The following is a 57,365-nucleotide window of genomic DNA, read 5'->3' as shown; positions in this document are numbered from 1 at the left end:
CGATCGGGCAGAACTAACGTGACTGCTGTGTGTTCCGACAGCATTTCAAATTCACTGTAGCCGATAAATTCATTCTTGGTATTGAATAGCCGAACGACTACACGATCGCCAGCTTTCAAGCCCTTAACAAACTTAGCTTTGTACTTGTCTTTCAGCTTGTATTTAAAATCGCCTAAAAACTGTTCTCCAGAAAATCCCGTACGTTCCTTCGATTTAAAGGAAATTCGAGCAATCACGTTGGAGAGGGTTCGTTCTTTCTGAACGATCGAGAGGTTAAATCCACCTCGCTCTAAACGCACCTGATCCCTGTGGTTACGACGGTCTTTCTTGCGATCATCTCGATCGTCATCATCCCGATCTTTGCGATTTTTACGCTCGTAGCGATCGTCATCATCTCGATCATCGTCATCATCCCGATCTTTGCGATTTTTACGCTCGTAGCGATCGTCATCATCATCTCGATCGTCACGACTGCGATAGTCAAAGGTCTGATTGCTAGCAATTTGCACCGTGTTACTCATTGCGATCGCGCTGTAGCGTTGAATCTGCTCATAGCGCACAAGTTGATCTCGTCTACCACCCCGCTCATCGTAACGCAGTAAAGCAACGGCCTTGAGTTCCACTTGGGAAAGGTCGGTTGTACCCAACTGTTTCTGGAGTTCTCCGCAATCGATCGTTTCTGGAGCCAGGGTAATCCGTCCATTACTGTTAGTAATCAACCGGGCACCTGTACTGTTATAAATCTGCACCCATTCATTGTTACGGCGGGCATAGATTTGATACACCGCATTGGCATAACTAGTAATTGGTTTATTGCCAATATCCAATTGCAAAACCAATTGATTTGCAGTGGTCAATCGGGCCAAAAAGAGATTAGCAGACCAGCTTTGTTGAGTAATGTAACTGGTTGCAGAAGCTGGCTGCACGAAGGGTGAGTGAATGGCATAGCTGCCCAGCAATGAAGTGAGCGTCAAAGCAGCGATCGAAACCGATTTGAAACGATGTAAAGCTTGGGCAGAAGCAGATTTTTTCATGGATTTGTAGAGCATCAAAGGTGAATGCAAATTAATCACTAACTTGTAGAATCACTAACTTGTAGAACAGATGTAGGCTTCGGTTGTAATCGGATGCACCAGCCTAATTTCCTCCCTAGACAACCCATATTCCTAAAAGTTCCCACTTCATCATTCTTTTACACAAAGCGAGTAAAAATTCCGATCGTAGATCTTTCAACCCCTTTCAAAGCCTTTTTCAACCCATCAAAACAGTGCAAATCATCCAAAATACAAAAAAGAGTAGAGTTTGGGCATTTAGCACTCTCTACTCTGCAAAATTTAGGGGTGATAAAAATCAAGAGATCATCAAGCAATTAGTCATCAACCCATTGGGGGATATGTCTCAAGTCGTTGCCATGGGGCTTGACGCCATTAAATGACACTTGTGCGGCGACGGACATTGCGGACATTGCGATACAACATACCGCCTCCCATTACAACCAACCCTAACCCTAAACCGGGTTCAGGAACTTTTCTGGGTTTGGGGGGTTCTGCGATTTGGATCTTACCCACCACTTTGTCACTGCCACCACCAGCATTGACCTGTTGGAAACGACCGGCCACTTTAAAACCGCCGGAAGAGAAGCCCGTCAAGAAGCTATTTCTCACATCGTTAACGTTCAGCTTGCCACCGCTCAGCAAAAAGCTCACGGTAGTCGATTCACCCGCCTTCAGGCCCCCGTTGGCATTGCCCCCTTCAAAGGAGTTGCGAGGTGTGCTAATCCCAGCGGTGTAGGTGCCAAATTGATTGGTTGGTGACAGGTTAACGTTTTTCCAAAGTTGAGTAAAGTTACTCCCAGACGGTGTCAGGCTGAAGTTGAGGAAGGAGGGCATGTCAAACGCCACACCCACCAAGGTAGATGCCGTTGCCCCCAAACCCAGCTTGCCATTGGTGGTATTCGTCATGTCCAAATTTAGAAGGACATTGTCTCCTTGCTGGGCAAAGCTGAAGTTCAACTTGGCAGAAGCCCCGGTATTTTCGGTACTGCCGTATTGAGGAGACAAAAGGAGCGAAAAAGCCGATTGAAAGGTCGGTGCAGTGCTGGTATTAGCAGTGCTGGTATTAGATGGCGTAGTTGAACCAGATGGGGGGGCAGTAGGGGCAGGTGTTGTGGTGTTACCCGCTTTGGGCTTAGCGTGGGCCGCTAGGGGGGCTGCTAAGCAAAACATGGTACCGATACAAAGAATTCCCAGCGATCGTTTTGCTGAGAAGGTGTTGAGAGAGCATTTCATGGATAGTGTAGTTGCAAAGGACAGTGGAGCACTGGATATCGATTTGCATCGGGTCAGTTTGCACAAGACCCTAGAACGTTCTTTCCTTGTATTAAAAGAGATGCTGCCCCCAAACTGGATTCGGAGGAATACCTGTTTTCTGGGGGTTCCATCGAGGTTTTGCTTTACAGAACCTTCATGTTGCCCGTCTGATTCCAGTCATTCGCGTGATGAGATCGATCTGGAGATTGCCTGTGTGGACTGGGTAGTCAACTCATCGGCTCCATTCAAAGCTTGTGTGAAGTTCCTAGCTTGGTAGAAGCTGGCGGAAGCCCAGTAAAAATACGGAGATCTTGCAAAAAGATGGAGACGAAGGCTGTTGAGCACTAGTAGACGGCAGTCCCTACCTGCCTGATTCCGGTACCCCGATCCCCAGTCCCCGTCTGCTTCCTTAGAATAATTACATAAAGGAATACGAAATCACGACGGGGGATGCGATGCAACCGAGCAATCCAAACCAATTTACCGAAAAAGCCTGGGAAGCGATCGGGCGCACCCCCGACATCGTGAAACAGGCTAATCAGCAACAGATTGAAACGGAACATTTGATGAAAGCGTTGCTGGAACAGGAAGGCTTAGCAACCAGCGTCTTCAACAAACTGGGGGTGAGCGTGCAGCGGCTGCGTGAACGCACGGAGGAATACATCACCAAGCAGCCTAAGGTAAGTGGTGCTAACCAGAATGTTTACTTTGGCCGATCGGCGGATAGCTTACTCGATCGGGCGGAGTCCTACCGTAAACAGTATGGCGATGATTTTATTTCTGTCGAGCATATGCTGCTGGGCTATGCCCAAGATACCCGCTTTGGGAAGGCATTATTCGTAGAATTCAAGCTAGATGAAGCAAAATTAAAAACAGCGATCGAGCAGATTCGGGGGAATCAAAAGGTGACAGACCAAAATCCGGAAGGCAAATACGAAGTCCTGGAAAAATATGGCCGTGATCTCACTAAGTATGCCAAGGAAGGCAAGCTGGATCCGGTGATTGGTCGGGACGATGAGATTCGCCGGACGATCCAGATTCTCTCCCGGCGGACGAAGAATAATCCCGTCCTGATTGGCGAACCGGGGGTGGGTAAAACGGCGATCGCGGAAGGACTGGCCCAGCGGATTGTCAGCGGAGATGTACCCCAGTCCCTGAAAGATCGCACCCTGATTGCCCTGGATATGGGGGCGCTGATTGCTGGCGCGAAGTATCGCGGGGAATTTGAAGAGCGGCTGAAGGCGGTGCTGAAGGAAGTCACCGATTCCCAGGGCAACATCATCCTGTTTATCGATGAAATCCACACCGTAGTGGGTGCAGGGGCAACCCAGGGGGCGATGGATGCCGGGAATTTACTGAAACCGATGCTGGCGCGGGGCGAGTTGCGCTGTATTGGGGCGACGACCTTGGACGAGTACCGCAAATATATTGAAAAGGATGCGGCCCTAGAGCGGCGTTTCCAACAGGTCTATGTCGATCAGCCCAGTGTGGAGGACACGATTTCCATTCTGCGGGGGCTGAAGGAACGCTATGAACTGCACCATGGGGTGAAAATTTCCGATAGTTCCTTGGTGGCGGCAGCGACGTTATCAACACGGTACATCAGCGATCGCTTCCTGCCGGATAAGGCGATCGACTTGGTGGATGAGGCTGCGGCTAAGCTGAAGATGGAGATTACCTCGAAGCCGGAGCAGTTGGATGAGGTCGATCGCAAGATTCTGCAACTGGAGATGGAACGGCTGTCCTTGCAAAAGGAATCGGACGTAGCGTCGAAGGAGCGCTTGCAACGGCTGGAAAAGGAACTGGCGGATCTCAAGGAAGAGCAAAGTCGCTTAAATGCCCAGTGGCAAGCGGAAAAGGGTGGCATTGGTGAGTTGCAGAAGATCAAGGAGGAGATCGATCGGGTCAATTTGGAAGTGCAACAGGCGGAGCGGGATTATGACCTGAACCGAGCTGCGGAACTGAAATATGGAACACTGGCCCAGTTGCAAAAGAAACTGGAGGCGACAGAAGCCAAGCTCACAGCAACGCAAACAACGGGTAAATCACTCCTACGGGAAGAGGTAACTGAATCGGACATTGCTGAGATCATCAGTAAGTGGACGGGAATCCCTATCAGTAAGTTAGTGCAATCGGAAATGCAAAAGCTCTTGCATTTGGAAGATGAGCTGCACGATCGGGTGATTGGTCAAAATGAGGCTGTCACTGCGGTGGCGGATGCGATTCAGCGTTCCCGTGCGGGGCTGGCTGATCCGAATCGTCCCATTGCGAGCTTTATTTTCTTGGGTCCCACGGGGGTCGGTAAAACGGAATTGGCGAAGGCTTTGGCCGCTTACCTGTTTGATACGGAAGATGCCATGGTGCGGATTGATATGTCCGAGTACATGGAGAAGCACGCGGTTTCTCGCTTGATCGGAGCGCCTCCGGGCTACATTGGCTATGACGAGGGGGGACAACTGACGGAAGCGGTGCGGCGACGCCCCTTCTCGGTGATTCTGTTTGATGAAATTGAGAAGGCTCATCCGGATGTATTTAATGTCATGTTGCAAATCCTGGATGATGGGCGGGTGACGGATTCCCAGGGGCGCACGGTGGATTTCAAAAATACGATCATCATCATGACCAGCAATATTGGATCGCAATACATCCTGGATGTGGCGGGGGATGATAGCCGCTATGAGGAGATGCGATCGCGGGTGATGGAGGCGATGCGGGGCAGTTTCCGGCCTGAGTTTCTCAATCGGGTGGATGAAACGATCATTTTCCACAGTTTGCAAAAGGACGAAATCCGCAACATTATCCGGCTACAAGTTCAGCGGTTGGCGAAGCGGTTGGACGATCGCAAGATGACGCTGAAGCTGTCGGATGCAGCGTTGGATTTCTTGGCGGACATTGGCTACGATCCGGTCTATGGGGCTCGGCCTATTAAGCGGGCGATCCAGAAGGAGGTGGAAACCGCGATCGCGAAGTGCATTCTGCGGGGTGAGTTTAGCGAGGGGGATACGATCTTTGTGGATGTGGGGGCGACGGAGCGGCTGGAGTTCAAGCGGTTGCCTTCGGAGCTGACGGTTACGCAATAGTGTCTATCGCCAGTGTCTGTTGCTGTAGGGTGCCTGTAACCGTAATGGGTTGAGGGTTATGGGCAGCTTGTCGGACAATCTTAAATTTTCCTGTTGCATTGAGCAAAGACACGTTATAATAGTTCATGTGACGGGAAAATTTTTGCTGGTGTAGCTCAGTTGGTAGAGCAGCTGATTTGTAATCAGCCGGTCGCAAGTTCGAGTCTTGTCACCAGCTTTTTAAGTTTTAAACTATAGTCATTTTTGAAAAAGATTTCTGGGTCTCAGATTATGATTGCCCTTTGGGTGGAATCTGGGAGCAATTACCGTGGTGTTGGTAGCTGGAGATGCCTAATGGGGTGTTGGCAGGGCCATAGGTTATCCGGCGATCGATAAATTTTGGCGGTATAACAGAGAACGATACCTGTGTCGATTCTGTTTTTTGCTATGCCATCTTCTACCCCGGAAAGTCTGCAAAAGTTTGTGTCGTCCTGTGCTGGTTTGAAGGACGAGAAGAGTGATGCCCAAACGTTTTTGAATCGTTTCTTTCAGGCGTTTGGCTATGGGGATGCTGCCGCTGCGGGGGCGGTGATGGAGAAGCGGATTAAGAAGGGGAGCAAGACCGGGAAGACGGGGTTTGCGGATTTGGTGTGGACACCGCAGAATTTGCCGGGTGTGCTGATTGAGATGAAGAAGAAGGGGGAAGATCTCAGCAAGCATTATGCACAGGCGTTGCAGTATTGGACGTTTCAGGTGCCGAAGCCGAAGTATGTAGTGCTGTGCAATTTTGATGAGTTTTGGATTTATGACTTCAATATTCAGGTGGATACGCCGGTCGATCGGGTGAGTTTGGCGCAGTTTGTCGATCGGGCCCCGAGCGCGTTTGCGTTTATGGAGTCGAGTGTTCGGAAGCCGGTTTTTCAGAATAATCAGCAGGAGATTACGGAGAAGGCGGGGAAGCGGATGGGGGAACTGTGCCAGATGTTGAAGGCACGGGGTGCGCGGGATGGGTTTGATGATTTGGCGGCACAGCGGTTTGTGTTGCAGTGTGTGTTGGCGATGTTTGCGGAGGATCGGGGGCTGTTGCCGAGGGATTTGTTTGTGTCCTGTGTGCAGGAGTGTTTGGCGGGGACGAGTTCCTATGATGTGTTGGGGGGATTGTTTTTGGCGATGAATACGCCGGGGAGGACGCCTGCGGGGCGCTACAAGGATGTGGAGTATTTTAATGGCGGGTTGTTTGAGCGGGTGCATCCGATCGAGCTAACGGAGAATGAACTCAGGATTTTGGATGTGGCGGCGCGGGAGGATTGGAGTCGGGTGCGTCCGGCGATTTTTGGCAATATTTTTGAAGGGACGGCGAATGCAGTAGAGCGGCATAAGCACGGGATGCATTACACGTCGGAGGTGGACATTATGAAAATTGTGCGTCCGACGATTAGCCGATATTGGGAGGAGCGGATTGCGGCGGCGGGGACGATCGGGGAGTTGAATGCGTTGCAGTTGGAGTTGCAGAATTATCGGGTGCTTGATCCGGCTTGTGGGAGTGGGAATTTTTTGTATTTGGCGTATCTGGAGTTGAAGCGGATTGAGCGGTTGTTGTTGGATCGGATTGCGGAGCGGCGGCGGGGCAGTAGTGAGCAGATGGCGATGGGGTTTGTGACGCCGTTGCAGTTTTTTGGGATTGATTTGAATCCGTTTGCGGTGGAGTTGGCGCGGGTGACGCTGATGATTGCGCGGAAGATTGCGATTGATAATTTTGGGATTGTCGATCAGCCTGCGTTGCCGTTGGATTCGTTGGATGACAATATTGTGTGTGCAGATGCGTTGTTTACGGAATGGCCGAAGGCGGATGCAATTATTGGGAATCCCCCGTTTTTGGGTGGGTATCGGATGCGTCAAGAATTAGGAGATGCTTATACTGAAAAAGTTGCTAGCAATTTTTTCGACGTTAGAGACAAAGTTGATTTTTGTATTTATTGGTTTCGGCTAGCTCATCAACACCTTAGCAACCATGGAAGAGCAGGTTTAGTAGGAACTAACACTGTTAGTCAAGGCACTAGCAGAACTGCTTCGCTTGAGTATATTGTTCAAAATCAAGGTTATATACATGATGCAATTTCCTCTCAACCTTGGTCGGGAGATGCTAAAGTTCATGTGAGTCTTGTTAACTGGACAAAAATCAAGCCGCACAAATATTACCTTAATAACAATGAAGTATCTCAAATTAATTCATCATTGACTAATTCAGTTGATGTCTCAGTTGCGGAACGGCTAACAGCTAATTTGGGAATTTGTTTTGAAGGTGTTAAGCCAACAGGAAAAGGATTTTTGCTTAATCATAAAGAAGCTCAAACTTGGATTCAATCTGATGCAAGTAATGCAGATGTAATGAAGCCTTTTTCAGATGCAACTAGTCTGACCGATAAACCCTCTGGCAGTCCTGATCGTTGGATCATTGATTTTTATGGGCTAACTCTAGAAGATGCCAGTAATTACCGGATACCTTTTGAACGTGTAAAAACTCTAGTAAAACCAGAACGCGAAAAAAATAGAGATCAAAAAACGAGAGAATTTTGGTGGCTCTCACCACGGCCACGACCAGAAATGAGACAGGCATTGTCAAAAATTAATATATATTTGATTGTTCCACGACATTCAAAATGGTTTATGTTCCTTCCAGCATCATCAGATTGGTTGCCAAGCGACTCAACCAAAGTTGTAGCCTCAGAAGATTTCTACATCCTCGGAATCCTCACCTCAAACGTCCACCGCACCTGGGTCAAAGCCCAAAGCTCAACCCTAAAAGGCGATACCCGCTACACCCACAACACCTGCTTTGAAACCTTCCCCTTCCCCCAAACCCCCACCCAAAAACAAATCGACGCAATCCGCACAACCGCCCTCGAACTCCACGAATACCGCAGCCAACAAATGGAGAAAAAAGGCTGGGGCATCACCAAACTCTACAACGAATACTTCCACGAACCCGCCTCCCAACTCGCCAAACTCCACAAAACCCTAGACGACCACACCCTCAAAGCCTACGGCTTCAAACCCACCGACGACCTCCTAGAAAAGCTCCTAGCACTCAACCTAGAACTCGCAGAGAAGGAGAAACAAGGCCAATCAGTCATCGGCCCCTGGGCACCCGACAATCCGCCAAAGCTATAATGTCAACAATCCGCCAAAGTGACACCCATGACCACTCAGCAAATCGAAGAAATCACCCGCCCACTAGAAAATCGGATCGCCACCCTGGAAGCCGAACTCATCCAAATCAAACAACTCATCCAACCGCTACAACCCGCTTGGGCTAGTGTATTTGGCTCATTTGCTGACTGTCCCGAATTCGATGAAATGGAAGCATTGGGTCAAACTTGGCGCGCCGCTCAAAATCAAGCCCCGGAACTTGAATAAAGATCATGTACTTGCTCGACACCGACTACATGAGCCTCATTCAACGGGGTAACGCCGATGGAAAAACGATTGTCCAACGACTCATCACAACCAATAGCCCCCTCGCCACTACCGTCATCCTACGAAGAACAAATGCGCGGTTGGCTTGACCTAATTGCCCGTGCCACAAAATTCGATGCCCAAGTGCGAGGCTATCAACTTTTACATCAGCACGCCTTGAACTATCTCATCATTGCGCCCTTTAACTTTCCTGCGATCGCAACCTACCAAGAACTTCGCAAAACCTATCCTCGACTGGGCAAAATGGATCTCAAAATTGCCGCGATCGCCATCAGCCAACAAGCAACGCTACTGACACGCAATAGTCGTGATTTTGGGCAAATTACAACACTGCAAAGTGAAGATTGGCTGGCTTGAACGTGACAACAACAAATACTTCCACGAACCCACCAGCCAACTCGCCAAACCCCACAAAGCGATCGACGACCACACCCCCAAAGCCTACGGCTTCAAACCCACCGACGACCTCCTAGAAAAGCTCCTAGCACTCAACCCAGAACTGGCAGAAAAAGAAAAAGGCGGAGAACCCGTCATTGGCCCTTAGGCACCCGATAATCCACCTAAGCTATGGCAGCATACCAGAGCAGATCGAATTGTCAGCGTTGATTCACTCACCAAATACATTAAACGCACTTGCCCAGAAGCACCCTTACCGAACTTAAATTCCAGCTTTTGAAACGTCCAATCATCCGGTAACCGCAAATTACCAGGCAGCGGCTCTTGACGGGCATTACGCGGATAGGGATCATCAATCAAATTTTCCAAAATCCCACCAATTTGCTCAACAAAATCACCCCGAAAACTCTTCGCTAATTTCTTGAACGATCGCTGGAAATTCTCCGAAGGTTCAATCGAGAATGGACTCGAGCCAGTCACGCACGCCTCCCTTTTCCACCCGAACCGTCGGTCTAGTTGCCAACGCCGCTGTCACCACATCCTGCATCACCCAAGGATACGCCGGATGCTCACGTTCAATAATGTCTAGCTTTTGTTCCCCCAATGCCCGCAAATCTTCTAAAGCAATCGGATTATTGGAAGCTGATTCTGCTGACAAACCCTGTCTTGCCTTTTTCCACGGAAATTCCAAGTGACTCATGTCACTCAAACGATATGCGTGATACCCACCAAAATAGTCCCAGACTTCATCCAAAACTTGACGAGCCGCTGGATCGATTTTTGCTATCGAAGCTAAATTTGGGGGCGGTAACTGTTTATCCTCAAATTCCCGATAGAACTGATAGGCTGGAGGACAAACTGGGCCATACCGCCAAGCCTGGATCTCATTGCTAAAAAGCGACTCTCCATACAACGCCAAATGAACACTTTGAGCATAGTAAAGCAGCTTCTGCACCTTCATATTGGTCATCTGAGCTCCAATACCTGCATCATAGGCTTTGATAATAAAGTAGCGAGCAGCATCAAGACAATCGAGCATAATCTGCTCCGTAAAATTATTTTTTTTGTATCGTCTTACATTTAGAACCCATTTCTCACATTTTACTCAAATTTATTCAAACATTCAAGTGTACTACTTGCCGTGAATCTCTCATTTAGTGACTCAGGTAGCAAAGTGCTGAAGCAGAAAAACATCCGGTGACATTTTGACAGGATTAGATATTCTTGTGTTCAAACTGAGATTCAGCAACGGTAGCACCGATCGTGGCAGAAGTAGATCGAGGTACCCGCAGACTGCAAAACCACCCATACAACCTGCGGGATCCCCAAACTGCAACTGTTAGCGCTAAGGGTTAACGCAACCGTTCACGACTCAAGATGCTGATGTATTGTCCGTCGGAATGGACAATCTTCATCGGTTGACTCCAATGAATTCGATCGGCGATCCGATGCGCGTGGAATTGATTAATCGTATCCTGCACAAACTCCTTGTGACCGATTAAGTGGATCTGTAAGCGTTGTTTCTCATGTTGAACTTCACGATCGCTCCGATCGCTAGAACCTTTCGCCATATTGTGAGCTTCTCCTTGGTGTAGTGCATCCCATCCCTGCTGCAATCTTGCTCCCTTCGCCCGCGTGTGGGAGAAGGGCTGGGGATGAGGGTCTTAAGAAGCCCCAAAATTTAGAGCCACCCCGTTTGACATCACAAACAAGAGTGGCTCGGTCAGATGTTAAAATCCTCATCAAGCCTCCTTGCTGCTCGCTCAGCGAGGGGGAATAGCTACCCGGAGTTGGTGGTACAACAAAGGGTAGTGCTCTAAATTGTTGGGAACCCAGCGACCCCATGCTTCATGCCGACCCGTTGAAAGAAGGATGTCCATGGCAATCGCTATGAAAAACTAGCCTACGGATAAAGCCGCCGCCTGTCAATCCCGATTTACAAAACTGCTTAATTTGTAGTTTTCGGTGATGTAGAACGTTCTTAATTAGCGATCGGCCCCTGAGCCAACTGAGCACACCACTGCTCCGTCTGTTCCGGCGAAGTCAGATGAACCACAGACAAATGGGCATAGTCCGATCGCTGAAATAGCAAAGGATATTCGCGGCGTCTTTTCCGGTAGGTTTTCACCATCCACCACAGCACAGAATCAGTACTGAAAAAAGACAAGCGAAAATTTTCCCGATTCCCATTCCACAGTTCCTCTCGGTAAAACGATCGTCGCCAAGTCCGACCCAACAATCGTCCAAACACCACCCAAAACGAATAATCCAAAAACACGATCGTATCTGCCTGTTGCCAAATTAAATCCCGCACACGGCTGTAATTGCCATCCACCACCCAGCGATTGCCCCTAAGCGCGTGGGTAATGCGATCGCTAAAAATTCCATCTTCCGCCGGAGTCCAATCGGGTTCCCATTGCAACCCATCCAACTCCACATGCACCAGATCCAGCAACTCGGCCACTCGTCTCGCCAGCGTCGTTTTCCCAGCACCCGTCGTCCCCACGATCGCAATCCGCTGCATTTCCCACCCCCCAAAACTAATGAGAAATGTAACAGTTTATCTAGGCAAAATCATATTTAGCTTTATATTTAGAATCAATAGGTTCATTCGTGGTCTACGTTGGGAGACCCGCTGCAAGTCAAATAGGATCCAATCCCCCCTTAAGTCAATCAATCTTAAATCAATCTTAAGCAAATCAATAGTTTTTTGTTTGTCAACGTTAAACGTCAGCGTTCAATGTCAACATTAAACTTTGTCAGAAGACTCTAGTGATAAAACTGGAGTCAGATTCAGTCAGGAAATTTAAGTCAGAATTGCCTGAAGAAAAGTAAATATACCCTCGATCGTGCGAATTTAAGGAACTATCATAATGAACCTCGTCAAATCTATTCAGGGTGAAGACTTAGACACCCTGTTAGCCAAAGAAAAGTTTGTCATTCTGAGTTGTCTGGCAGATTGGAGTGGCCCTTGCCGAGTCATGGGCACGATCGTGGGGCAACTCGCCACCCAATACAGCCAACAAGTCAAGATCGTCAAACTCGACACGGGGTCAAACTTGCTGACAGTGCAGCGATTGGGCTTGAAAAGCGTACCAACCATCCTGGTCTTCCAAGCGGGGCAAATGGTCGCCGAATTTGTCGGCATCACCCCCTACGAGCAACTCAGCCAAACGATCGACCAGTTATTAAGAATGTCGCTGGTGGCAGGCTAGCTCTCGCAGTAGCCCCATAGAACTCAGGCAAAACTTCAACAAAAAACTTCAACAAAAACTTCAACAAAAAAAGGTGAGAGGGATTTAACTTCTCACCTTTCTCTTTGACTGAACTAATCGATAACCAGGAAAATAGTGAGCCGAAACTGAAGTCAGCCTGAAACTGAAATGAGTTTAAAACGTAAATGAGTTTAAAACTTAGTTTGAAACTGAAGTCAGCCTCAGTCAGCCCTGAGCTTCGACTGCATTTCTGTCCGCTTAATTACAAGCGTTAGGAACCCAACAGCTTAGGTTCCAGAAGTCCAAGAGTTGATATAAGCCAGTTGATCGGCGGTCAAGGCATCGATCGAGAAGCCCATCGCTTGCAGCTTCAACCGAGCAATTTCCTGATCCAAATCCGTCGGCACAGGATACACACCCGGAGTCAGTTGACCTTGGTTTTTCACCAGATACTCTGCACCCAACGCTTGGTTGGCAAAGCTCATATCCATCACCGCACTGGGGTGACCTTCCGCAGCGGCCAAGTTGACCAGACGACCCTCGCCGATGACCACGACAGACTTACCACTCTTCAGTTGGTACTCTTCGGTGAAGTTGCGCACGGTCTTGACTTCGGTGGAACGATCCTTCAGCGCTTCCAAGTCGATTTCGATATCGAAGTGACCGGAGTTGCAAACGATCGCGCCATCTTTCATAGCATCGAAGTGCTCACCGCGAATCACATGCTTGTTACCCGTGACGGTAATGAAGATGTCGCCGTACTGAGCCGCTTCAGCCATGGGCATGACACGGAAGCCATCCATCACCGCTTCGATCGCACAGACGGGGTTGATTTCCGTCACGATCACATTGGCACCCAAGCCACGAGCCCGCATTGCTGTACCCTTACCGCACCAGCCGTAGCCTGCTACGACGATGGTTTTGCCTGCCAGTAGGATGTTGGTCGCGCGGATGATGCCGTCCAGGGTGGATTGGCCCGTACCGTAGCGGTTATCAAAGAAGTGCTTGGTTTCTGCGTCGTTGACGTTAATCGCGGGGAAGGTCAACACGCCATCTTTGAACATTGCGTTCAGACGCACAACCCCAGTGGTGGTTTCTTCGGTGCTGCCGATCAGCTCTTTCACCTGCTCAGGACGCTCTTGCACCAGCGTCGCCACCACATCGCAACCATCATCGATGATCAGTTGGGGACGGTGATCCAGCGCGATTTGCACGTGCTTGTGGTAGGTGGCGTTGTCTTCGCCCTTAATGGCGTACACCGGAATGCCGTAGTCAGCCACCAAGCTAGCCGCCACATCATCCTGGGTGGACAGAGGGTTGGACGCGATCAGAATCGCATCGGCACCACCTGCTTTCAGGGCGATCGCCAGGTTAGCGGTTTCCGTGGTGACGTGGCAGCAAGCGGAAATTCGGATGCCCGCAAAGGGCTTCTCTTGGGCAAAGCGATCGCGGATTTGCTTCAGCACAGGCATTTCCCGGCCAGCCCACTCAATGCGCTGTTTTCCGGACGGAGCCAAGCCAATATCCTTGATGTCGTACTTCAGTTGTACGGGGGTTGCAATCATGTTTCAATCCTTAGAGTTTGCTTCCTGCGGGACATCCGGGCACTCCAGCGCTCCAAAACAGCTTGAAGCAGAACCCTCGACACAATGCCCCCTGAACAGGGTAGCGGATAAACCTTCTCCGCGCCACGTACCTGCCGAACCCATGAACCAACCTACTTCCCCGCTCTTGTCGATAGAAGTCGATGCGGGTGAGGCAAACCAGCCTAGAGATTAAAGCTCTGGGTGTACTCAGTGGCGCGCAGTCCCAACAGCGGGAGCGGCTACCTCCATACACCATACTCCCCTCTAGGGGGGGTTGGTCAAGCCAATTTTTATTTTTGATCAAAAATAATATTTCAATCTGGAAGGTGATCCAGGGGAGGTAAGTGATCGGGACTGGAAGGGGGAACCTCGGAGAGGCGATCGAACTCCTGGGGATGCCCACATTCTTTGCAGTAGGGCAAATATTGATAGGTGGGCTGGTGGCAGTTGGGACACTCCACGAATTGATAGAACCCGCAATGGGGACAGTGGCTATCCTGATGCCGAATTTTGCGACCGCAACCAATGCAACGGGATTTTTGGACTCGATTGGCCGCTTGTAATTTTTGGTTGAAAACAAAGCGTTGGAAGAATTTGATAATGCCGAATCCTAGTAAAGGAATCAGCAGGATGTAGACGTAGCTAACGAGGAAGAGTAACCCACCGAATAAGGCAGAAATGACATCAAAAACAAATTCAAACACCACCCCCACTTGCAGAAATTCAAAGAGTTTTAGCAGGAGTGGAATGCAGAAAATAACAAGTAAATGCCAGCTAATCAGCGCAATCAAGCCATAGCCCCGACGGTTTGCCAACCGATGCACCCAGAGGGCAAGACCAATCAGTGGAATGAGAAATAAGGCTTGAAAGAGAAATTGAATGCTGGGATACCAGAAAGCAGCTTGGTCATACCCTTGTTCAACGGTCTTAAATTGTCCTTCATCACCCAAAAATCCTAAGAAGTTGACGACTTCTGGCTTGGCTAACAGTTGTTGTTTGAGATCAGCAATTTCTTGCTTCAGGGTCGCGATCGCTTGGTTGTTCTTATCCAGTTCCTGCTTAGCTTTTTCAGCGCTGACTTCATTGATGGACTGATTCTTGGGTTGGCCTGCCAGCTTTTCCAGTAATGTTGAATCGTACTGCGATCGAATCTTCGTATTCGCCTGTTCTAGGGAACGAATTTTTGCTTGGCGTTGGTCGATCGTTTGTAGCGTTTTACGATTCTCCGCAGTATTAGCTTGATCTTGATACTCCGCTGATTTTAAGCAAGTTTTAGAAACCGTACCAAGATGATCAACTTGCAGTCGTTGATAGCGTTGCTGCACTGAGTCCTGGGACAAGTTTCCAGACGCAATCGATCGCTGGATAAAGGCAAAATCACGATCGGCAGGCTTGTCGGAATTGACTTCACGATAGTTGGCCCAAGCGCCATAGCAAGGGTAGGCATCCGCCGGATTGAGATGCCACTGGCTAATGTCATTCAAGCCCATGAACACATTGGTGAGGATGAATAAGTCCACAACCAAAATCACGATTAAACTCACCTTATTTAAGGGTTCGTTATTCACCGTGCGGGCATTGCGATAAAACTGACTCCACCAGCGATTCAATCTAGCAAACATGGGCAACTCTCAGCAGGGGAAACAAATCTGCTATCCTGCTTTGATTCTAGACAAGGACTCTCCGATCGCTAACGAAAAATCCCTCTGAGTATCTGAAGATTCGTGAAGCTCGTCAAAACAAAAGGGGCCAACGATCGCCACCCATCACAAGCACGATCGTTCACCCCTCAATTAAGCTTAGCCAATGTATCTCAGCCCAACGGAGAAACCTGTTTCATCCTCAATCCTGCAACCAGTCCGGCGATCCGCTACCGCAGAATTTCTGGGGCTGCGACCTGCTGACTGATGGCTGCTTTCGTTTTGGCCGTTTTGGCATCCGATTTCGATTGGATGGGCGCAGCGGACTGTTGCGGGAAGGATTCATCAATCTGAATGGGAGCGACATTCGCCTTGGGAGCCGCTTGTTGCGAGAGCCAGAAAACCCCACCCGCCATCACGGCCCCATAGGTCAGATAGAGATGCAAGGGATGCACATTCAAACCGCCACCTTTCTTGGGGGTCGCGTCCGTCTGGTTGTAGTACCAAGTCGGCACCGCTTGAGCTGGCTGCGGATCGGGAAATCCATCGGTCAGTGCCCCCAAACCTAGCCCAAAGGTTTGCTCTAGCCGCCGCACAAAGCCACGTAGGTAAATATCCTCCGGCAGATGCTCGATATTGCATTGCTCGATCGCTTGCAAATGATAGAGCGGAATGAACGTCCGGGCATGAATCTGCGCCAGCGAGAATCCCCGACTCTGGCGCTCGTACTTAATGCGGGCACAGAGACGACGCAGCCGCACCGCCCGCTCATCGGCAGCTTTTTGGGCCTGTTCCGCTGGGGTCAGTTTGCGTTCCCGAGGCTTCGGCTGGAATACGGCCAAGGCTGAATTGGGCTTGGTTTGCAGCACCTGCTCGATCGCCTTAAAAGTAGCAGCGTCTTCCTGGTCTTCTGCATCGGTCTGTGTCTGTTGGACAGACTCAGCGGAGTTCACTGCATCAACAGTGTCTGGGGGAAGGGGAGGGGAAGTTTCTAGGGACGGAGGGGCGATCGTGGCATCTCCAGCCTGCGTGACACAGCGCACGGCCAGCCGAATCGTTTCTCGAATCACCGACTTCAGCATGAAATGGGTACTAGTGCCATTCTCCACCGCTAACTGTTGGAGTTGGTCAAGCGCTTGTCGATATACATCGCTGCGGCAAAGGGCTGTTTCAACTTGGGCGATAATTTGTCGGCAATGATCTGCCGCTTCAGCACCGGGCGTTGTGTTATGTAAGCTTTGAAAAGCGCTATCCTGTGCGAGCATCCCTACATTCCTCATGAAATCAATCTTGATCCATCCCAGGCAGGTGCTGTGGGTGAATTTTCCTGCGGCAGTCCCCCTTGGACATACCTAGCCTTTCAATCACTTGGAGAGATTTCCGGAGAAGTTGATTAAGAATCCCAAGAGTTGCGTCAGGGCAGTCTGTCAGCTCTGGACGATCGATACAATGGAAGATAAGCGGACACCTCCTGGACAAGCCCTATGGATACGCTAACGATCGATGTTTCTGCTGCTGGCCTGACGGATGATCAGTTTTATAGCATCTGTCGGCAAAACGAAGTGTTGCGCTTTGAAATGACGGCGCGGGGAAATTTGATTGTGATGTCCCCAGTGGGTGGTGTGAGCGGCGATCGAGAAATGTGGCTGGGGGCCAAGGTGTGGAACTGGAATGATGGAGCCCAGTTAGGCAAAGTTTTCAGTTCTTCCACTATCTTTCAATTGCCCAATGGGGCGAAGCGATCGCCCGATGTCGCTTGGATTGCCCTGAACCGTTGGGCCGCACTCTCAGAAGCCGAGCAGGAAAAATTTCCGCCCCTTGCCCCCGATTTTGTCATTGAACTACGATCGCGCACGGACGATTTAGCCACCCTCCAAGCCAAGATGCAGGAGTATTTAGACAATGGGGTGCAGCTGGGCTGGTTGTTTGATCCCCAAAACCAACAGGTAGAAATTTACCAACCAGGACAACCCGTCGAAGTGCGATCGCTACCGACCCAGCTATCTGGCGCAGACCTGCTGCCAGGGTTTAGCCTCGAGGTGCCTCGGTTTTAGAAACGCCGTGCTCAACCATTTCTCATTGAGACCCCAGATCAAATCGCACTGACATTCAATAACATTGAGTAGAATCTATGGTTTGATTTCCGTAGCCTTGAACTTAACTAGCGTAGTTTTTCCAGTGAAATATAGATTGAGAGATTTAGAATGCTAGTCCGGTCTCTTTTAGCCACAAGTGCCCTCCTACTGGCTTTGCCTGCGACTGCTTCCGCTGCGGTTTACACAACCTCCAATGGACAAACTCGCTTTATTTTCAATCCTCCTTACATCGAGTACACAACTCGCATCCAAGGCAGAATTTGGATGGGTAATGCGACAGTCTCCGGCGTGCCTGTCCCCTTCAGTGGCGTCTCCCAATGGAAAGGAACCTTTCGAGATTTTCGGACAGGGCGGGGCGCAGAACAAACTTGTACAGGCGAGATTGATATTATTGAAGACCTGCCTGGGCAGTCATTTTCTGCCACTTGGAAAGTCACAGGCGGCAAAGCTTGTCCAGCGATCGGGGCAACGACAACTTTATCATTGGTAGACGCATTGCCCCGTCCCAATGCCCGTGGAGATTTTACGCCAGAGAGGGTCAACCAGTGGAATGGCGGAACCCAATCGAGTACTTGGAAAGGGTGGCAAGTTGTTTCCGCCGATGGTTCTTTAAATTGTCGAACGAGTCCGAATGGGCCAATCAAACTGACTTATCAGAAGAACCAAGGAATTCAAGCCCTCATCGATCGATCGGGCCTCGCAATCACAATGCTCAACGGGGCACCTTGGTTGAAAACTACAGATAACTGTTTTGTCCGGGCCAATTCCCAATTCATTCAGCCGACGAATGGTTTCTAGCAATCGTTTCTAACAATCGTTTCTAGTAATCGTTTCTAGCAATGGCATCTAACATGAGTCGGCGATCGTAGCCAAAATTAAGCCTACGATCGTCCACCGACTGGATAGGTCAAGTGCAGAGAAAGAGAACGCTGTAACAGAAGTGGATAAAGGGCTGCCAAAATTAGGGAACAAATTTAACAGAATTGGCCCCTTGGTTTCGCGACCCAACGCTTACCCAAATCTGGGTGAGCAGGATCTCACAAACCATGCCAAGATCTAAAGACCCACTAGATGTAGGATTTGTTCGCCCCCGCTAAGGTCATGCCGGATTCGCCCATTTCCATTGCCCAGCACTATCACGAACGCACGAAGTACAGCCCAGAGAACCTCAAACAAGGGAGCGAGATCGACTGGGACAAGCAACCTGTGCCGTTTAAGGAATATCCGATCGGCATCACCTTTGACCTCAAACCCTACCTCCAGGAATCGACGATCGCGGCCTATGCCCATGCGCCCAGTGAATTGTTTTGGTATCGACTATCACACTTGTTAGTCTGTAGCTACGGTTTAACCGGGATGATTCCCCAGAACGGTGAGCCCTATTACCTGCGGGCTGCCCCATCAGCGGGCGGGCTCTATCCAGCGGAAATGTATTTGATTTCGCGGGGGACTCCTGAACTGCCCGCTGGGTTGTACAACTACCAGGCCAAAACCCATAGTCTGCTCCATTTCTGGGAAAGCGACCTCTGGACAGCATTGCAATCCGCCTGCTTTTGGCACCCCGCCTTGGAAGGTACGCAACTGGCTTTAGTGATTACAGATGTGTTCTATCGATCGGCGTGGCGTTACCAGGATCGGGCCTACCGTCGGATTTGTCTGGATACGGGGCATTTACTGGGGAACCTGGAATTAGCGGGTTCCATTAGCGATTTTCGGCCTCACCTAATTGGTGGCTTTGCAGATCGGGCGATGAATTCGCTGCTGTATCTCGATGCGGAGCAAGAAGGGACGATGGCGGTTTTGGCCTTGGCCGATCGACGCTTGGTGAACCAAAACCTCCCCCTGAGTAAAACCGCACTGCCCAGTCAGACCCAAGCCGACTATCCCCGCAAACTGCCCAATGGCGCTTTGCTGAGTTACCTCCACCAAGCGACGGAAATTGCAGTTTCCGATGCCAAAGTGGATTGGAAGATTCCGGTTGCCGAAACCGATCGCGTTGATAAATATAACTTTCCCTTCTGTCTCAAGGTGCCCATGGCCACTAAACCGATTCTCTGGGGCCAGGATTTGACGGGATTAGAAGATACCCTTTTGAGTCGTCGATCGACCCGTGACTATAACGGCGAACCCATTACGCTGACCGAACTCCAAGCGATGCTCAGCTTTACCTATCAGCCCCAGCAATACATTGAGCAACATTTAGATCGATCGCCGGACTATTTTGACCTCAATTTGGTAGAAACTTTTATTGCTGTCTCCGGCGTAACGGGTTTGGAGGAGGGCTGTTATTACTACGCACCCAAAGCGCAGGAATTGCGGCAAATTCGGTTTAAAAACTTCCGCCAGGAACTCCATTACCTCTGTTTGGGGCAGAATTTGGGTCGAGATGCGGCGGCAGTGGTGTTTCATACCGCTGACCTTTCAGCGGCGATCGAACAATATGGCGATCGGGCCTACCGCTACCTGCATTTAGATGCCGGACATTTGGGGCAACGGCTGAACCTCGCAGCAATTCGTCTAGGCTTGGGGGTGAGTGGCATTGGTGGCTTTTTTGATGATCAGGTGAATGAAGTTTTGGGAATTCCTGCCGATGAAGCGGTACTCTACATCACGACCCTGGGACGACCTTGGCACAACCCTCGGAAATAACTGTGGTCCCAAAGCTGTCACCCAAAAACTGAGGCAAATTAAGCTGAGGCAAATTAAACTGTGAAAAATTACAGGAATATACATACTTTCTTGTAGAGGAATTACAGATTCTCTGGGATTGCTACGTTGTTTTGCAATCTCTGGGTTTAGCGATGAGACTCTCTTAGAATAGGGACATCCAAAAACGCTACATCTTGGAAGAATCACTTCAGGGAGAATAAACGATGCAAAATCCCAATCAAACTGCCCATCATGATGAAACCGTTAGTAATCTTTTAATTGTTTCATTGATTCTCTTTACAGTGTTTACATCAGTGTTATTAATCGGTTTGTTCTAGTCGTTAGTCAGTGAATTCTTGATAACTTCTGGTTAGTTGTCGGTGTTATTTGTATTGCATCAACGACGATGGATTATTTTTGGCAAAACTCCTCTGTTGGCCTTGGCTAAGTGAGCCAGGGCCTTTTGCTGGGCTTTCAAGCTTTGCTTTGCTGGACTTTACCTCGCTGGGCTTTACCTCGCTGGGCCTGTAAGCTTTTCTGCACTTTCAAGCAATTCTCTGGGATTCACTTGCGATCGCGATCGCGTAGATAAAATCCCAAGTGGTTAGCAACGGGGCGTTCAGTCATGGGAATTTTATTGTGAATTGGGGCATTCAGCACCTTGGATTGGTTGGAAATGGCCGCAACCATCGTGGTTGATCCGCCACCGTCTAAATTGAGGGCAGTCTCCGCTCCCAGCCGTTGGGCCAGTTCTGCCGATTCCTGGAGCGTGGAACCGCGACTGTAACCGGGCTGCTTACCGTCGGACAGAATCAGCCAGAGGGTATCTCCCGATCGATCCAATGCAACAAGGAGTCGAGGATAGCGACGTTGATCCTGAAAGGCCATGGGTAAAATTTTGCCGGATTTCAGGAGGAGAAAATTTCCGGCAACCGCATTCCAGGTCCCTGCTGGACAGGTGTGGGTCTCTAGAATTTGGCCTCGGTGTTGCCGATCGAAACAAATGACTGGATGATCTGGGACGGGTGGAGCGTATTCCTGGCCCTGGGCAATGGTTTGTCCCGCAGCAAAGACCCGATCGCCTGCCTTGGGAAAGTAGTCCCAGGGCGCTTCTTCCCGGAAGGGATAAAAAAAACTTGCATTGACGGCTAATTGCAAGCGAAATTCCTGCAAAAAGTCTGAGGTGGTGCGGGCTTGGGTTTTCTGTCGGCCTGTGCCCGGTAGACTCGGCGTCACCAACACCCCGATCGCTCCGGATTGCAAATCGATACGAGCAACGTGAAAAACAACAGGTTGGGAAGTGTTCAAAAATATCCGCTGGTAGGTGATTCCAGGAGCTATTTCTAGGGTGATAGCTGTACGATCGGGGCGTTGGAAATATCCCCGATTATGCATCCCGATCGGAACCAGCAGCAAAACAGTCAACACAAGCCATAGCCAGGGTTGATAACGGCGATCGGCTAAAATTTGCAATGGAAACGACTTGTGCATGATGACGCCATTGGCAATCGCTACAATCATAACTGGTTCAGTTTTTCGGTACGCATTCGAGAATCGAACCCATGGATAATTTATCGCGTTTCTACGATCGCTGAGAGGAGAAATGTCCCCAGAATTGCCTCGCAAATCCGCCAACTCCCGCCGGTTGCCTCTCGTTTTTAGTCATCTTTTGACAGGTGCGATCGCAGTGGTGTTTGGCGATGGACTGTTTCGCTTAATCTATGGAGCATTAGGCCAATCCGTGGGGGATCCAGCTTGGGCCTATGTGCAGGTGCTGTATGGCGTGCTGGGCGTGGGCAGTTTAGCGGCGGGGCTAACCCACGGTTCATCCTTCCTGGGCCATGAAAAGGCTCGATCGGGGTGGCAACGGGGAAGTCAGGGGATCGCTGCCATAGCGGCGGGTGCCTTGTTTGGCTTTGCCAATTTAGGGCGCGGGTTGGCGTTGATCTATGCCAGCCTCAACCAACCGCAACTGGCAACCCAATGGGAAAAAGATGCCAAGGTCGCGATCGTGGGAGCCTGTCTGGGAGCGCTGGGCTTCGGGTGGATGGCGATCCAGCAGTACTGGAAGCGTCAATCTTGGGAGCATCAATCTTGGGAGCGTCAATTAAGATTACAGGTAATTCTGGGCGTGATGACCTACGGAGCGGCTTTTCTGTGCAGTGCCTTAGCCAGCAATGGCTTAAGCCTCCAGCAAGGTTGGCTCGGTGGGAGTTTGGCCCTCCTAGCGTTGGTCTACTTCCTCAGCACGATCGCGGCCATCCGAACCTGCCTCCGTCTGGTGCAACGCGCTTTGCTAGACTAGCTGCAAGCCGTTTTCATTTCCCCAAGCTGCCCTGGTATGAATTTAATTCTTTTGCTCACCGTCCTTGCCATTTCTTTCTTGGTCTTTACCATCTTGGTCAAGATCGTGCAAACGACGATTAAAACTGCCATTCTGATTGCCTTGGTGGTTCTAGCCGTGCAGTTTATTTTTGGGATTGGCCCCAATGGCTTCCTGCAAATGGCGTTTCAGACGATTCAAAACGTTTTCCAACAAAATCCCAGTGGTCGATAACCCAATCCTGTCGGTGTCATGGCAGTCACTGGGCATCATGGCAGTCACTGGATAGCACGGCTATCGATAGGCTAGGACGGTCGTTTCGTCAAAATGGATTTCACAGCGGGGGGCAGGCGTCGCATAATTTTGCCATTTTCCCGATCGACGGCGACAAGGGTCACATTGGCTTTGACATACAAGGTGGCCCGATCGAGGGACTTCAGTTCATAGACCCAATTAATTCTCACCCCCTGCATATCCACCAAGCGCGTCCGAATCAAGATTTCCTCGCCCATGCGAACGCCGCGGTGGTAGCGCATGGACAGATCCACCACAAGCAGTTCGCAGCCCATATTCACGATCTCGGAATATTCAATTCCCAGAGAACGCAACGCTTCGACCCGTGCTTCTTCCATCCAAGTCAAATAGGTTCCATGCCACACAACACCACCATAGTCCGTGTGATGGGGATGCACCTTGACAGGATACTCAAACCAGTCATTAACAGAGAGATGGAGCGCCTCTTGGGTTAAGTTACTGGTGGGTAAGGCCGGTTGAGGGTTAGGCATAGAAAATCGCTGAACTAGCAGATGAAGGGACGATCGTGTATGGTATGAAAAACTATTTTATAGAAAGTTTTATTACAGGATATGATTATAAAAAGTGTTACATCATAGAACGCTAAACATCAAGAATTATATCGCTCCCTTCTCATCTAATCCGAGAAAATTCTGAGAATTCTAGGGGATGAATGGAGAATAGCCGGGGAAATTGCTTAAGATTTGCACATAATTGCGATCGGAAATCCCGCGAATTGTTAAGACCTATTGCAAGATCTATCCTAACAGTTGATAGTTCTTGATGTGCGCCAAGATTCTTTGCGTCAAGTTGCACGTTACACTCAAAAACTGTGGGCTATTGGGAGTTCGATCGCTCACCGAATTCATTACAATTCGTTGTGATGACTGATCGATTTCCCAAATATCAGGTCTATCCTAAGCATTAAGAGGGTCGCGTGGTTCAGGATTGAGGTTCCGTTGTATTTAACATTTGATGGCCTGGAAAATTCCTGGGAGATTGATTGCAAATACTTTGGACTCAATAGATGCAAACTCAATCGATGCAACCAGTCAAGCGTCACGTCTCTCGCGATCGTCCAACTTGCGATCGTCCAACTGCTATCGTCCCAGGCGACAGAGCATCAACCGGATAAAGCGCAAAGGCCAAAGCACAAGAGACTGAAGCGTTAGCAGGGTTGCTAGCAATAAAGTCCACTCTCTTACAACTGTTCTGAACTAATTGCGCGTATCAGTGAGGTCATAAAAACCATGATTGAAAGAATTTTACTGGCGGACTCGGGAACTGGTCACTCCGAAGAAATGCTCAAAGCGTTGCTGGCCATTCCATCGGTGCAGCGGGCCAATGTAACGATTTTGCATGTGGTGTCCCAGGAGCGATCGGCGGAGGCCATGGAAGCCAAGCGCCAGGAAGGCGAAGCGCTGATGGCCAACGTGGTGGAACGATTAAAACTCGATCCCACCAAGGTAACGACAATGCTCCGCACGGGAGATCCCAAGGGGGTTGTGTGCCAGGTTGCGGAAGAGGTGAATACCGATCTGATCATCATGGGATCCCGAGGGTTGAAACGGCTGACCTCGATTCTCAGCAACTCCGTCAGTCAATATGTGTTCCAACTGTCGCCCCGTCCGATGCTGTTGGTGCGGGATGACCTGTACGTGCGTCCGATCCAACGGATTATGGTGGCGGTCGATAAATCGGACACCGCTAGAAAATGCTTGGATTTAGCGATCTTCCTGTTGCGGGATATTCCCGGTGGCCGTCTGCACTTGGTGCATGCGGATGCCAATGCGAAGGAAGATTTAAGTGGCGCAGCGGCGGAGAAGGATCCGATTTTGGCAGCGGCATTGGCGCAGGCCAAACGCTATGACATTGATACCCGTTGCTGGGTGGCGACGGGTTCAGCGGGGCAAGCGATTTGCCGCACTGCTGAGGATGTGCGGGCGGATCTGCTGTTGTTGGGCTCCCCCGATCGTCGTCCGTCGATCGCCAAGAGCCTACCGGATCTCGATCGGCTGTTGGGGAGCTCCCTGTCAGACTATGTGCGGGTTCATGCCAATTGTCCTGTGCTGATGGCGAGAACCGCAGGCTAGCCCCGTGCACGCTTGACGGCTGGTGATTGAATTTGTAAACCTCTCAACCTCAATTTTTTTAGGCAGATAGAAGGATTTCGGCGATCGGAATCCGCTTCTCTCTGCCTTTTTTGATGGGAGTTGGATGGATTCGGGGTGCGGCGCAATCACGGCCCGATCGGCGCGAGATCGTCAGAACGGCTCCGCAGTTGCGCGAGGATTAAAATCGCGTTTCAAACTCAACAACGGCACGGTTATCCCCCGCGAAGTCCGTTGAACCGCGTAACAACAACTGTTCGTTAATGCGGTAGCGCAACCCAAACTGCGTCGGTTGATTACCGGAGGTCAGAATGCGTAACACAGAGGCGGAAACAACGGGCGTGCCATCGGAAGTTCGGAACAGGTCAATCCCGGCTTCGGCAGCTAGCCCCAGGGTTGTGGATTTTTGCCGCTCATCCCCGGTCACTAAAGTCGGGAAGAGGCGAAACTCACTGAAACCAAGGGCATTCCCGATCGCCCCCTGAATATTCGTCAACAGGGCCGACCCCGCCAGGTTGGCAATGCCCAGGGGACTGTCGCCCCGGCCTAGCGTATTAATAAATCCACCTCCAAGGAGCGCCACAATTTCCGTAGGGGTGCGGCTGGGGCTACTGGTGAGCTGGAGGTTGTCCGACAGTTGGCTGGCGGGGCCCAGTACGCGGGCCTGAATGCGAATCGTTTGCAAACCACCTAAGTTGGTCGCGATCGTGGGTGCATCATTAATTTCCGAGGTGATGTTATTGGTGGGGATGCGGTTGCGGGTCACTTCTGGGACGGAGGCAATCAATCGCACATCCAAAGTCGGATCCAACCCCTTATCTGGACTAAATTCAGCGCGATTTTTATAGCCGCGAGCTAGGACAAATTGCGTGGTAAATAAATTCACTTGCCCCGCTTGCAAATCAATGCGCCCATCGGGTTGCAGATCGCTTAAGGGCCCATTGAGCAATAAATTTCCCGTCGCCACAAAGTTCAGAATCGGCGCTTTGACAATCCGAATATTGTTACCCAGGGCAAGTTTTAAATTACTAAATTCAAAGGATTGCTGGGGTTGGGCGGTAGGATTCCCCGTTCCCGTTGTAGCCACGGCCTCATCCGAGAGCAACACTTGCCCATCGGCCAACCGAATTTCCCCACCAATCTTAGGTGCAAGGGCACTGCCCCCTAGGACAACGCGCCCATTGACACCCCCTTGGTACAGTCCCTTCAGGCTAATGGCGATCCGATTGAGATCGATCGTCAGGGGCGGTTGGCCATTGGTGGCATGAACCTCTTGGTTAAGATCCGGATCGGGCAGGGGGTTGAAAATGGGCAATGTCCCCTTCGCTACCACTTGGCCTCGGCTGAATTGACCCGTGACACCCTCTACGTCAATGTGATCCAGGTCAAACTTAATGCGCCCGTTGACATCGGTGAGGGCTTCAGGCAAAGCCTGGGCTTGGATCTTCGCTCCGTTTAAAACAATTTCGCCCACGGCCTTGGGTTGGAACAGCGTCCCGCTGACCGTGAGATTGACCTGACCTTTGCCCCCGGCCCAACTGACGGGTTGTCCCAATAGATTCAGCAACGCTAAACCATCATCTTTAACCCGAACTTTGAGATCAATCTCAGAAGAACTAGGCATGACCTGAGCAAAGGGTAAATTTAATGGAATGGGAACGTTTCCGGAAATTAGAAGGGGTTCGTCTGAATTCGTCAGAATGGTATTGCTAAAGTTAAGGCGACCATCAATGTAACTGAAGTTCCCTTTTGCAGTTTGAATTGGATTATTATTCAACTGGCCTTCAGCTAGATTGAGCGATCCAATTAAGTTGGGATTGCCCTTGGTTCCAGATAGCGAAACCACCGCATTTAATTTGCCCTGGATGCCTAAGGGTTGTCCCCCGATCGTGAGGGGGGTGGGAATAAAGTTTTGGATCTCCTCAACCGGTAGATTTTCAATTCTCAACTGACCCGTTTGTTCTTCGCCCCCGAATTGCACAGAAGACAGGGTAATACGTGTGTCGCCCGATCGAATTTGGAAGGGTCGCAGCCCAATTACGCCGTTGTCAAATTCTCCTTGCAGAATCACCTCATCGGCCACCAGCTTACGATTTTCGATCGTCTCCAATTGTCCTTTACGATTAACGGCAAGGTATGTGGGATAGGGATGCCATTCTACATTCTTGGCCTTCAGGTCAAACTCCGCTTTGACGCCCGATTTGAGGGAAGCCGACACTTTGATCGTGCCGCCAAATAAACCCCGCACATCCGCCAACTCCGGCAGCACCAAATTTTCCCGTTCAATCCCCAGTTGCTTCAGCCATTGATTAATTTCCGCAAAGCGCTTGAGTTGGTCTTTGACAGAATCATCCGGTAAGCCTACGGAGGTCAGTTCTAGGTCGGTGGCTTTGCTGTAGTTGGGGGGTTGTAGTCCTCGCCCTAAGTCGCTCAGTTGGAAGATTTGTGCCGTGCCCAGCACATCTTGGAGCTGTCCATCAGCAATTTCAATTTCGCCTTCAAATTTGGGATCCGATCGCCAATCCGCTGTCCCCTTGACTGCGTACTGACTAGTCACCCGTTGTTTCTTTTCATCTAATGCTGATAATGACAATACACTGTTCTCTAGGACTAGCCGGTTCTTGGCAATGAAAAAGGGTGCAGATAATTTGTCACCCACCAATGCGCCAACCTTGGGATTAATCGCAATAATTTCGCCCCGTTGGCCATTGATAGGATCGCCCGCACCCAGGTTGGCCGTGAATTGATCCGCCCGGAATGTCCCGGCCTGCAATTGGGTGGCTTGAACCGTCCCACCGTTAATCCGCCCTTGGGCCAAGTTAACCGCCCCAAAATTGGCTTGCACATCCGCCGCTGCAAACAGGCTACCGAGCTTGGGCTGGGCGATCGCCACCGTACCACTGCCCACCGTTTGCCGTGCCAAATCCACCCCTTGTAAGGTCGCGGTTAACTGTTGGCCTTGGAAGTTACCCAAGCGGGGCTGAGCGATCGCGATCGTGCCTGCCTCCAACGTCTGCCGCTGCAAATTCAACGCCACATTGCCGGACAGCAACCCACCCAATTGCACATTACCTAACTGCGGTTTGAGCGCAGCCAAGGCCGATTCCAACCCCAGATTTTGCAATTCTGCGAGGGGAATTTGCCGCATGGCCACTTGGAACAGGGAACCGGATTTACGTCCATCGATTTCCATGTCCCCCCGTTTAACGGAAGCGGTGAGCGGTTGGAATTGACCGTCTAGCAACAGTGCCACCCGATCGCCCGATCCCACCAGGTTCAGTTGCATTCCCCGACCTGTTTGTAGATTAATTCCCCCCTGCATTGGCGCAAAGGCAATCCCATTGACGACCAAACCATTGACGCCGACGTTGCCCGCGATGGTGGGAGCCGTGGGAGACCCCGAAAGGCGACCGTTGAAACTAGAGGATCCTGTAATTTGCGCGATCGGCGGGAGGGCAAGGGGCAGATCGGCGATTTGCACGCCCTGGGCCTGCACGTTCAGATCCAAGCCCGTGAGTTCTGGTTTGCCGCTCAAATTGGCAAAGACCGCCCCCGTCGCCCGGAAATCCGGTGCAGTGGCTTCCCGAACATTCACCTTTTGTCCATCCCAGTCAATCTGCGCCACAATGGGATTTTTAATGATTGAAATACCTTCGGAAAAGCGGGTTTCTCCCGTGAGGCGCAGGGCTTCCGGTCGCAGGTTCGCCAATGCCCCCGTCAGTTGCAAGCGACTGCTGAAAATCCCCCGTAGATCCGGTGAAAAGCGATTGAGGGCAATCTCTTCGGTGAGGATATTGAGTGCTAATTTACCATTGGCGATCGTGCCGTCAATCTTGGCAAGCCCACCTTCCACTTGCGCGATCGTATTTTGTAATCGAGTGATCGCCCCTTGAATAATCACATCCCCTTTTGCTGCGTAGGTCGCATTGGGGGCGGACCATTGCACAACAGTTAACGGATTGGTTAATGGGCCAGTGACTGCAACATTAGCGTTGACATTATTAACCGTAATCGGTAGATCACTACCGCCGCTATAAATTCGTCCGATTGGATCGCCGGGAACGTTCTCGGCGCGAAATGCGAGATTCAGCCGACCGGGGGCTTTTAGATCGATCGTGCCGCCGCCGGTAACCCGCCCGCCCGCTTGGGGAACAGCCAACACATCCGTGAGGGCAAGTTGTCCCGTTTTAGCATCTAAACGAAAGTCAGCTTTCACCTGTTTCGTCGGCACCCGATCGGCCACGACCAGCTTAGTATTGCGCGTGGTGCCCGTCAGGATGGGAGCCTCGATCGGCCCGGTTAATTTCACGTCCGCTGCCATTTCCCCGGTGACGGGTAGGGGAAATTTAATGGCAAAGGTTTTGAAGAAGGTGGGAATCGTGACTGCGGCGACCTTGGCGTTGAGATTAAAGCCTTTTTCTAAATCCAAGGTGCCTGTTGCAGTGACGGGAATTTGGCCCCCGAATAGGGCTTTGGTAGCACCGACTTTAATTTCTGTGCCCTTCAGTTGCAGTTCACCCGTGGCTTTGCTGATGGGGTAGGGCAGATCGGGGACTTTCAAGGTCACGTCTTTGAAGGTGGCAGTCCCGTTCAAGTTGGGTAATTTTTTCCCCGGTCGTAACTCAATGCGCAGATTACCATCGCCGCGCCCCACTGGCAGATCGATCGGTAAGCGAATCAGGTTATCGACTTCGCTGAGCAGGTAGTTTTGGCCTTGGACTTCTAGGTTGGTTTCTACCCCGACATCTTTGATGCTGCGGGATTGGCCCTCTAGCTGAAATTTACCTTCACTGCGGGATTCGCCAGCAACTTCGTAGGAAAATTGGCGGTTATTGTCAAAAATCTCAACTTTGCCGTTCAGATCGTTGAGGTAGACCGATCGACGTTTTTTGCCTTTTTCAGGGGAAGGAGAGAGTTCAACTTGGGCATTTTGCAGTTGAATTTTGGCCAGTTCCACCTTGACGGGGGGTTCTTCCTTGGATTCCTCGATCTGGGTGTCCACCCAAATACCGGGTTTGGTTTCATCCAGGAAAGCCGTTGGGTTGACCAGGGTCAGGTTTAACTTCAGCTTGCGTGTCCAGAGGGTCTGCCACAGGTCAAAGCCCACTTCGATCGCTTCAACGGTGGCGCTGTCGGCATCGGTGACGGTGGCTGGCAGGGCGCTGGGGCCAATGCGTAAGCTGGCTAGGGAATAGCGCTCCAGTTTACCGACCTGGATGGGGCGCTTGAGTTGGCGGCTCAGTTCCCGTTGCACGAGGGGCGTTAAGTCCTGCTTGATGAAGCGATCGACGGCCCATAGTCCTCCCCCCGCGATCGCCACCAAACTGATAGGAACGACAAACCGTCGCCAATGCCTGCGTCGAGGTTGGAGCGCGTTGTCCTGGCCTGGATCGTCGTGGGTCATAGGAACGGTGGGGGCTGTCTATCGGCAAGCTTTATGTTGCCTTTATATAGTTAACATACCTGACGCCATTTCGCCGGACGAGTTTCGCAGAAGACCGGAAGTCCGCCTGGGGAACTAGCTCGACAGTCAGACGTAAGTTGATGGCACAAGGATGGCGTTAATGATGGCGCAGCGACGGCACAACCCGGCTCCAGCGGATTCCAGCCGGAGATTCTGGCGATCGTCTGTCTCTGGAATTCCCAAGATGGAGTACCCTGATAAAGAAATCCAAAGAAATTTTGAGTGCCGGTTAGCCATGCGTGTCTTCGTTTTACTTTTCAACGTCGGAACAGATAACGAAGGACTTCATTCGATCGATCTAGGTGGCCAGAACATTGTTTTGATGTTTGAGGAGGAAGATGATGCGACGCGCTATGCGTTGATGCTGGAGGCGCAGGATTTTCCGGAGGCATCGGTGGAGGCGTTCCCCCAGGAGGAAATTGAGGAGTTTTGTCGGGATGCAGGGTTTGACTGCCGCTTGATTCCGCAGAATTTCCGTCCCGCCAATGACTTTGAGCGCTTGCTGCTGGCTCCCCCAGAAAACAATCGGGATAATTTTGATTGGTCGCCGGAGGGAGCACCAGCCGAGCCCGCCAGTCCCACGGTGGATGAACCGGAGGGGATGAGCCAGGATGAGCTGGAGGCGATGCGGCGACGCTTAGAAGGATTGCTGTAGGGCGGATGACTGGCGATTGGGCAGGGTACTGGAGGTGTGAGCAAGGCTATGGAAACACGCGGACATTTGCTGACGGAACAAATTAATCCCAAGAGTGCCAACTTGGATCAACTGTCTGCGTTGGAAATTGTCGATGTCTTTAACCAGGAGGATGCCCAGACGATCGCGGCGATCGCCCAAGCGCGGGAGGCGTTGGCGGAGGCGATCGATCGGATTGCGGAGGCGTTGCGCCAGGGGGGACGGTTGTTCTACATTGGCGCGGGCACCAGTGGCCGGTTGGGGGTGCTAGATGCGTCGGAATGTCCGCCTACGTTTTGCACGCCGCCGGAAATGGTGCAGGGCTTGATTGCTGGGGGCGCGGCGGCCTTGGTCAAGAGCTCGGAAGGGCTGGAGGATCGGGCCGATGATGGTGCGGCAGCGATCGCGGAACGGGGCCTGGGAGATCGGGATGTGCTGGTGGGCATTGCCGCTGGGGGTACCACACCCTACGTCCACGGGGCGCTGGCGGAGGCACGGCGGCGCGGTGCAACGACGATGTTTATGGCCTGTGTGCCCCAGGAGCAGGTGGCAGCGGCGGTGGATGTGGATATTCGCCTCTTAGTGGGGCCGGAGGTGCTGGCGGGGTCAACGCGGCTGAAGTCGGGGACGGTGACGAAGATGGCACTGAATATCCTCTCGACAGGGGCAATGGTGCGGCTGGGCAAGGTCTATGGCAACCGCATGGTGGATGTGGCGGTGACGAATACGAAACTGCACGATCGGGCGTTGCGGATTTTGACGGATTTGACGGGGGTCGATCGGGCAACGGCGGATGGGTTATTGGTGCGCAGTGGGCAGTCGGTGAAGTTGGCGCTGCTGATGCATTGGACGGGGTTGGAACGGGAAGCGGGAGAAGCGTTGTTGGCGGAAACCCAAGGGGATCTGCGCAGGGCGATCGGGCAACACGAGCAGACGCGCGCTTAAAATAGCCTGCTCACCAGATCAGATGTAATAATTGGCATCTCGACGTTTACACTTGTTGTCAACATTGCAGCAAGATCTGTCCTGTCCCCATCCCCAAGTAATTCGTGATTACAAACCATGACGAACTCCCTTGATCTCCCCTTTTCAGGCATCAAGGAGATCGGGCTCTAACAACCAACTAGAGCCGGGGGATCGAGGTTGAGGTTTTAGCCTAGATCGATCGCGGTGGTCGATCGCGGTGTTAGTGAAGTCGGTTATTTGGGCGATCGACAAGCTATGTCTTCTGGTGAACTGTAGGTGGTTGTAGATGTACCATCTTCATGGTGAATTGTGATGGAGTAACCCTGCTTATGAATACATTTGGCATATTTACCGCGTACAGATTACCCTATTTTGCTGAGATTATCTTCTCACTGTGTATAGCATCATCCGGGCTGGAAAACGTCATTTGAGACATCCTGGTTTTAGAGAGAGGTTTAATCAAGCTGCGATCGCGCCTTTAATGACAGCCGATTTCCCCTTTGATGCAATCTTTTGACGTAATCTATTGAGAAAGCATTCAGAAATTACTTCCAACAACACACCTCATCCAACTTTCCGAACTGCATCAGTAACGAGGTCATTACTAAACAATATTCAGTAAAATTCCATATCTACCATCATCATGAATTCAGCGCCAGCAACACATAAAAGATCGTTTTAGAGGATTCTACCCAATCTAGATCCGCTTCCAAGTTACCAATCCGCTGCCCATTGGACTCACCAGAATAACGCTTCAAAGGAATTAAATCCACCACTGGGCAACGTTTTGAGGCAAACTGGAAGAGGGAAGATTGTTAGGAACTGACCTTGAATATCGACGCCTTTTTACAAACCTTTGCCCGCTTTGGCATTCATCTGGGACTCGAAACCAGTCAAGCGCTGATGGATGCGCTGGACAACCCCCAGGATGAAATTCCCGTGATTCACGTCGCCGGAAGCAATGGCAAAGGCTCGGTCTGTGCCTATCTATCCTCCATCTTGGCGGAAGCTGGTTATCGAGTAGGCCGCTACACCTCACCCCATTTAGTGAGCTGGACAGAACGCATTTGCATCAACGGTAAACCGATCGCAGAATCGGATCTATGGAATACCCTGCAAGCCGTCAATGCAGCCATCCCGATCGGGGTACAACCCACCCAATTTGAAGTCTTTACCGCCGCCATGTGGCTTTACTTCGCTGAACAGGAAGTGGATATTGCCGTGGTTGAAGTGGGCTTGGGTGGACGGTTGGATGCCACCAACGTGGTGGATGAACCGTTGCTGACCATCATCACCTCCATCAGCCTAGAACACACCGAACGCTTGGGCGATACCCTGGAAAAAATTGCCGCAGAAAAAGCAGGCATTCTGAAAAAAGACTGTCCAGCCATCATCGGCAAAATGCCGGAGGAGGCATCCGCAGTCATCACTCGGCGGGCTTACGAGCTGTACTGTCCCACCTTTTATCCCGCGCCCGCCAAACCCTTAGGCCAAGGGTGGGCCGCCTACGAAGGCTTTGAATGGTTTGAAATCGATGATGAAGGCGTTGCATTGGTGCCCCGCACCCTAACCTTTGAAATGCCATTGCCGGGAGAAGTGCAACTGAACAACGTCTCGTTAGCGATCGCAGCGATGCTGTTACTGCGCCATGATAGTTGGGAAATTACCGACGAAGCGATTACAGCGGGAATCGCTAAAACCCAGTGGCTAGGGCGTTTGCAATGGCATTCCTGGCAAGGCCATAAGATTCTTATCGACGGGGCACACAATTCTGACAGTGCGAAAAATTTAAGAGCCTTTGTCGATCGCCAGCCAGTCCGGCAGATCCATTGGGTCATGGGGATGCTGTCTACCAAAAACCACCAGGAAATGTTTGAATATCTCCTGAGATCGGGCGATTCCTTATATCTCGTCCCCGTTCCGGGCCACAGCTCTGCGGACTTAGCAGCCTTGGTAACTCTGGCAAAAACCGTTTGCCCTGGGTTGGAGCGCGTCTGGGTCTTTGATGATGTGCAAAAGGGACTCCAAGCTGCCACAGACAACACACAATTCCAGGAACTCGTCGTGCTGTGTGGTTCACTCTATTTACTGGGACACTTTTTCGCCCAGGAAGGCATTCCTAAGACCTAGTCCGCTGTCGGCCTAGAATGCTGGCCCAAAACAACGAGCGATCGAGGTCAGGATCATGGGTTCCTACCTCGATCGCTCAAACTGGCGCTTAGACTCGCACTGCGGTTGCTTTCAGCTGCGATTTTAGGCTTCGATCGTCACTTTAACGATGCGATCGCCCTGACGAATGGCATTGACGACATCCATGTCATTCGTTTGACCAAAAACAGTATGAACTCCATCCAAGTGGGGTTGGGGAGAATGGCAGATAAAGAACTGGCTGCCCCCGGTGTCTTTACCCGCGTGGGCCATGGATAGCGTCCCGGCTTTGTGAAGATTGTTGTTAATCTCACACTTAATCTTGTAACCAGGGCCACCGGTTCCGGGCATGCCCCGTTCGCCGGGGCGGGTATTGGGACAACCACCCTGAATCATAAAGTTCGGAATGACGCGATGGAATGCTAACCCGTCATAAAACCCTTTTTCTGAAAGTTCTACGAAGTTTTTCACCGTATTCGGTGCATCCACATCAAAAAGCTCTAGATTAATCGTTCCTTTATCCGTTTCCATGATGGCACGGGTCATTGGCGTTCCCTCGCTGAGATGTTCTGGTTCGACTATACCGCGAATGGGGAACCGCAACAGGGGGGATTCCCCGACATCCTAGGGCAGATCGCGAGAATTTTGACTGGCTTTTTTGACCTACCTTTTTGACCTACCTTTTTGACCTACCTTTTTGGGCTGCCCCGGTTGATTTGCCTGCACCGCTCCAAACCAAATGCTCCAAACAACTGCTCCAAACTAGAGGGGCTGAAGACCACTGCCCCTCCCCCTGAAACAATACAGACGCCGATCTAGGCAACGATCGCGGCTTTATTTTGCTTGGCAATAGCCGTTAATTTCACTGATGAGAGTCGTTTCTTCACCTGAAGACGATTGCATTGACTTCAATGATGCCTGCATGGCTTTAATATCTTTGCGACCTGCGGCATCCACAAGAGTCCTGCTGGCATCACGGGTTTTGGTGTAGAGGGCAACAAACCGTTGCTGAAAGCCTTTCAGTTTCTCATCTTTGACTTCAACCGCTTGGAATACTTGGATATTTTTCTCCAAAATGCCAGTCATTTGCTTCATCTTGCCAATCTGATCGCCACCACCTTTGCTCGCGGCTTGCAGTTCGGTGGTGGCTTCGTTAGTAACTTTGACCAATTTGTTGCATTGAGACACTTTGCTATCACAGCCCACAGCCAAGGAACCCAAAGTGACTGCGATCGCGGTAAAGGCAAACAAATGACGAGAAGAATACATGACTTAATAATCTCCAAATTTTAGAAGGTGAATGGATTGGTTCTAGACACCAGTTTTCTATCTACGCACTTGCCTAAGCATATGCATTATTGCCCAAGCCTCGACATTGGGGCTCAGAACTTCCAAAAGACGTTAGGATTTGCAATAAATTCCTACTTTTAGAGCAAATTTTCAATCGATTTCGTTAGAGAATTTTGTTCTAGGAGACTGAGGCTAGGGAGCTTGGCAGTAGGTGTTAATGGCTTGCACCACTTGAGTTTGGGCCGCGTGATTGGTTTGCAGTTGGGCCATGGCTTGCCGCAGCGTTGGGGCATCGGCGGGATTGATCAGCGATCGATTGCTGTCCCGATCGCGGCTATACAACTCCACTAACTGCTGCTGAAACCCTTGTAATTTGGGGTCGTTGAGTTGCAAGGCTTGCATCGATTTTGTAGCGCGATCGAGAATGTCAGCAGCGGCTTGGAATTTAGCCGTAGGCGGTGAATTTTGGGTTTCTAGGGCTTGAATGTCTTGGCTGGCTTTGTTCGCAAGGGTGACCAGTTTATTGCAGCGATCGACTTTAGTTTCGCTACAGCCGCTAACGAAGAGACTCACTAAACCCAAGCCGGTCATGAGTAAGCCGATCGATCGGCTAGCTGGAAGGCGGGTTAGACAGGAGTAGCGAGGGACGAACCGATTCATGTGCGATGATTTCCTGCGGCAAAGCATTCATAGGGTGCCACAGTTGGAGCATTTAAGCAATGAACCTGCTTGCACGTCATCTATGCAAGCAGGTTAGCGTGGTTCAGATTAAACGAATTCGGTGAACGAAGCCGTTATACCAAATCAACTTGTGATTGCGACCCATAACGATCCCCCTAAATCCCCCTTAATAAAGGGGACTTTGAAAGAATTTGACTGAATTCCCCCTTTTTTAAGGGGGGCTAGGGGGGATCGGATCTGTAGCATTGATAAATCAATTTGGTATTAGAACGTAAACGTCGTCCGCAACGTGCCAATCAGGATGGAATCATTGCGATTGTCGTGGTTAGGCGAGGTGAGCCAGATCAAACCAGGGGTGATGGCAATATTGTCGTTGATTGGATACTGATAAAACGCTTCCACATGCAGCGAAGTATCCCGATCGCGCAAATTACTCAATGACGCACTGGTGCCCGTCACCTTGGGTTCCATCCCCACAATCACGCCAGCCACTGCCCCCGTTTTACCCAGATCGGGGAAGGCCAAGCCCACCATCCAATTCCAGATATCCAGATCGCCTTTAGTCCCTTTGAGAACACGGGTTTTCGTATACCCCACGGAACCATTCAGCACAATTTTGGGGCTGATTTGGAAGGATGCACCAATACCAAAGGAATTGCTAGAGAAGGGCGATGTGAGGGTATCAAAGGTATCGTTCACCAAATCACCATCGCTATCCGTCGGCACCAACAGGTTGGCATTCAAGCTACCCGTGGGGCTACCGGCGCTGTTAAACGTCGTTTTGTAGGAATGCACATAGGTCAAGCCGACCTTCAGTTGTTCGCTGGGCTTGAAGGTTAACTGGGCGATCGCGCCGTAGGGGCCACTGAAGAGGCCACTGCCCGAAGCTGGATCTGCCGCAGCTCCGGCCAGATACCCTGCACTCAGTTCCAACTGATCGCTAAACTCATGCTTCACCGCAATTCCCGTGCCCCCCAACAGGTAGTAAATCGCGTTGCGGGTTCCGAAGTGGGACAATGCGCCACTGCCACCGTCGCCGTCTAGGTAGGGATTGAGGGTATCGGTAAAGTCATCGGCTGCACCTGCGTTGGCTTCCACGACCACCGTTGTTTTTTCGCCCAAGGGGAATTGGTAGAGCAGGGCATCGATCGTCGCACTGTTGCCGGAATCGGCGGACAACCGCAGGGAGCCTTCGGGAATGCCCGTGGCGTCTTGGCTGAAGCCGAGGTTGCCTGCTTGAATCCGGGTGCGTAGGAGGTCTTTTCCAGTGAAGCTGGTGTCGAGGTTGAGGCGGGCGCGATAGCCAACCACGGAATTGCGGCTGGGTTTGACTTCAGGCACCGCGACGCCCAGGGCATTCAACCCAGTACTTTCACCAAACATGACATTGCCGCGTCCCACAACCACTTCGCCGCTGAGTTTGGTGGTGGTGGAGAACTGTTGTTTTTCTAATGTTGCCGTTTTAGCTTCCAAGGCATCAACTCGCCCACGCAGAGTCGCGAGTTCAGCGGCAAATTCTTCTTGCAATTTTTGCAGGGTGGCGAGGTCTTCTTTTTTGACGAGATCCGCCGTCGCCGCAGCGATCAGTTCATTGACTCGATCCATGCAGGCATTGACGCCCGCTGCAAATTCGTAGCGGGTCATGGCACGGTTGCCGCGATAGGTGCGATCGGGGTAACCCGCAATGCAACCATAGCGCTCCACCAGGGACTGCAAGGCTTGGAAGGCCCAATCCGTCGGCTTGACATCGGACAACTGGGAAACGGAGGTGACTTGCTCCATGGCGGGATTAGCGGCTAGGTCATTCGTCAAGACTTCATCCGCACGGGCCGATCCAGATAGCAGCAACCCAGCCCCCAGCAGGCAAGGATTCAGCCAAAGTAACGTTTTCAGTAGTTTTTGATTCATGAAAAATGACTCCCACACCATTGACAACAGGTGTTAACGAATAACAATTGCATAGCCTGCATTATTGCAGGATGGCGAAGCGGAAAAACGCCCATCAACTAAACAGATAATATAATCATTATCATTTTTTGCCAAATTACAGGGAGAAATCGAGCCATTTTACGATCGCGTGAGCGGGAAAGATTCAGGCCCATGCAGCATTTTTGGCCCCGGTCTAGTAATCGATAGAGGCACTCATTGCTGCTGCTGCGAGCTGATCAAGTTCTACTTTTTGGGGAGTCAAATAATAATTACTCTCAATAAACCCAAAGACGTTGGACAGCCCGTCGTAGGTGGCGATCGGCGAGGGATTGGGCAAGGGAGGGAAGGGAAGTCGTGATCCCCTCAAATTCCGGCGGTTGGCGTTGGAGTCTTGGCTCTATGATGCGAGAGGACTGAACTGGGTACCCTGGATTCTGCGGACCCTTTAGGTTGTGACTTCTTGATATCTCTAACGGCTGAATCTATGACTGACGGCGATCGCCTATCTCAACTGCTCCACACCCTGCACCAACGCTATCAATCCCTGCGGGAAGGCCAAGTGGCAGATTACATTCCAGAATTGTCTAAAGTTGATCCCGATCTGTTTAGCATTTGCATTGTGACAACGCAGGGGGAGATTTATTCCGTTGGGGATCACGATCACCTCTTTACCGTGCAGTCCATTTCCAAGGTCTTTAGCTATGGGTTGGCATTAGAAGATCATGGTCGGGATTATGTGCTGACGCGGGTGGGTGTGGAGCCAACGGGCGAGGATTTTAATTCGATCGTGTTGGATGAAGCCTCGAAGCGTCCCTACAATCCCATGGTGAATGCTGGGGCGATCGCGACGACGAGTTTAATTAAGGGTAAGACACCCGTCGATCGGTTAAATCGATTACTGGAAATGTTCAATCGCTATATTGGTCATGATGTCTTTATTGATGTGTCAGTGTTTTTGTCGGAACGGATGACGGGGCATCGCAACCGAGCTATGGCACACCTGATGCGAAATTTCGGCATGATCGATGATCCGATCGAGGAATCGTTGGATTTGTATTTCCAGCAGTGTTCGGTATTGGTCAATTGTCAGGATTTGGCAATTATGGCGGCGACGTTGGCGAATCGAGGTATTAATCCGATTACGCAGGAGCGGGCGATTGATCGCCGTTATGTGCGGGATCTGTTGAGTGTGATGTATACCTGCGGGATGTATAACTTTGCGGGGGAATGGGCCTATACCGTGGGCTTTCCGGCCAAGAGTGGGGTTTCCGGCGGCATTATTGGTGTCGTTCCCAATCAAATGGGAATTGGCATTTTTTCGCCGCCGTTGGATGTGCGGGGGAACAGTGTGCGGGGGGTGCAGGTGTGTGAGGCGCTGTCCCAGGATTTGAATTTACATGTGTTCGATTGCCAAGGGTGCTGATGCCCTTAGCTGATGCCCTTAGCGGTGATCGCGTTCCATCATGCTGATGTATTTCCAGTCGGAACCGAGGACGGGGATGGGGGGACTCCAACGAATACGTTCACAAAATCGCAGCACTTGCAGTTGATTGATCGTGGATTGGATTTCTTCGCGGGTGCCGAGGAGGTAGATTTGGAAGGGTCTGCGGCTGTCGTCGATCGGGCGATCGTCGTCGCTCATGCCAATGAACATGGGATTTCTCCTAGATGTAGGGGTGGGAGGAAATCCCAAAAATTAAAGCCACCCTTTGCGCAGGACAAGTAGGGTGGCCCGATCGAATGTTACAATCCGTGTCAGACCGCCTAGCTGGTCACGTCAGCTTGGGGGTTTAGCTACCCTTTGTTGTTGTCAGCAACGCTGGGTAGCGCTCTAATTTTTGGGGTACAGCCAACTCAATCGGTGTATGACACGGTTGCAACTGGCTATGAAAAACCAGCCTAGGGGTAAAGTGGGGCGCTGTCAACTGTATTTCAAATCATTACGATTCTGTGATGTTTAGCAATATTTTCATCGTTTCAGACGAAAAATCGTCATGTTTCCCACCGCGATCGCGGCAAAACCATCTACTTCACCCTTAAACTGGCTGTCCAATCAAAATCCAGAGGACTTAAAACCCAAGCATCCGTTCAGCGTCTGCGGGAGCACCTGCTTTGAGCCACTCGATCGGCTCTTCTTCTAATCGATCGGGATTGACCCAAACAATTTCACGCAGCTTGGCAATTTTTTGGGCTGCCTGGGTGAAGAATCGCCGTGCTGTTTTTTCATCTAACGAAACGATACTTCGATCGGTTGCCAACGCTGCTTCTAACAGCAAGATATCCTTGACCATTGCAGCCCGTTGCGGGTCAGTGTCTGCCATAGCTTCGATTGCTTCCCACAGAGTTTGATCGATCGAGACTGCGGGGAGTGCAATGAATTGTTTCCGTGAAATCATTCCACGTAACCACTGGCGAGCAAAGCGCGACTGATGTTTGTCCCACTCTGCTCTAATCTCTTGGGTCATGACAACTTTGTGTTTACAATCTCGCAGAACCAACAAAAAGTCTCGGCACCGAACAGACGTAGGATAGGTGGCCGTTGCATCCCCGCAGGAACGAGCGATCGAAGCATCAACCACTAAACGTTTCGACTCATCAACCATGGGATGTCTGCCAGAGCTGTTTTTCTGCTGCATTGAGGTAGCGGTTTTCCAACGCCAGTGCCGTTGATCCAAAATCCTCTGGCCAATCCCCAAAGGCACCTGTTGTATCTAAGTCTGCACTCGTCACCTGAGAAGACCCATCGGGCTGGCGCGTAAACCAATGTAGCTTGACAAGATTCGGGTCAAGCTGTTCTTCGGCGACTAACGTTTGAATTCCTAAGAGAAACAACTCGCTGTGAGTTTCTACAACAACCCTCACTCCACGATGAGCAGCATCAGCGAAAATTTCAGCAAGGGCGACCTGAGCACGGGGATGGAGATGAATTTCAGGTTGTTCAATGTAAACTAACTGCCCAGGCTGTGCAACCAATAAAGCAACAATGACTGGAAGAACTTGGGAAACACCAAATCCAACATCAGCGATATTGACCGTATCTTGGTGATCGGGTTGTCCCAAAACCCGTCCCACGCGCAATTCAATTTGGGTATCATTGAGCCGCTGGGTCTGAATCAAATCCGTCAAGCCCAAGGTTTGGAAAGCCCGGACAAGCTGAGCAAAGGATTCTGAGTTTTCCTGCTGAAAGCGATCGACAATATTGGCGACATAGCTCTCAAATTGGCCTACGAACGTGGTACCACGAACTGCCGCAGTTTGATAACTTCTAGTAGGATTTCCCCGAAGGGCGGGAACGTGAATAATTTGGCTGAGGAGTCTAATAAAAGAACGATTTGTTAGACGGTATATTCCCTTGTGAACTCCTAGTTTAAATTGTAGAAAACAATATTCTCGCAAAACTTGATATTCATCAATTGGATGATTATCAACCAATGCAAGGTTTAGAGCTTGCTGAATTTCATGACTATTCATACTAGGTCGTAAGGAAATCCATCTATTTACCTTCAAAAATTCTGAGATTTGTTCAGCAATATCAAATCCCATTCCAGGAGTCCAAGAAAAAGAACTCTTCAAACCTATTCCTGAAGTTGCTAAATAAACTGTAAAGTAGTTTTCTTGTGGACTGATCTTAGAAATTAACTGTTCGCCGGATGTGAATTGAATATTGGGGCCAGAGAGTAAAAGGGCACCGGGATCATAGCTAGCCTCGATCGTCTGCTTCATGAGTAACAGCGGCTGCATAAAGCTCGACTTCCCTGAACTGTTGGCACCCGCTAAGATAGTCAGATTTCCCAGTTTAATTCGTCTTTCTTCTTTGAAGGATTTGAAATTTTTGACCCCTATTTCAGAAAATGGACTAACCTCGTCCCGCTCACCTAATTTTGCAAATTCTTGACCTGATAGCATCATTGTTCTGCCCCATCCTATTGACCTAAATATTGACCTAAATAGTGCAAGTTATCCTCAAAACATTCCTTCTTTATCAGAGGCGTCCAACGATCGATCGATCGTTGCAAAGAGCGTGTCCAGCGCCAGGGTTTGCGCCAAGGGGAGTTGACCGTAGGTAAAGACGGTGGCGACCTCCGGCGGGACTAAAGCAAACAATGCCTGCGCCACGTAGGGACTACCATAGACCACGATCGCCTGTAACTGCGCTGATTCGATCGCCAATGCCTGCACGATCGCCTTCACCTGCTCCAACGCCGCCGCCTGACTGCGCAACGGGTTCCCCCGCAGGAACACTTGCAGTAGCGTAGGTTGCACAGCCCACGCCGCTACGTCGGGAGTATTGCGATCGACGATGACCGAATGGTAGCCCTTGGCCTGGGGTAGCACGATCGCGGGAGCCGTTCGCCCCAAAAACGGAGAACCCAGACTTTCATCCACCAGGATTAAATTGCGCAGCGGGGAATCCTGCGGCGATTGGCCTGCCGTTGGCACAAGGCGCGAGGAATTGGGAACCTGCACTTGCATCGAAGCCTGCAAAATTTGCTGCACCGTCGCCATCGTTTCCGGCTGGGCCAATTCTGTGAGTAGTCGCGCTTGGAAATCGAGGGTGCGATCGATTGATCGGGCCTCTGATCGATCTGTTGTCTCTCCAATGAATCGATCGGTTGATCGCGCCATTGATCGATCCTCTGATCGATGCCCTGATCGATTTGTTGATGCTTCCTCTGATCGATCCTGTGAGGATAGACACACCCGTTCCTTCGCCTGCCAAATTCGACCCAAAGATGCCCGGATCTGCTCAGCGGGAATGCGTCCTGCTGCCACCGCCTGACACACCGCCGCGATCGCCCCCTCCGCGTCAACGGGCATCATCAACAGATCACAACCTGCCTCCACCGCCAACACCGCCGCCTCGTCATTGCCGTAGCGATCGGCGATCGCGCCCATGACCAGCGCATCCGTCACCACCAACCCCGCAAAGCCCCACTGCTCGCGTAATAGCGCCGTCATCACCGATCGGGAAAACGTCGTCACCTGGTCAGCATCCAAGGCCGGAACCCGCAGATGGGCACTCATGATCGCATCCACCCCCGCCGCGATCGCCGTCCTAAAGGGCGGAAACTCCACCTGCTCCAACCGTTCCCAACCGTGGGGAATCAGCGGGACATCCCAATGGGAATCGATCGCCGTATCACCATGACCCGGAAAATGCTTGGCACAGTTCAGCACCGGATAGTCCTGGGTTCCCCGAATAAACGCCTCGGTTAAGCGACTCACGATCGCCGCATCTTCCCCAAAGGCGCGGACATTAATCACCGGATTGGCCGGGTTATTATTGACATCCACCGTCGGCGTGAGAATCCAATTCAACCCGATCGCCCAGGCTTCCCGCGCCGTCGATCTGCCCATGGCTTCCGCCAGGTGCTCGGCTTGCTGGCGATCCCGTTGCGCCACCCCCGCCAGTGCCATGGGAGGCGGAAACCACGTCGCCCCAGTAAACCGCTGCCCCACGCCCTCTTCCACATCGGCACAGGTCAGCAACGGAATCGGTGCCCAATGCTGCAATTCCTGAATTTTGAGGGCCAGTTCCGCCGCACTGCCACCCAAAAAAATGATTCCCCCAACCCCAACCTCAGCGACCAGACGGTGAAGCGTCACCCGATCGGCCTCCCACTGGGGGTACTGTAACTGGTGGTCAAATAAAAATCCTGTCGTGCGCACCACCACCATCTGCGCCACTTGCTGGGCGAGGGAGAGTTGATTCAAATCTGGAAGCTGCATACTCCTCTCCCGATCCGTCGTCAGCGTTTACGGTGCATAGCTATACCAAATTGATTGATTACCGCGACCGATTCGATCCCCCCTAGCCCCCCTTACTAAGGGAATTCAGTCAAACTATTTCAAAGTCCCCCTTAATAAGGGGGATTTAGGGGGATCGTGACGCATTGCAATCACAAGTTGGTATTGGTATTAAGATTCCAGAGCTGGCGTGGCTTCATCCTCCGCCCCGTCTTCCTCCGGTCGATCGAGCCATTCTTCCACCCCAGAGGTTTTCCGCTCTTCCGTCAGCCGATTGATCAGCCCCAGAATTTGCGTGCCCCGCTCCAGCGATCGGTCTTCCACAAAGATGACCTCTGGAGTCCGCCGTAGCCTAACCCGCTGCCCCAGCACACTGCGCACATAGCCCGTCGCCGACTGCAAGCCCTTCATCGTCTCCGCCCGAGCTTCATCGGTGCCGTAGATGCTGACAAAGATTTTGGCGTGCTGCAAATCGCCGGAAACATTCACATCCGTCACACTGACCATGCCCGTGCCGACGCGATCGTCCTTGATTCCGCTCATTAACAGTTGGCTGACCTCGCGCTTGATCTGTTCTGCGACGCGAGCGACTCGTCGATCGGTTGCCATAGTTTCCCTCCTGGGCGTTTCCCCTGGCTAGATTCTAGCTTAGACCGGATTCAGACCCAGCATCCCTTGCAAGGTAAATATAAAAAAGCCCACAATTCCTAACATGACACCGATCAAGGCGATCGCGGTGACGGGACGCTTAAACAGAGGGCCAAGCGGCGCGAGTAGGTTCAAAAACACACCCAGGATCACGCCAATTAAAAAACGGGGATATTTAGAGATTGTTGTCCAAAGGTCTTGCATGGTAATAAATTCGTTCCAATCCTGCAAATTCCTTTTATGATAGACGAATGCTGACCCAAGTTCGACCCACTGCCGTTCCCCGCCCCTTCCTCAAATGGGCTGGTGGGAAAAGTCAACTGCTCCCGCAGTATGAATCGTTCTTCCCCAAAGACTACCGGACGTACTACGAGCCGTTTTTGGGGGGAGGTGCCGTCTTTTTCCATTTGCGTCCCAAAAAGAGCTTCCTGGCGGACATTAACCTTGAGGTGATTAACGTCTACCGTTGCATCCGCGACGAGGTGCATGACGTGATCGATCTCCTGCGCGAACACCACGATCGCCACTGCGAAGATCATTACTATCATGTGCGATCGCAGGTGATGGTCAATGACGAATGGTTTTGGACGGGCAACAACCTGGAGCGGGCGGCTCGGATTTTGTATCTCAACAAGACCTGTTTTAATGGGTTGTACCGGGAAAATTCCAAGGGCCATTTCAATGTGCCGATGGGGAAATACAAGAATCCCAGCATTTACGATCCCGATCTGCTGCGGGCTTGTTCGGAATCCTTGAAGGCGACACGCATTGAACCCGTGGGGTTTGAAGAGGTGTTGAAGTATGCCAAGTCGTCTAAGGATTTTGTCTACTTTGACCCGCCCTACCATCCCATCAGTTCCACCAGCAAATTTACTTCCTACAATCGTTATTCGTTTTTGGAAGCGGAGCAAACTCGGCTGCGGGATGTTTTTGCCAAGTTGTGCGATCGGGGGGTGAAGGTGATGCTATCGAATTCGGACTGTGAGTTCATTCGTGAGCTTTATGCAGGCTACAACATTCACACGATTTACGCATCCCGTCATATCAATTCCAACGGCAGCAAGCGCGGCAAAATCACCGAACTCCTGATTACGTCCTATTAGTTGGCTTGGGTTGGGCAGCTTTCTGCAATTTAAATCGATCGGGGTGTCTGGGCGCACCTAGGCAAAGTTAGCCGCGATAGCGCTTGCTGTTCTTTGGTCATACTGGAATGCCTTCCCGCCGTAAGTTCCGAAAGAATGGGGCTTGGGCGGATTCGACTTGCTCTAGGGATGCGAGGGTAACAGAAACAAGCGTTTCGCTTTCCAGGCAGAGATCCGCAATAAAATCATTCGTCCGTTGCACTTCCAAAGCAAAATCGACCGTTCCTTTCAAAGCCACCAGGATATCAATATCGGATTCTGGAGTGGCCTCCGATCGCGCTTGTGAACCATAGAGAATCACCTGAGCAAGGCGATCGCCGTAGAGCGTCTCTAGGTACTGTCGGAGACGGGCAAGAATTTCAGGTAACTTAGGATGTTGCATTACTGGATGTTGCATTACTGTCGGGCGTCAACCGAACTCCACCACCGAATTCCACCACCGAACTCCACCTCAGTCTACCCGGAAACCCCTCTACCCGGAAACCCGTGTCTTATAATGAACTTCGGGTCAATTTGGGAGCATGATTTATGGCAACTTTGCGGTTGGAAAACGGCACAGAACTGACGGATTTAGCAGCGATCGGGCAAATCCTCGCCCCCCTCAACATCCAACTCAACCACTGGACCACGGGCACCGATCCCCAAGTGCAGGAACTCCTAGCCTGCGCTAGTTTAAACGATGAGCAAAAGGACCAGGTTCTGCAAGGGCTCGATCACTACTTTAATACGCTGAAAGAGAATCAAGGCTACACCTCGCGGGATTTGATCGTGCTGCATCCCGATGTGCCGAACCTAGAAACCCTACTGGCAAAATTTGAAAAAGTCCACACCCATGCCGACGACGAAGTGCGCTACATCGTTGATGGCGAAGGGGTCTTTGGCTTTGTGCTGCCCGATCGCTCCCAGGTGGAACTGACCGTACAAGCAGAAGAATACATCAACGTCCCCGCCGGAACCGAACACTGGTTCTATCTCACCCCCAGCCGTCGGATTAAGGCCGTGCGCTACTTTGCAGGAACCGCTGGCTGGGTTCCCGAATACACCGAAACCCCAATCCGTTTACCTCGGTTGACGGCAGTGTAGGCCGGTTTAGACAGCAATGGTAATTTCAGCATGGTAATTTCAGCACAGTCGATCGAAGTCGATTATCGTTTTCCCGCAGGCGTTGACCCGGAAAAACAGGCCAAGGTGATCGCGATCGGGCAAACGGTCGGCACCTGGGATGCCCGCTTTGCCCACCGAGAACAAGCCTTCCAGTCGTTTCTGGCGGAGGTCGTGGCCACACAACGGAACGATGACGGTTCCAGCATCGCCACCGTTCGCTTTCCTGTTGCCAATACCGAAGGAGATATTGCCAGTTTACTGACAATGATCTTCGGTAAATATTCCATGGCCGGAGCTGCAAAAGTAATGGCCGTCCGGTTGCCAGAAACCTACGGTCAGCATTGTCGCTTTGGAATTTCCGGTATTCGCGATCGGGTTCAAGTGCACGATCGACCTCTAGTCATGGCGATTTTCAAACCCGCCCTCGGACTGACCGCTGAGGATCATGCTCAAATTTTACGAGAAGTCGCGATCGCGGGATTGGACGTGATTAAGGACGATGAAATTCTCGGGAACTTGGAGGTGGCTCCCACCCTGGAGCGCCTCCAAGCCTGTCGCCGGGAAATCGATGCGGTCAAAGCCAACACGGGCAAAGAACTGCTCTATGCCGTCAACGTCACGGGCAGAGCGGCGAATCTGCTCGATAACGCCCGTCGGCTAGTGGCTGCGGGAGCGAATGCCTTGCTGCTCAACGTCCTGACCTATGGCTTTTCTGTCTTGGAAGCGCTGGCGATCGATCCAGAGGTTAATGTCCCCATTTTTATGCATCCAGCCTTTGCGGGGGCGATGTGTGGTGCACCGGATCATGGCCTCGCCTATTCCGTCGTGTTGGGAACGTTGGCGTCCCAGGCCGGAGCCGATGCCGTGCTCTATCCCGCCCACTATGGCAACTTGCCCTTTGCCGCCCAGGAGGAAGCTGCCATTCGAGATGCCCTGCGATCGCGCAATGTCTTTCCCGTGCCTTCCGCAGGTATTCATCCCGGCATTGTCCCTAAGGCACTGGCGGATTACGGTCAAGACGTGATTCTGAACGCGGGAACTGGGATTATGGATCACCCCCAGGGCGCGGGGGCTGGCGTGCAGGCATTTTTTGAAGCGTTGCAACAGGCAACTCCTGGCTATCCCTTCGATATTTCACAAGTTTCTCCCAGTGCGTTACGAACAGCGTTGGAGAAATGGGGGACTTAGCCGAACTCATAATAATCATTCCCAGCAACGATACCCACCATCGCATCCATAGCCACCATGATCACCGAGACGACCCCCCAAGCATTAGACCGATCGTACGCCCCCACGGCTCAACATCAACGAGTCGTCTTTTCAGATTTTGACGGAACGATTACCGCTGAAGAAACCTTCGTGGCGTTGCTCAAAGCCTTTACCCCCCAGCTCTCTGCGGAATTGATGCCGGAAATGTATGCGCGGCGGCTAACCCTGCGGGAGGGCGTGCGGCGGCTGTTGGAGTCCATTCCTGCCAGTCAATATCCCGAGATTTTGGAATTTTCCCGCAGTAAAACCATGCGCCCTGGATTGCCGGAATTTTTGGATTTCCTCGATCGTCACCAAGTCCCCTTTGTCGTCATTTCCGGCGGGGTGCGGGGGATGGTAGAGACCGTTTTGGGCGATCTCCAGCCCCGGATGGCGGGCATTCACGCGGTGGATTTGGATGTGTCCCAGGACTATTGCCGCGTCATTCCCACCTACGAAGATGGGACGGAACTGGTGGCCAAGGTGAACGTCATGGCCCAGTATCCCTGCCAGGAAGCGATCGCGATCGGGGATTCGATTACGGATTTAAATATGGCCTTAGCGGCTCCAGTGGTATTCGCCCGCGATCGGCTAGCGCAGTACCTAGATGAGCAGGGTAAAGCCTACATTCCCTGGAATGATTTCTTTGAGATTCGCGATTACTTAGCCCAACGCTGGGAGAAATAATAAATGATTCATCCCTAGGATTATCTGAGTTAATTTAGGGGCAACGGGATCGGGAACTATTATGTCAGGGAATGGAGAATGACAGATCTACGGAATGATTTAATCAGCGCTGCGAAATACTTCCACGATCGGGGCTGGATGTGGGGCACGGCGGGGAATCTATCGGCCCGCATGGAGGATGGTAGTTTTTGGGTCACGGCTAGCGGTAAATCCAAAGGTGAGCTCATCATCCATGACTTCATCCACATGAAACCCGGTGGCGAATGGGAAGGCAGTCGGCCCACGGATAAACCCTCTGCGGAAACCTCGATTCACGAGGCCATTTATGACCTATTCCCCGAAGCAAAAGCCTGCTACCATGTCCATTCCGTAGAGGCGAATTTGGTGTCCAATTTCACAACAGCAGATGCATTGCCCTTGCCCCCCTTGGAAATGATTAAGGGATTGGGGCTGTGGGAAGAAAATCCCCAATGTGCGATGCCCCTGTTTGTCAACCATTTGGATGTCCCCAAAATTGCAGCAGAAATCCGCGATCGCTTCTCCCAACAACCGCCGCAAATCCCCGCGTTACTGATTCGCAACCATGGCGTTACGGTGTGGGCTCATTCCACAGAAGGGGCTCGCAATGCTATTGAATTAGTGGAATACATTTTCCGGTATATGGTGCTGGAGCGACAGATCCGGCAGTAGTTCTCCAGCGTATACGGGGATGATGATTAATTGAATGATAAATTTCGGGAGCTAACGCTATGACGATTCGTGTCGTTGCCCATGTGATTGCGAAACCTGACCAAATTGATGCCTTAAAAGCCCTCACCCTCAGTATTCTGGAACCGACCCGTCAGGAATCGGGGTGTATCCAATACGAGCTGCATCAAAATCTCCAGGATCCCACAGACTTTACCTTTATTGAAGAGTGGGAGTCGGAAGCGGCCCTAGAGGCCCATTTGCAAACGCCCCATTTACAGGCCGCAATGGCGCAGTTAGACGGCATTGTGGCCGCGATGCCGGATATTCGGCGCTATCAACGTTTAGGATAGGATGAACGATTACAGTAGGGTTAGAGTAGGGTAAGTCATGGGCGATCGTGTTGAGGAAATTGCCAACTTTCTGCGGATTTCCGATCGAATTGGAACTGCCGGACAACCGAATGCATTTCAGTTTGCAGCCATCAGAGCCGCAGGCTATCAAACGGTGATTAACTTAGCTTTGAGCAGTTCAGACCATGCCCTACTCAACGAAGCCGCGATCGCCCAATCCGCCCGGTTGGAATATTTCCATATTCCCGTCGTGTGGGACAAACCAACGCTGATGGATTTTGAATTTTTCTGTCAGATTCTGAAACGTCGCCCCGATCGGAAACTCTTTATTCACTGTGCAGCCAACAAGCGGGTATCGGTGTTTGTTTATCTCTGGCGACGGATTCACCAACAGGAAAGTGATGAAACGGCTAAACAGGATCTCCAACGGATTTGGCAACCGAATGAAATCTGGACAGCGTTTATTCAGCAGGTGTTAGACCGTTACCCCCCTACCCCCGAAGTCACAGGAGTTCCCGTATCTGATCCGTCAGCCACGCAGAACGGAGCCAAAATCCAGGATTGCCCATGAGTGTAGAATCTTCTACGCCTCAGCGATCGGCCACCATCTATGTGCAACTGGTACTGACAACGCTGATTTGGGGCGGAACCTTTATTGCTGGACGCATCGCAGTGCAAAGTGTTGGCGTCTTTTCCGTCGCGTTTCTGCGCTTTGCGATCGCAGCGATCCTATTACTCCTACTTTGCTGGCTACAGCTCGGTAACTTACCCCGGCTGAATCGATCGCAATGGGTTGGGGTGACTTTAATGGGCTTAGCTGGAATTTTTGCCTACAATGCCTTTTTTCTCGGTGGACTGAAGTTACTACCCGCCAGCCGTGCTTCCTTAATTGTGGCCTTTAACCCGATCGCGGTGTCCTTGGGGTCAGCAGTCTTTTACCGCGAGCCACTGTCTAAATCCAAAATATTGGGTACGTTAATTTCCCTGCTGGGAGTCGCGATCGTCATTGCCCAGGGGAATCCTCTCAATCTATTGCATACAGGCATTGGATTGGGGGACTGGCTCCTCCTAGGCTGTGTCACGAGTTGGGTGACCTATACCCTGCTGGGCAAACAGGTTTTACGAACCACTTCCCCGTTAGTGGTTACAACCTATAGCTGCGTAATTGGGGCCTTATCACTATTCCCTATTGCATTGACAGAAAATTTATTCTCCACATTACCCAGAATTACCTCAATTGCTGCCCTTAGCATTACCTATATGGGCATTTTGGGAACGGTCATTGCATTCATTTGGTATTCCCGAGGCATTCAAACGATCGGAGCCAGCCGTACTGCGATTTTCACAAATTTAGTACCCGTGTCTGCGGTGATGATGGGGATTGTATTTCTGCGGGAATCCTTACAACCTTCGTTAGTGATCGGCGGTTGTTTGGTGATTGCTGGAGTCATTTTAACGAATCAAGCCCCGCGAACTCAGACTCCGCCAACCCAACCAACCCAGCGGCCCAGTAATTCGGGAGGATGATCCATGGTGAGTTTATTATTTGGGCTCCTGTTAGGAGTCAGCACGATCGGTCTTTTCCTAGGGCTCTGGATTTTCATTCCGGCTCCGACCTTTGCGCTGTTGCCGCTGAGTGTGGGAGCACCGGAAGTCAGCCCTTGGTTGTTGTTAATCAATTGGGGTCTAGCAGCCATCACCCTGGGCACCCATCGGGGCAATGGACTGTTTAAAGTAACGATCGCCGCCAACCTCCTAGGGATTCTCCTGGCACTGTGGCCGCTAATTCAACTCCCGATCGCCCATGCCAAAATTTCGCAAGATTTCCGCCAAACGTTCAGCCATCCCGCCTCGGTTTCTCCCAATCCCCAACAGAAACAGTATTTCAGAACAATGCCGTTCCGGTTTCGTGAAGCTTTTCTAGGATTATCCCAACCGCGAACCCGTGAAGTCCATGACCTTGTGTTTAGCGTAATCGATCGCGTGCCTTTACGGTTGAATATCTATCAACCCGAAAAAACGGGCTATTACCCCGGCATTGTCATGGTTTACGGAGGCGCATGGCAACGGGGACAGCCGAAAAACATGGAAAAACTCGGTCGGTATTTGGCGCAACAGGGCTATGTGATTTGGGCGATCGACTACCGCCATGCGCCTCAACACCCTTTTCCCAGTCAACTGACAGATGTGCATACGGCGTTGGAATATCTTAAAACCCATGCCCAAACTTACGAAACGAATCTCGATCGCGTCGCGATTTTAGGCCAATCCGCTGGTGCGCAACTGGCACTTGTGACCGCCTATCAGCCTGCACCGATCGACCTGCGGGCTGTTGTCGCCTATTATAGTCCCGTTGATCTCACTGCGGGTTACTATGACGTTCCCACACCCGATCCGATTAATAGCCGTGATGTGTTGGAGAAGTTTCTCGGTGGTAATCCTGAGCAATTCCCCGATCGCTATCGCCAAGCATCACCGTTACAATGGGTCACACGATCGCAAATCCCTACCTTTCTGATTTACGGTGGTAAAGACCACGTTGTGCAATCTCGGTTTGGTCAGGCATTGCATCAGAAATTACTGGCCCATCAATCCACCAGTCTCTTTCTAGAAATTCCCTGGGCCGATCATGCCTTTGATGCGGTTTTTAATGGGGTTAGCAATCAGCTTGCGCTCTATCATTTAGAACGTTTTTTAGCAAAACTATTGCATTCGTAAGTATTGCATTCCTAAGGCTCACAAAACCCATGGTACGTTGCACTGAATTTAGTTCGTCTTGACCTTGGGTTTCCGATCGATAATCCACATGGCTAAGTAGTAGTAAATCGTAAACAGGATGCCCGCAAAAATCTGTCCGCCGATCGGCCCATGCCAAAACTCAAAAGAGTCTTTCCCCCAGTACACCGATGCGATCGCTAGCAGCATAATTCTCGGAACATTAGCAAACATAGAAAGTGCCCATCCCAGGAAAATCAGTACTCCTGTTTTTTTCCAACTGAGCTTCATGAACTGTCCTAGCAAAAATGCGCTCCCCACTAATACAAAAGCCATACTGAATCCACTACAACCAGGTCCAACCCAAACAGATCCTTCAGGCAAAGTAACATAGGCGGCTTGGGCATTAGCTTTAAAGCCAATCAGATGGAGGCCAATACTTCCAGCCCATGCCATTATGCGCTCTAGCATATCCTCAGATGTAAAAAAGCGACAAATACGAATTGCAATGAATTCTAGACTGGGGTAGATACCTATTAAAAACAGTAAAATTGGTTTGAGAAAACGTACAAAAAACTCTAAGCCCCATTCACTCCAAACAATACCAATCAATATCACCATAACGGCTAAAGCTTGTAGAGAGACTGAGCGTTGAATTCCATGGAAAAAGAGAAACGCCAAGATTCCGCAGAGTATTGTGGTATAGCCTAACCAACGATCGTCAGGGGCAGCACATAATTTGTTAAGAGTGGAACGCTTTTTCAAAATATTTTGTACACCCAAGACAAGAAGTCCTATATTAATGATGGCGTCTGATTGCCCTTTAATAATTCCTTGTAATAAAACTGTTATCCAGGTTGGCAGATAACAAAGTGCAATCAAACTGGCAAAAGTTATGTAACGACGGTGGTTTGTTTTCAGTCCCTGTTGTAATGCTTGAGTTACAAGATTACTTACTGTTTCTAATCTCATAAAAGTATTCTAATCTCCACAAAATCATTCAAAATAACGTTACGACTTGTTCTAAAAATTTCTTGGAGGCCCATTTAACTCAGGTTAATGATAGGTGACAAGAATTTAGGTAATATAATATTAAGTTATAGAAGTTCAGACTCCAGTGATGTGTATAGACTTGCGGAGAAAGAAGGAATTTCAGCCCTCTGCTCCTGCATTATATTTCATATGTAGATTAGTACTAGGGAAGGTGGCGATCTGGATACCTTCCCTGGACATATCTCTCTAGAAGCTTATCTGTCAACCAAACTAGCTACGTCGCATTCCATAACGACCTACACCAATCATTGCAAGACCAACTACTAGTAAGTTACCAACACCAGAGAGACCCGTTTTAATCGACGCAGTTTTGGCATTTTGTTGCGCTGTTTCAGCACTTTTCGTTAATTGCTGGGCAACTTGTTGAAGTTGCTCTTGGGTGACTTTAATTTTAGGATCTGCTCCAGGCTGGACTTCTTGGAGGCGTTTATTAGCTTGTTCTAGCTGAGTACTAATGTTGTTAACAGCAATGGTCTGAAAGGTTACTGCATCTCGAATAACCAAAACACTGGAAAGGGGAAGGATAATACCCAAAATGAGGCAGGCCGTTGCAATTTGTTTGCGCAACCCACGGGTATCAAGAGCAGAAGCCATCATTAAGCCAAAGCCAAATAGAAGAATGATGGATCGATCGCTGATTTGTTGCATGAATCCCATTCGCCAAGCTAGTTCTCCGAAGTTAGGTGGAAAACTGAGAACGATGACATCAAGCAGAAAACCAATAATACAAGCAACACCAATAATGCGACAGATTCCACGGGCATAGAGAGTTCCAGAACTGGAGTTTGTGTAGCTATTTGGAGTAGATAAAGATGAAGATGCCATAGTAGTATTCTCAGTATTTACAGTGAGTGGAGAATCGTATTTTGTTTCTATTCAAGCGATGGCATTCAATCAAGCCAATTCACCGAATAATCAGTTGTGTGCGAATTGAGACGTATGGAAGCATATTCCTTCTTTCATAGGATCTCAGTGTAAATCCTGAAGGAGATGCCCTGATTTCCAAAAAAAATATGTGCATTAAGCTGGTATAAAGAGTAAGGGTATTTTTAGAACAATCCCCAAGTCCTTTATAGAAGGTTATACCGACTCAGCTACATGCTTACGACGCCGCAGCATAGTGGCACCCATGACTGCAATGCCGGGAAGAAGAGCAGGCGTAGGAATAGGTTGCACTTCTGCACGTTGAATTTGTGCGGATGCAATACTGATCAAAGGCTCATTATCGTCATCAAACACGTTGAAAAAACGAGTTGCAAGGTCGTTCTTGCCATTATTAACTAATCCAGGCAGTACTGAAAATTGAGCAGTCCCCAGTTTGAGTCCAGCCTGATCAGGATTCACTGAACCACCTGTTAAAGCAATACGCAAAATCTGATTGGTCTCTCCGGGCAGTAAAGAACCGGCAGTAGGACCAGTAACAGACAAACCACTAAAAATGCCAGTCTTGGTAAAGCTCGAAAACCCTAACTCAGTATTGTCAAAACCAATATCAAAGCCAAGCTTCGTGATTTTGTCATCTTCGGCAACACCGAATGTTTCCAAGAAGATATCCACATTTAAGATGCTACCAACAGAAGTAACAATATCTTTTGCTGTGTCACCATCTACAGAAGTTCCAGTTGGCTTGAAGGAAATGCTGAGTGCTTGAGCCGGAGACTGCACGGTTGCCATCACACCAGATACAATGACGCTCGCCAGCGCAACTTTGGCAGCCATCGTTTTGAGATTCATACTTGATCTACCTAAAATGAGTGTGTTTACTTGCCAAATCACGTTGCAATATCACAACTAGTGACTTACTTCAACCTTGCCTGGAAATGACATGACCTAGATCAAGCGAAGATTGATGAGTCTGATGGGTAGTGACACCTGAGGTAGATGGAAAGAAACCTGATAGAAGATTGACAAACTTCCTATTTCTTGCAGGAAGGATTTTCTTGTCTCAATCTATCTTATGCAAGAATACGGAGACTGGCTAGTTTTTGGGCTGGGCTTTATGGAGACTTTACAGAAGTAAGCTATTTGCTCAGAGGGATTCGGTAGATTTTCATATTTTATTTCAAATAAATAAAATTCATTCAGATCATCACGTTGATAACAGGCTTTTTAGGGATTGGTCAATTTTCTCAATGACTTCCTCTAAGCTAAACTGCTGTTTTGCAGTTTCTAGGGCTGCTTTGGCAAGACTCTCCATGACTGTAGGAGACTTGTAGGCAGTTTGAATGACATGAGCCAGGGCGATCTCATCTCCTGGAGATGTCAACCAGCCTGTTGTTTCTGGATTGACTAATTCCATTGCTCCGCCAGCTGCTGCTGCCACAATTGGAGTCCCACAGAGCATTGCTTCGATGATGACTCGTCCAAACGGTTCCGGAGCTGTCGAAGTATGGGCCACTAAGTCACAGCTTGCCATTAACTGAGGAATCTCAGATTGAAACCCAAGAAATTTGACTCGATCGTGCAATCCCAATTGCTCAACCTGGTGATGGAGTTGCTGGACATATTCAGTTTCACCAAACAAAGCATCACCCACCAGAACCGCTGCAATTTCTTTAGGACAATGGGCGATCGCTTCGATCAAAATATGCTGACCTTTCCAAGGAGACAGACGGCTGAAGTGTCCCACAACAAAATGATTTTCCAGACCAATTTCCTGTTTCCAAGGTTCAGCACGATCTCGTCCCAATTGGGCTAATTGAGCGTAGCGATCGGCATCAAAGCCATTGTAAATAACCTGGACTAAATCAGCTCGGCCTCCTGCTTGAACAAAGGCATCTCGTGTTGCTTGGGAATTCGCAATGACTAAAGCAGCACAGTGATTGGCCAACGTGACGACAACTCGTAGATTAGTTTGACTGAAATGCTCAGGGGATAGAATATCCCTTAAGTGATACACCAGGGGGCGACGACTGAGGAAGGTGGCGATCGCCCCGACAACGAAAGCTTTTTGCGTATTGGCGTAAATGAGATCGTACTGTTTTGCTAAGTTTGCCGTTTTGACAACTAAGGGTAGAAGTGTGCCTAAACTGGTTAAACCGCTAATCAGTCCAGTTTCTTTACTGACTTTGACCGCTTGCTGGGTGAGAATTTGTACCGGAATTTGACGGTCTTCGAGCGCTGAGCGAAAGTTGCCATCGGCGAAGAGTCCGACTAAACAATGGTGACGAAAAGTGGCGGCGACATCTAGTAGGGAGAGTTCTGCTCCGCCCAGTTTGCCACTCTGATCGAGAAAGAGAATGTTCATGGAAACCTGGATTGCGAAAGATAGAAGGGACGATCGATCTCTTCATACCGAATCAGCCTGGTTGACTGACATAACTCAAACTACACTCACCCCAGTCACCCCAAACTCTCTCGCTCTAGGAATAAGGTTCAAACCCAATTGTAGGTTCCGGCAATAACTTGAACTGCGAGAGACAATCACTGAGTGCTTAACTCTGGCCCCAATCCCCCTTAGTAAGGGGGATTGGGGCGGTAGGGGAGAATACGATCGAAGGTACGTTACTCTTTACGATCGCTCTAGGGGTAAATCCGGAGGGAGGTGTGCGGTGGACCCAAGTGTTTGGACAAGATCTAATGAAAGTTAAGCTCTAAGTGTAACGTGAGCTCAGCTAGCTCATAGATCAAAAGAGATCGATCTAACCAATGCTTCAGTTAATCAAACTCATTGT

The 57,365-nt window shown here is 50.5% G+C and carries 54 protein-coding genes and 1 tRNA gene (1 of these 55 running past the window's edge); 28 read left to right on the top strand and 27 right to left on the bottom strand.

Annotated features, from left to right (window positions below):
* Positions 1–1,049, bottom strand: partial view of a hypothetical protein gene (locus H6G21_RS00270; protein ID WP_190569321.1) — the 5' portion only. It extends 574 nt beyond the left edge of the window; only the first 1,049 of its 1,623 coding nucleotides appear in the window; it begins with the start codon at positions 1,047–1,049; the stop codon falls past the left edge of the window.
* A 378-nt stretch (positions 1,050–1,427) separates the two neighbouring features.
* Positions 1,428–2,288: a hypothetical protein gene (locus H6G21_RS00265; protein WP_190569319.1), complete on the bottom strand. Its 861-nt coding sequence runs from the start codon at positions 2,286–2,288 to the stop codon at positions 1,428–1,430.
* A gap of 476 nt (positions 2,289–2,764) precedes the next feature.
* Between H6G21_RS00265 and clpB the strand changes: the two genes are divergently transcribed.
* From clpB to H6G21_RS00235, 7 genes are all read left to right on the top strand, one after another.
* Positions 2,765–5,389, top strand: a complete 2,625-nt coding sequence (gene clpB, locus H6G21_RS00260; protein WP_190569317.1) for an ATP-dependent chaperone ClpB — start codon at positions 2,765–2,767, stop codon at positions 5,387–5,389.
* A 144-nt stretch (positions 5,390–5,533) separates the two neighbouring features.
* Positions 5,534–5,606: transfer RNA gene (locus H6G21_RS00255), tRNA-Thr, on the top strand.
* A gap of 209 nt (positions 5,607–5,815) precedes the next feature.
* Entirely contained in the window at positions 5,816–8,539 is a 2,724-nt protein-coding gene (locus H6G21_RS00250) for a DNA methyltransferase (RefSeq protein WP_190569314.1), read from the top strand.
* 27 nt (positions 8,540–8,566) lie between these two features.
* Entirely contained in the window at positions 8,567–8,785 is a 219-nt protein-coding gene (locus H6G21_RS00245) for a hypothetical protein (protein WP_190569312.1), read from the top strand.
* A gap of 5 nt (positions 8,786–8,790) precedes the next feature.
* Entirely contained in the window at positions 8,791–8,934 is a 144-nt protein-coding gene (locus tag H6G21_RS25535) for a hypothetical protein (protein WP_242041561.1), read from the top strand.
* Positions 8,918–9,202: a type II toxin-antitoxin system VapC family toxin gene (locus tag H6G21_RS00240; protein WP_242041560.1), complete on the top strand. Its 285-nt coding sequence runs from the start codon at positions 8,918–8,920 to the stop codon at positions 9,200–9,202. The genes H6G21_RS25535 and H6G21_RS00240 overlap by 17 nt, the downstream gene beginning before the upstream one ends.
* A complete protein-coding gene (locus H6G21_RS00235) occupies positions 9,183–9,389 on the top strand; it encodes a hypothetical protein (RefSeq protein WP_190569309.1) in 207 nt (68 codons plus the stop codon). Before H6G21_RS00240 ends, H6G21_RS00235 begins: the two co-directional genes overlap by 20 nt.
* Here the strand turns inward: H6G21_RS00235 and H6G21_RS00230 are convergent.
* The 4 genes from H6G21_RS00230 to H6G21_RS00215 form a co-directional block, all read right to left on the bottom strand.
* Positions 9,386–9,721 (bottom strand): hypothetical protein, encoded by a 336-nt coding sequence (locus H6G21_RS00230; protein ID WP_190569307.1) that lies wholly within the window; start codon positions 9,719–9,721, stop codon positions 9,386–9,388. The two genes, H6G21_RS00235 and H6G21_RS00230, sit on opposite strands and share 4 nt — an antisense overlap.
* Positions 9,693–10,280, bottom strand: coding sequence for a type II toxin-antitoxin system antitoxin SocA domain-containing protein (locus tag H6G21_RS00225; protein WP_190569305.1), 588 nt, complete (start codon positions 10,278–10,280; stop codon positions 9,693–9,695). The genes H6G21_RS00230 and H6G21_RS00225 overlap by 29 nt, the downstream gene beginning before the upstream one ends.
* A 313-nt stretch (positions 10,281–10,593) precedes the next feature.
* Positions 10,594–10,812, bottom strand: coding sequence for a hypothetical protein (locus H6G21_RS00220; protein WP_190569303.1), 219 nt, complete (start codon positions 10,810–10,812; stop codon positions 10,594–10,596).
* Between the two features lie 410 nt (positions 10,813–11,222).
* On the bottom strand, positions 11,223–11,765 hold the full coding sequence (locus H6G21_RS00215; protein ID WP_190569301.1) for an adenylate kinase: 543 nt from the start codon (positions 11,763–11,765) through the stop codon (positions 11,223–11,225).
* Between the two features lie 349 nt (positions 11,766–12,114).
* On the opposite strand from H6G21_RS00215, the gene H6G21_RS00210 reads away from it, so the two are divergent.
* Positions 12,115–12,456, top strand: coding sequence for a thioredoxin family protein (locus H6G21_RS00210; protein ID WP_190569299.1), 342 nt, complete (start codon positions 12,115–12,117; stop codon positions 12,454–12,456).
* Positions 12,457–12,743: 287 nt separating this feature from the next.
* Here H6G21_RS00210 and ahcY read toward each other — a convergent pair whose 3' ends face one another.
* Positions 12,744–14,021 carry an adenosylhomocysteinase gene (ahcY, locus tag H6G21_RS00205; RefSeq protein ID WP_190569297.1) on the bottom strand — a complete coding sequence of 426 codons (1,278 nt, stop codon included), beginning with the start codon at positions 14,019–14,021 and terminating at the stop codon, positions 12,744–12,746.
* Between the two features lie 335 nt (positions 14,022–14,356).
* Positions 14,357–15,664: a hypothetical protein gene (locus H6G21_RS00200; protein ID WP_190569295.1), complete on the bottom strand. Its 1,308-nt coding sequence runs from the start codon at positions 15,662–15,664 to the stop codon at positions 14,357–14,359.
* Positions 15,665–15,766: 102 nt separating this feature from the next.
* Between H6G21_RS00200 and H6G21_RS00195 the strand changes: the two genes are divergently transcribed.
* Positions 15,767–15,946 carry a hypothetical protein gene (locus tag H6G21_RS00195; RefSeq protein WP_190569293.1) on the top strand — a complete coding sequence of 60 codons (180 nt, stop codon included), beginning with the start codon at positions 15,767–15,769 and terminating at the stop codon, positions 15,944–15,946.
* On the opposite strand, the gene H6G21_RS00190 is transcribed toward H6G21_RS00195, so the two are convergent.
* A complete protein-coding gene (locus H6G21_RS00190; RefSeq protein ID WP_190569291.1) occupies positions 15,913–16,947 on the bottom strand; it encodes a helix-turn-helix domain-containing protein in 1,035 nt (344 codons plus the stop codon). The two genes, H6G21_RS00195 and H6G21_RS00190, sit on opposite strands and share 34 nt — an antisense overlap.
* 219 nt (positions 16,948–17,166) lie before the next feature.
* On the opposite strand from H6G21_RS00190, the gene H6G21_RS00185 reads away from it, so the two are divergent.
* The 3 genes from H6G21_RS00185 to H6G21_RS00175 all read left to right on the top strand — a co-directional run bounded on the left by H6G21_RS00185 (position 17,167) and on the right by H6G21_RS00175 (position 20,427).
* Positions 17,167–17,736: a Uma2 family endonuclease gene (locus H6G21_RS00185; protein ID WP_190569289.1), complete on the top strand. Its 570-nt coding sequence runs from the start codon at positions 17,167–17,169 to the stop codon at positions 17,734–17,736.
* Between the two features lie 150 nt (positions 17,737–17,886).
* Complete coding sequence (locus H6G21_RS00180) at positions 17,887–18,576, top strand: hypothetical protein (protein WP_190569287.1); 690 nt, start codon at positions 17,887–17,889, stop codon at positions 18,574–18,576.
* Between the two features lie 303 nt (positions 18,577–18,879).
* Complete coding sequence (locus tag H6G21_RS00175; protein ID WP_190570400.1) at positions 18,880–20,427, top strand: SagB/ThcOx family dehydrogenase; 1,548 nt, start codon at positions 18,880–18,882, stop codon at positions 20,425–20,427.
* A 564-nt stretch (positions 20,428–20,991) separates the two neighbouring features.
* Here H6G21_RS00175 and H6G21_RS00170 read toward each other — a convergent pair.
* Entirely contained in the window at positions 20,992–21,948 is a 957-nt protein-coding gene (locus H6G21_RS00170; RefSeq protein WP_242041559.1) for a phosphodiester glycosidase family protein, read from the bottom strand.
* 82 nt (positions 21,949–22,030) lie between these two features.
* Between H6G21_RS00170 and H6G21_RS00165 the strand changes: the two genes are divergently transcribed.
* Entirely contained in the window at positions 22,031–22,732 is a 702-nt protein-coding gene (locus H6G21_RS00165; protein ID WP_190569285.1) for a hypothetical protein, read from the top strand.
* Positions 22,733–22,768: 36 nt separating this feature from the next.
* Positions 22,769–22,984 carry a hypothetical protein gene (locus tag H6G21_RS00160; RefSeq protein WP_190569283.1) on the top strand — a complete coding sequence of 72 codons (216 nt, stop codon included), beginning with the start codon at positions 22,769–22,771 and terminating at the stop codon, positions 22,982–22,984.
* Positions 22,985–23,055: 71 nt separating this feature from the next.
* On the opposite strand, the gene H6G21_RS00155 is transcribed toward H6G21_RS00160, so the two are convergent.
* Entirely contained in the window at positions 23,056–23,535 is a 480-nt protein-coding gene (locus H6G21_RS00155; RefSeq protein ID WP_190569281.1) for a thioesterase family protein, read from the bottom strand.
* A 759-nt stretch (positions 23,536–24,294) separates the two neighbouring features.
* Here H6G21_RS00155 and H6G21_RS00150 point away from each other — a divergent pair.
* Positions 24,295–25,137 (top strand): universal stress protein, encoded by an 843-nt coding sequence (locus H6G21_RS00150; protein ID WP_190569279.1) that lies wholly within the window; start codon positions 24,295–24,297, stop codon positions 25,135–25,137.
* A gap of 199 nt (positions 25,138–25,336) precedes the next feature.
* On the opposite strand, the gene H6G21_RS00145 is transcribed toward H6G21_RS00150, so the two are convergent.
* Positions 25,337–30,559, bottom strand: a complete 5,223-nt coding sequence (locus tag H6G21_RS00145; protein WP_190569277.1) for a translocation/assembly module TamB — start codon at positions 30,557–30,559, stop codon at positions 25,337–25,339.
* A 151-nt stretch (positions 30,560–30,710) separates the two neighbouring features.
* On the opposite strand from H6G21_RS00145, the gene H6G21_RS00140 reads away from it, so the two are divergent.
* The 3 genes from H6G21_RS00140 to H6G21_RS00130 all read left to right on the top strand — a co-directional run bounded on the left by H6G21_RS00140 (position 30,711) and on the right by H6G21_RS00130 (position 34,388).
* Positions 30,711–31,274, top strand: coding sequence for a DUF3110 domain-containing protein (locus H6G21_RS00140; RefSeq protein ID WP_347277950.1), 564 nt, complete (start codon positions 30,711–30,713; stop codon positions 31,272–31,274).
* A gap of 48 nt (positions 31,275–31,322) precedes the next feature.
* Positions 31,323–32,237 (top strand): N-acetylmuramic acid 6-phosphate etherase, encoded by a 915-nt coding sequence (murQ, locus tag H6G21_RS00135; RefSeq protein ID WP_190569276.1) that lies wholly within the window; start codon positions 31,323–31,325, stop codon positions 32,235–32,237.
* Positions 32,238–33,086: 849 nt separating this feature from the next.
* The gene (locus tag H6G21_RS00130; protein WP_190569274.1) at positions 33,087–34,388 is read left to right on the top strand and encodes a folylpolyglutamate synthase/dihydrofolate synthase family protein; all 1,302 of its coding nucleotides are present in this window, start codon (positions 33,087–33,089) and stop codon (positions 34,386–34,388) included.
* A gap of 123 nt (positions 34,389–34,511) precedes the next feature.
* Here H6G21_RS00130 and H6G21_RS00125 read toward each other — a convergent pair whose 3' ends face one another.
* From H6G21_RS00125 to H6G21_RS00110, 4 genes are all read right to left on the bottom strand, one after another.
* Positions 34,512–34,952: a peptidylprolyl isomerase gene (locus H6G21_RS00125; protein WP_190569271.1), complete on the bottom strand. Its 441-nt coding sequence runs from the start codon at positions 34,950–34,952 to the stop codon at positions 34,512–34,514.
* A 288-nt stretch (positions 34,953–35,240) separates the two neighbouring features.
* Positions 35,241–35,675 (bottom strand): hypothetical protein, encoded by a 435-nt coding sequence (locus tag H6G21_RS00120; protein ID WP_190569269.1) that lies wholly within the window; start codon positions 35,673–35,675, stop codon positions 35,241–35,243.
* Positions 35,676–35,888: 213 nt separating this feature from the next.
* Complete coding sequence (locus tag H6G21_RS00115; RefSeq protein ID WP_190569267.1) at positions 35,889–36,356, bottom strand: hypothetical protein; 468 nt, start codon at positions 36,354–36,356, stop codon at positions 35,889–35,891.
* Between the two features lie 285 nt (positions 36,357–36,641).
* Entirely contained in the window at positions 36,642–38,285 is a 1,644-nt protein-coding gene (locus H6G21_RS00110; RefSeq protein WP_190569265.1) for an iron uptake porin, read from the bottom strand.
* A gap of 505 nt (positions 38,286–38,790) precedes the next feature.
* Between H6G21_RS00110 and glsA the strand changes: the two genes are divergently transcribed.
* Positions 38,791–39,729 carry a glutaminase A gene (gene glsA, locus H6G21_RS00105; protein ID WP_190569263.1) on the top strand — a complete coding sequence of 313 codons (939 nt, stop codon included), beginning with the start codon at positions 38,791–38,793 and terminating at the stop codon, positions 39,727–39,729.
* Positions 39,730–39,747: 18 nt separating this feature from the next.
* Here glsA and H6G21_RS00100 read toward each other — a convergent pair whose 3' ends face one another.
* The 6 genes from H6G21_RS00100 to H6G21_RS00075 form a co-directional block, all read right to left on the bottom strand.
* Positions 39,748–39,960, bottom strand: a complete 213-nt coding sequence (locus tag H6G21_RS00100; RefSeq protein WP_190569261.1) for a hypothetical protein — start codon at positions 39,958–39,960, stop codon at positions 39,748–39,750.
* A 415-nt stretch (positions 39,961–40,375) separates the two neighbouring features.
* Positions 40,376–40,909: a hypothetical protein gene (locus H6G21_RS00095; protein ID WP_190569259.1), complete on the bottom strand. Its 534-nt coding sequence runs from the start codon at positions 40,907–40,909 to the stop codon at positions 40,376–40,378.
* Positions 40,902–42,212 carry an AAA family ATPase gene (locus H6G21_RS00090; RefSeq protein ID WP_190570394.1) on the bottom strand — a complete coding sequence of 437 codons (1,311 nt, stop codon included), beginning with the start codon at positions 42,210–42,212 and terminating at the stop codon, positions 40,902–40,904. The genes H6G21_RS00095 and H6G21_RS00090 overlap by 8 nt, the downstream gene beginning before the upstream one ends.
* A gap of 57 nt (positions 42,213–42,269) precedes the next feature.
* Positions 42,270–44,036, bottom strand: coding sequence for a glycoside hydrolase family 3 N-terminal domain-containing protein (locus tag H6G21_RS00085; RefSeq protein WP_190569258.1), 1,767 nt, complete (start codon positions 44,034–44,036; stop codon positions 42,270–42,272).
* Positions 44,037–44,225: 189 nt separating this feature from the next.
* Positions 44,226–44,663, bottom strand: coding sequence for a 30S ribosome-binding factor RbfA (gene rbfA / locus H6G21_RS00080; RefSeq protein WP_190569256.1), 438 nt, complete (start codon positions 44,661–44,663; stop codon positions 44,226–44,228).
* Positions 44,664–44,702: 39 nt separating this feature from the next.
* Positions 44,703–44,906, bottom strand: coding sequence for a DUF751 family protein (locus H6G21_RS00075; RefSeq protein WP_190569253.1), 204 nt, complete (start codon positions 44,904–44,906; stop codon positions 44,703–44,705).
* A gap of 47 nt (positions 44,907–44,953) precedes the next feature.
* On the opposite strand from H6G21_RS00075, the gene H6G21_RS00070 reads away from it, so the two are divergent.
* On the top strand, positions 44,954–45,805 hold the full coding sequence (locus tag H6G21_RS00070; RefSeq protein WP_190569251.1) for a DNA adenine methylase: 852 nt from the start codon (positions 44,954–44,956) through the stop codon (positions 45,803–45,805).
* Positions 45,806–45,902: 97 nt separating this feature from the next.
* On the opposite strand, the gene H6G21_RS00065 is transcribed toward H6G21_RS00070, so the two are convergent.
* Positions 45,903–46,226 (bottom strand): nucleotidyltransferase domain-containing protein, encoded by a 324-nt coding sequence (locus H6G21_RS00065; protein WP_190569249.1) that lies wholly within the window; start codon positions 46,224–46,226, stop codon positions 45,903–45,905.
* Between the two features lie 146 nt (positions 46,227–46,372).
* Here H6G21_RS00065 and H6G21_RS00060 point away from each other — a divergent pair, with 146 nt between their 5' ends.
* From H6G21_RS00060 to H6G21_RS00025, 8 genes are all read left to right on the top strand, one after another.
* Positions 46,373–46,927, top strand: coding sequence for a cupin domain-containing protein (locus H6G21_RS00060; RefSeq protein ID WP_190569247.1), 555 nt, complete (start codon positions 46,373–46,375; stop codon positions 46,925–46,927).
* Between the two features lie 30 nt (positions 46,928–46,957).
* A complete protein-coding gene (locus tag H6G21_RS00055; RefSeq protein WP_190569245.1) occupies positions 46,958–48,136 on the top strand; it encodes a RuBisCO large subunit C-terminal-like domain-containing protein in 1,179 nt (392 codons plus the stop codon).
* A 57-nt stretch (positions 48,137–48,193) separates the two neighbouring features.
* On the top strand, positions 48,194–48,883 hold the full coding sequence (locus H6G21_RS00050; RefSeq protein ID WP_190569243.1) for an HAD-IB family phosphatase: 690 nt from the start codon (positions 48,194–48,196) through the stop codon (positions 48,881–48,883).
* Positions 48,884–48,961: 78 nt separating this feature from the next.
* Positions 48,962–49,573 carry a methylthioribulose 1-phosphate dehydratase gene (gene mtnB, locus H6G21_RS00045; protein ID WP_190569241.1) on the top strand — a complete coding sequence of 204 codons (612 nt, stop codon included), beginning with the start codon at positions 48,962–48,964 and terminating at the stop codon, positions 49,571–49,573.
* Positions 49,574–49,632: 59 nt separating this feature from the next.
* Positions 49,633–49,923: a putative quinol monooxygenase gene (locus H6G21_RS00040; RefSeq protein ID WP_190569239.1), complete on the top strand. Its 291-nt coding sequence runs from the start codon at positions 49,633–49,635 to the stop codon at positions 49,921–49,923.
* A gap of 37 nt (positions 49,924–49,960) precedes the next feature.
* On the top strand, positions 49,961–50,494 hold the full coding sequence (locus H6G21_RS00035) for a protein tyrosine phosphatase family protein (RefSeq protein ID WP_190569238.1): 534 nt from the start codon (positions 49,961–49,963) through the stop codon (positions 50,492–50,494).
* Positions 50,491–51,450 (top strand): DMT family transporter, encoded by a 960-nt coding sequence (locus H6G21_RS00030; protein WP_190569235.1) that lies wholly within the window; start codon positions 50,491–50,493, stop codon positions 51,448–51,450. The genes H6G21_RS00035 and H6G21_RS00030 overlap by 4 nt, the downstream gene beginning before the upstream one ends.
* Positions 51,451–51,453: 3 nt before the next feature.
* A complete protein-coding gene (locus tag H6G21_RS00025) occupies positions 51,454–52,641 on the top strand; it encodes an alpha/beta hydrolase (RefSeq protein ID WP_190569233.1) in 1,188 nt (395 codons plus the stop codon).
* Between the two features lie 48 nt (positions 52,642–52,689).
* Here H6G21_RS00025 and crtC read toward each other — a convergent pair whose 3' ends face one another.
* The 4 genes from crtC to H6G21_RS00005 all read right to left on the bottom strand — a co-directional run bounded on the left by crtC (position 52,690) and on the right by H6G21_RS00005 (position 56,938).
* Positions 52,690–53,610 carry a cyanoexosortase C gene (gene crtC / locus H6G21_RS00020; protein ID WP_190569231.1) on the bottom strand — a complete coding sequence of 307 codons (921 nt, stop codon included), beginning with the start codon at positions 53,608–53,610 and terminating at the stop codon, positions 52,690–52,692.
* A gap of 291 nt (positions 53,611–53,901) precedes the next feature.
* Positions 53,902–54,516 (bottom strand): HpsJ family protein, encoded by a 615-nt coding sequence (locus H6G21_RS00015; RefSeq protein ID WP_190569229.1) that lies wholly within the window; start codon positions 54,514–54,516, stop codon positions 53,902–53,904.
* Between the two features lie 255 nt (positions 54,517–54,771).
* Positions 54,772–55,425 (bottom strand): PTPA-CTERM sorting domain-containing protein, encoded by a 654-nt coding sequence (locus H6G21_RS00010; RefSeq protein ID WP_190569227.1) that lies wholly within the window; start codon positions 55,423–55,425, stop codon positions 54,772–54,774.
* A 355-nt stretch (positions 55,426–55,780) separates the two neighbouring features.
* Positions 55,781–56,938: a glycosyltransferase family 4 protein gene (locus H6G21_RS00005; protein WP_190569225.1), complete on the bottom strand. Its 1,158-nt coding sequence runs from the start codon at positions 56,936–56,938 to the stop codon at positions 55,781–55,783.
* Positions 56,939–57,365: the final 427 nt, after the last annotated feature.

Origin of the sequence: Alkalinema sp. FACHB-956 (assembly GCF_014697025.1) — a bacterium.
Taxonomy (GTDB): Bacteria; Cyanobacteriota; Cyanobacteriia; order Leptolyngbyales; family Leptolyngbyaceae; genus Alkalinema.
Note: the sequence above shows the minus strand (reverse complement) of the source record. Positions and strands in the feature narration are given on the sequence as shown.

What these genes read in the sequence shown, in the direction of transcription:
- H6G21_RS00090 (WP_190570394.1), bottom strand. Translation starts at nt 42,212, where the DNA reads ATGCTATCAGGTCAAGAATTTGCAAAATTAGGTGAGCGGGACGAGGTT.
- H6G21_RS00120 (WP_190569269.1), bottom strand. Translation starts at nt 35,675, where the DNA reads ATGTATTCTTCTCGTCATTTGTTTGCCTTTACCGCGATCGCAGTCACT.
- H6G21_RS00170 (WP_242041559.1), bottom strand. Translation starts at nt 21,948, where the DNA reads ATGATTGTAGCGATTGCCAATGGCGTCATCATGCACAAGTCGTTTCCA.
- H6G21_RS25535 (WP_242041561.1), top strand. Translation starts at nt 8,791, where the DNA reads ATGTACTTGCTCGACACCGACTACATGAGCCTCATTCAACGGGGTAAC.
- H6G21_RS00100 (WP_190569261.1), bottom strand. Translation starts at nt 39,960, where the DNA reads ATGTTCATTGGCATGAGCGACGACGATCGCCCGATCGACGACAGCCGC.
- H6G21_RS00150 (WP_190569279.1), top strand. Translation starts at nt 24,295, where the DNA reads ATGATTGAAAGAATTTTACTGGCGGACTCGGGAACTGGTCACTCCGAA.
- H6G21_RS00110 (WP_190569265.1), bottom strand. Translation starts at nt 38,285, where the DNA reads ATGAATCAAAAACTACTGAAAACGTTACTTTGGCTGAATCCTTGCCTG.
- H6G21_RS00145 (WP_190569277.1), bottom strand. Translation starts at nt 30,559, where the DNA reads ATGACCCACGACGATCCAGGCCAGGACAACGCGCTCCAACCTCGACGC.
- H6G21_RS00035 (WP_190569238.1), top strand. Translation starts at nt 49,961, where the DNA reads ATGGGCGATCGTGTTGAGGAAATTGCCAACTTTCTGCGGATTTCCGAT.
- H6G21_RS00065 (WP_190569249.1), bottom strand. Translation starts at nt 46,226, where the DNA reads ATGCAACATCCTAAGTTACCTGAAATTCTTGCCCGTCTCCGACAGTAC.
- H6G21_RS00190 (WP_190569291.1), bottom strand. Translation starts at nt 16,947, where the DNA reads ATGCTCGCACAGGATAGCGCTTTTCAAAGCTTACATAACACAACGCCC.
- rbfA (WP_190569256.1), bottom strand. Translation starts at nt 44,663, where the DNA reads ATGGCAACCGATCGACGAGTCGCTCGCGTCGCAGAACAGATCAAGCGC.
- H6G21_RS00005 (WP_190569225.1), bottom strand. Translation starts at nt 56,938, where the DNA reads ATGAACATTCTCTTTCTCGATCAGAGTGGCAAACTGGGCGGAGCAGAA.
- H6G21_RS00060 (WP_190569247.1), top strand. Translation starts at nt 46,373, where the DNA reads ATGGCAACTTTGCGGTTGGAAAACGGCACAGAACTGACGGATTTAGCA.
- crtC (WP_190569231.1), bottom strand. Translation starts at nt 53,610, where the DNA reads ATGAGATTAGAAACAGTAAGTAATCTTGTAACTCAAGCATTACAACAG.
- H6G21_RS00180 (WP_190569287.1), top strand. Translation starts at nt 17,887, where the DNA reads ATGCTAGTCCGGTCTCTTTTAGCCACAAGTGCCCTCCTACTGGCTTTG.
- H6G21_RS00085 (WP_190569258.1), bottom strand. Translation starts at nt 44,036, where the DNA reads ATGCAGCTTCCAGATTTGAATCAACTCTCCCTCGCCCAGCAAGTGGCG.
- H6G21_RS00095 (WP_190569259.1), bottom strand. Translation starts at nt 40,909, where the DNA reads ATGGTTGATGAGTCGAAACGTTTAGTGGTTGATGCTTCGATCGCTCGT.
- H6G21_RS00165 (WP_190569285.1), top strand. Translation starts at nt 22,031, where the DNA reads ATGTCCCCAGAATTGCCTCGCAAATCCGCCAACTCCCGCCGGTTGCCT.
- H6G21_RS00185 (WP_190569289.1), top strand. Translation starts at nt 17,167, where the DNA reads ATGGATACGCTAACGATCGATGTTTCTGCTGCTGGCCTGACGGATGAT.
- mtnB (WP_190569241.1), top strand. Translation starts at nt 48,962, where the DNA reads ATGACAGATCTACGGAATGATTTAATCAGCGCTGCGAAATACTTCCAC.
- clpB (WP_190569317.1), top strand. Translation starts at nt 2,765, where the DNA reads ATGCAACCGAGCAATCCAAACCAATTTACCGAAAAAGCCTGGGAAGCG.
- H6G21_RS00175 (WP_190570400.1), top strand. Translation starts at nt 18,880, where the DNA reads ATGCCGGATTCGCCCATTTCCATTGCCCAGCACTATCACGAACGCACG.
- H6G21_RS00240 (WP_242041560.1), top strand. Translation starts at nt 8,918, where the DNA reads ATGCGCGGTTGGCTTGACCTAATTGCCCGTGCCACAAAATTCGATGCC.
- murQ (WP_190569276.1), top strand. Translation starts at nt 31,323, where the DNA reads ATGGAAACACGCGGACATTTGCTGACGGAACAAATTAATCCCAAGAGT.
- H6G21_RS00210 (WP_190569299.1), top strand. Translation starts at nt 12,115, where the DNA reads ATGAACCTCGTCAAATCTATTCAGGGTGAAGACTTAGACACCCTGTTA.
- H6G21_RS00245 (WP_190569312.1), top strand. Translation starts at nt 8,567, where the DNA reads ATGACCACTCAGCAAATCGAAGAAATCACCCGCCCACTAGAAAATCGG.
- H6G21_RS00025 (WP_190569233.1), top strand. Translation starts at nt 51,454, where the DNA reads ATGGTGAGTTTATTATTTGGGCTCCTGTTAGGAGTCAGCACGATCGGT.
- H6G21_RS00215 (WP_190569301.1), bottom strand. Translation starts at nt 11,765, where the DNA reads ATGCAGCGGATTGCGATCGTGGGGACGACGGGTGCTGGGAAAACGACG.
- H6G21_RS00250 (WP_190569314.1), top strand. Translation starts at nt 5,816, where the DNA reads ATGCCATCTTCTACCCCGGAAAGTCTGCAAAAGTTTGTGTCGTCCTGT.
- H6G21_RS00155 (WP_190569281.1), bottom strand. Translation starts at nt 23,535, where the DNA reads ATGCCTAACCCTCAACCGGCCTTACCCACCAGTAACTTAACCCAAGAG.
- ahcY (WP_190569297.1), bottom strand. Translation starts at nt 14,021, where the DNA reads ATGATTGCAACCCCCGTACAACTGAAGTACGACATCAAGGATATTGGC.
- H6G21_RS00125 (WP_190569271.1), bottom strand. Translation starts at nt 34,952, where the DNA reads ATGACCCGTGCCATCATGGAAACGGATAAAGGAACGATTAATCTAGAG.
- H6G21_RS00220 (WP_190569303.1), bottom strand. Translation starts at nt 10,812, where the DNA reads ATGGCGAAAGGTTCTAGCGATCGGAGCGATCGTGAAGTTCAACATGAG.
- H6G21_RS00075 (WP_190569253.1), bottom strand. Translation starts at nt 44,906, where the DNA reads ATGCAAGACCTTTGGACAACAATCTCTAAATATCCCCGTTTTTTAATT.
- glsA (WP_190569263.1), top strand. Translation starts at nt 38,791, where the DNA reads ATGACTGACGGCGATCGCCTATCTCAACTGCTCCACACCCTGCACCAA.
- H6G21_RS00050 (WP_190569243.1), top strand. Translation starts at nt 48,194, where the DNA reads ATGATCACCGAGACGACCCCCCAAGCATTAGACCGATCGTACGCCCCC.
- H6G21_RS00160 (WP_190569283.1), top strand. Translation starts at nt 22,769, where the DNA reads ATGAATTTAATTCTTTTGCTCACCGTCCTTGCCATTTCTTTCTTGGTC.
- H6G21_RS00055 (WP_190569245.1), top strand. Translation starts at nt 46,958, where the DNA reads ATGGTAATTTCAGCACAGTCGATCGAAGTCGATTATCGTTTTCCCGCA.
- H6G21_RS00265 (WP_190569319.1), bottom strand. Translation starts at nt 2,288, where the DNA reads ATGAAATGCTCTCTCAACACCTTCTCAGCAAAACGATCGCTGGGAATT.
- H6G21_RS00040 (WP_190569239.1), top strand. Translation starts at nt 49,633, where the DNA reads ATGACGATTCGTGTCGTTGCCCATGTGATTGCGAAACCTGACCAAATT.
- H6G21_RS00015 (WP_190569229.1), bottom strand. Translation starts at nt 54,516, where the DNA reads ATGGCATCTTCATCTTTATCTACTCCAAATAGCTACACAAACTCCAGT.
- H6G21_RS00010 (WP_190569227.1), bottom strand. Translation starts at nt 55,425, where the DNA reads ATGAATCTCAAAACGATGGCTGCCAAAGTTGCGCTGGCGAGCGTCATT.
- H6G21_RS00115 (WP_190569267.1), bottom strand. Translation starts at nt 36,356, where the DNA reads ATGAATCGGTTCGTCCCTCGCTACTCCTGTCTAACCCGCCTTCCAGCT.
- H6G21_RS00225 (WP_190569305.1), bottom strand. Translation starts at nt 10,280, where the DNA reads ATGCTCGATTGTCTTGATGCTGCTCGCTACTTTATTATCAAAGCCTAT.
- H6G21_RS00140 (WP_347277950.1), top strand. Translation starts at nt 30,711, where the DNA reads ATGGCGTTAATGATGGCGCAGCGACGGCACAACCCGGCTCCAGCGGAT.
- H6G21_RS00200 (WP_190569295.1), bottom strand. Translation starts at nt 15,664, where the DNA reads ATGTTTGCTAGATTGAATCGCTGGTGGAGTCAGTTTTATCGCAATGCC.
- H6G21_RS00070 (WP_190569251.1), top strand. Translation starts at nt 44,954, where the DNA reads ATGCTGACCCAAGTTCGACCCACTGCCGTTCCCCGCCCCTTCCTCAAA.
- H6G21_RS00030 (WP_190569235.1), top strand. Translation starts at nt 50,491, where the DNA reads ATGAGTGTAGAATCTTCTACGCCTCAGCGATCGGCCACCATCTATGTG.